Source organism: Rhodococcus sp. NPDC056743 (assembly GCF_042790355.1).
In the GTDB taxonomy this organism is placed as follows: Bacteria; Actinomycetota; Actinomycetes; order Mycobacteriales; family Mycobacteriaceae; genus Rhodococcus_F.
Genome location: NZ_JBHTZI010000001.1, coordinates 802,950 through 859,479, shown reverse-complemented (window position 1 = coordinate 859,479; position 56,530 = coordinate 802,950). Strand labels below are relative to the sequence as shown.

At 62.3% G+C, this 56,530-nt stretch carries 58 protein-coding genes and 4 tRNA genes (2 of these 62 only partly in view); 14 read left to right on the top strand and 48 right to left on the bottom strand.

Features of this window, described 5'->3' with window-relative positions; translation table 11 throughout:
• The 27 genes from ACFRFQ_RS03910 to ACFRFQ_RS03780 all read right to left on the bottom strand — a co-directional run.
• Window positions 1-2,500, bottom strand: the 5' portion of a protein-coding gene (locus ACFRFQ_RS03910; RefSeq protein WP_378653243.1) for a DNA-directed RNA polymerase subunit beta'. Its footprint begins 1,457 nt before the window's first position; only the first 2,500 of its 3,957 coding nucleotides appear in the window; its start codon is at window positions 2,498-2,500; its stop codon lies off the left edge, out of view.
• A gap of 115 nt (window positions 2,501-2,615) precedes the next feature.
• Complete coding sequence (gene rpoB, locus ACFRFQ_RS03905) at window positions 2,616-6,122, bottom strand: DNA-directed RNA polymerase subunit beta (RefSeq protein WP_378653241.1); 3,507 nt, start codon at window positions 6,120-6,122, stop codon at window positions 2,616-2,618.
• Between the two features lie 433 nt (window positions 6,123-6,555).
• The gene (locus ACFRFQ_RS03900) at window positions 6,556-7,308 is read right to left on the bottom strand and encodes a hypothetical protein (protein ID WP_378653238.1); all 753 of its coding nucleotides are present in this window, start codon (window positions 7,306-7,308) and stop codon (window positions 6,556-6,558) included.
• Between the two features lie 54 nt (window positions 7,309-7,362).
• Window positions 7,363-8,019, bottom strand: a complete 657-nt coding sequence (locus tag ACFRFQ_RS03895) for a hypothetical protein (protein ID WP_378653236.1) — start codon at window positions 8,017-8,019, stop codon at window positions 7,363-7,365.
• A gap of 102 nt (window positions 8,020-8,121) precedes the next feature.
• Entirely contained in the window at window positions 8,122-9,369 is a 1,248-nt protein-coding gene (locus ACFRFQ_RS03890; RefSeq protein ID WP_378653233.1) for an MCE family protein, read from the bottom strand.
• The gene (locus ACFRFQ_RS03885; protein WP_378653231.1) at window positions 9,366-10,598 is read right to left on the bottom strand and encodes an MCE family protein; all 1,233 of its coding nucleotides are present in this window, start codon (window positions 10,596-10,598) and stop codon (window positions 9,366-9,368) included. The genes ACFRFQ_RS03890 and ACFRFQ_RS03885 overlap by 4 nt, the downstream gene beginning before the upstream one ends.
• Window positions 10,595-11,842: an MCE family protein gene (locus ACFRFQ_RS03880; RefSeq protein ID WP_378653229.1), complete on the bottom strand. Its 1,248-nt coding sequence runs from the start codon at window positions 11,840-11,842 to the stop codon at window positions 10,595-10,597. Before ACFRFQ_RS03880 ends, ACFRFQ_RS03885 begins: the two co-directional genes overlap by 4 nt.
• The gene (locus tag ACFRFQ_RS03875; protein WP_378653227.1) at window positions 11,842-12,837 is read right to left on the bottom strand and encodes an MCE family protein; all 996 of its coding nucleotides are present in this window, start codon (window positions 12,835-12,837) and stop codon (window positions 11,842-11,844) included. Before ACFRFQ_RS03875 ends, ACFRFQ_RS03880 begins: the two co-directional genes overlap by 1 nt.
• Window positions 12,834-13,913, bottom strand: a complete 1,080-nt coding sequence (locus ACFRFQ_RS03870; protein WP_138869644.1) for an MCE family protein — start codon at window positions 13,911-13,913, stop codon at window positions 12,834-12,836. The genes ACFRFQ_RS03875 and ACFRFQ_RS03870 overlap by 4 nt, the downstream gene beginning before the upstream one ends.
• Window positions 13,910-15,271 carry an MCE family protein gene (locus ACFRFQ_RS03865; RefSeq protein WP_378653538.1) on the bottom strand — a complete coding sequence of 454 codons (1,362 nt, stop codon included), beginning with the start codon at window positions 15,269-15,271 and terminating at the stop codon, window positions 13,910-13,912. The genes ACFRFQ_RS03870 and ACFRFQ_RS03865 overlap by 4 nt, the downstream gene beginning before the upstream one ends.
• Window positions 15,268-16,128, bottom strand: coding sequence for an ABC transporter permease (locus tag ACFRFQ_RS03860; protein WP_033236461.1), 861 nt, complete (start codon window positions 16,126-16,128; stop codon window positions 15,268-15,270). The genes ACFRFQ_RS03865 and ACFRFQ_RS03860 overlap by 4 nt, the downstream gene beginning before the upstream one ends.
• A 4-nt stretch (window positions 16,129-16,132) precedes the next feature.
• A complete protein-coding gene (locus ACFRFQ_RS03855; protein WP_138869645.1) occupies window positions 16,133-16,927 on the bottom strand; it encodes an ABC transporter permease in 795 nt (264 codons plus the stop codon).
• Between the two features lie 9 nt (window positions 16,928-16,936).
• On the bottom strand, window positions 16,937-18,052 hold the full coding sequence (locus ACFRFQ_RS03850; protein ID WP_378653536.1) for an ABC transporter ATP-binding protein: 1,116 nt from the start codon (window positions 18,050-18,052) through the stop codon (window positions 16,937-16,939).
• A gap of 255 nt (window positions 18,053-18,307) precedes the next feature.
• Window positions 18,308-18,694 (bottom strand): 50S ribosomal protein L7/L12, encoded by a 387-nt coding sequence (rplL, locus tag ACFRFQ_RS03845; RefSeq protein ID WP_378653224.1) that lies wholly within the window; start codon window positions 18,692-18,694, stop codon window positions 18,308-18,310.
• 78 nt (window positions 18,695-18,772) lie between these two features.
• Window positions 18,773-19,366, bottom strand: coding sequence for a 50S ribosomal protein L10 (gene rplJ, locus ACFRFQ_RS03840; protein ID WP_138869647.1), 594 nt, complete (start codon window positions 19,364-19,366; stop codon window positions 18,773-18,775).
• Window positions 19,367-19,723: 357 nt separating this feature from the next.
• Window positions 19,724-20,416, bottom strand: coding sequence for a hypothetical protein (locus ACFRFQ_RS03835; RefSeq protein ID WP_378653222.1), 693 nt, complete (start codon window positions 20,414-20,416; stop codon window positions 19,724-19,726).
• Between the two features lie 141 nt (window positions 20,417-20,557).
• Window positions 20,558-21,277 (bottom strand): 50S ribosomal protein L1, encoded by a 720-nt coding sequence (gene rplA, locus ACFRFQ_RS03830; protein WP_003941982.1) that lies wholly within the window; start codon window positions 21,275-21,277, stop codon window positions 20,558-20,560.
• 112 nt (window positions 21,278-21,389) lie between these two features.
• Complete coding sequence (rplK, locus tag ACFRFQ_RS03825; RefSeq protein WP_003941896.1) at window positions 21,390-21,824, bottom strand: 50S ribosomal protein L11; 435 nt, start codon at window positions 21,822-21,824, stop codon at window positions 21,390-21,392.
• A 61-nt stretch (window positions 21,825-21,885) separates the two neighbouring features.
• Window positions 21,886-22,737 (bottom strand): transcription termination/antitermination protein NusG, encoded by an 852-nt coding sequence (gene nusG, locus ACFRFQ_RS03820; protein WP_378653220.1) that lies wholly within the window; start codon window positions 22,735-22,737, stop codon window positions 21,886-21,888.
• A gap of 83 nt (window positions 22,738-22,820) precedes the next feature.
• Complete coding sequence (gene secE / locus ACFRFQ_RS03815) at window positions 22,821-23,312, bottom strand: preprotein translocase subunit SecE (RefSeq protein ID WP_378653217.1); 492 nt, start codon at window positions 23,310-23,312, stop codon at window positions 22,821-22,823.
• Between the two features lie 31 nt (window positions 23,313-23,343).
• Window positions 23,344-23,416: transfer RNA gene (locus ACFRFQ_RS03810), tRNA-Trp, on the bottom strand.
• Window positions 23,417-23,601: 185 nt separating this feature from the next.
• Window positions 23,602-24,027 (bottom strand): (3R)-hydroxyacyl-ACP dehydratase subunit HadB, encoded by a 426-nt coding sequence (gene hadB / locus ACFRFQ_RS03805; protein ID WP_138869651.1) that lies wholly within the window; start codon window positions 24,025-24,027, stop codon window positions 23,602-23,604.
• Window positions 24,014-24,526, bottom strand: a complete 513-nt coding sequence (gene hadA / locus ACFRFQ_RS03800) for a (3R)-hydroxyacyl-ACP dehydratase subunit HadA (protein WP_378653533.1) — start codon at window positions 24,524-24,526, stop codon at window positions 24,014-24,016. The genes hadB and hadA overlap by 14 nt, the downstream gene beginning before the upstream one ends.
• A gap of 128 nt (window positions 24,527-24,654) precedes the next feature.
• Window positions 24,655-24,822 carry a 50S ribosomal protein L33 gene (gene rpmG / locus ACFRFQ_RS03795; protein ID WP_003941903.1) on the bottom strand — a complete coding sequence of 56 codons (168 nt, stop codon included), beginning with the start codon at window positions 24,820-24,822 and terminating at the stop codon, window positions 24,655-24,657.
• 61 nt (window positions 24,823-24,883) lie between these two features.
• Window positions 24,884-24,956, bottom strand: a tRNA-Met gene (locus ACFRFQ_RS03790).
• A 45-nt stretch (window positions 24,957-25,001) separates the two neighbouring features.
• Window positions 25,002-25,074, bottom strand: a tRNA-Thr gene (locus tag ACFRFQ_RS03785).
• Between the two features lie 403 nt (window positions 25,075-25,477).
• Window positions 25,478-25,560 (bottom strand) — tRNA-Tyr (locus ACFRFQ_RS03780).
• Window positions 25,561-25,782: 222 nt separating this feature from the next.
• Between ACFRFQ_RS03780 and ACFRFQ_RS03775 the strand changes: the two genes are divergently transcribed.
• Window positions 25,783-26,274 carry a YajQ family cyclic di-GMP-binding protein gene (locus ACFRFQ_RS03775; RefSeq protein WP_125050491.1) on the top strand — a complete coding sequence of 164 codons (492 nt, stop codon included), beginning with the start codon at window positions 25,783-25,785 and terminating at the stop codon, window positions 26,272-26,274.
• 67 nt (window positions 26,275-26,341) lie between these two features.
• Here ACFRFQ_RS03775 and htpX read toward each other — a convergent pair whose 3' ends face one another.
• Together htpX and ACFRFQ_RS03765 are read right to left on the bottom strand one after the other, a co-directional pair.
• A complete protein-coding gene (htpX, locus tag ACFRFQ_RS03770; protein ID WP_138873337.1) occupies window positions 26,342-27,205 on the bottom strand; it encodes a zinc metalloprotease HtpX in 864 nt (287 codons plus the stop codon).
• Window positions 27,206-27,342: 137 nt separating this feature from the next.
• Complete coding sequence (locus tag ACFRFQ_RS03765; RefSeq protein WP_378653529.1) at window positions 27,343-28,392, bottom strand: polyprenyl synthetase family protein; 1,050 nt, start codon at window positions 28,390-28,392, stop codon at window positions 27,343-27,345.
• A gap of 104 nt (window positions 28,393-28,496) precedes the next feature.
• Here ACFRFQ_RS03765 and ACFRFQ_RS03760 point away from each other — a divergent pair, with 104 nt between their 5' ends.
• Complete coding sequence (locus ACFRFQ_RS03760) at window positions 28,497-29,759, top strand: geranylgeranyl reductase family protein (protein WP_378653215.1); 1,263 nt, start codon at window positions 28,497-28,499, stop codon at window positions 29,757-29,759.
• 13 nt (window positions 29,760-29,772) lie between these two features.
• On the opposite strand, the gene ACFRFQ_RS03755 is transcribed toward ACFRFQ_RS03760, so the two are convergent.
• The 4 genes from ACFRFQ_RS03755 to menD are packed head-to-tail and all read right to left on the bottom strand — an operon-like array spanning window position 29,773 to window position 33,762.
• Window positions 29,773-30,471, bottom strand: a complete 699-nt coding sequence (locus ACFRFQ_RS03755) for a demethylmenaquinone methyltransferase (RefSeq protein WP_378653213.1) — start codon at window positions 30,469-30,471, stop codon at window positions 29,773-29,775.
• Between the two features lie 37 nt (window positions 30,472-30,508).
• On the bottom strand, window positions 30,509-31,651 hold the full coding sequence (locus tag ACFRFQ_RS03750) for a glycosyltransferase family 4 protein (protein WP_378653210.1): 1,143 nt from the start codon (window positions 31,649-31,651) through the stop codon (window positions 30,509-30,511).
• Window positions 31,652-31,708: 57 nt separating this feature from the next.
• On the bottom strand, window positions 31,709-32,152 hold the full coding sequence (locus tag ACFRFQ_RS03745; RefSeq protein ID WP_378653207.1) for a DUF3592 domain-containing protein: 444 nt from the start codon (window positions 32,150-32,152) through the stop codon (window positions 31,709-31,711).
• Window positions 32,149-33,762, bottom strand: coding sequence for a 2-succinyl-5-enolpyruvyl-6-hydroxy-3-cyclohexene-1-carboxylic-acid synthase (gene menD / locus ACFRFQ_RS03740; RefSeq protein WP_378653205.1), 1,614 nt, complete (start codon window positions 33,760-33,762; stop codon window positions 32,149-32,151). Before menD ends, ACFRFQ_RS03745 begins: the two co-directional genes overlap by 4 nt.
• Before the next feature lie 67 nt (window positions 33,763-33,829).
• Here menD and ACFRFQ_RS03735 point away from each other — a divergent pair, with 67 nt between their 5' ends.
• On the top strand, window positions 33,830-34,429 hold the full coding sequence (locus ACFRFQ_RS03735; protein WP_378653203.1) for a flavin reductase family protein: 600 nt from the start codon (window positions 33,830-33,832) through the stop codon (window positions 34,427-34,429).
• 43 nt (window positions 34,430-34,472) lie between these two features.
• Window positions 34,473-35,300, top strand: coding sequence for a siderophore-interacting protein (locus tag ACFRFQ_RS03730; RefSeq protein WP_378653201.1), 828 nt, complete (start codon window positions 34,473-34,475; stop codon window positions 35,298-35,300).
• 64 nt (window positions 35,301-35,364) lie between these two features.
• Here the strand turns inward: ACFRFQ_RS03730 and ACFRFQ_RS03725 are convergent, their stop codons facing one another.
• Genes ACFRFQ_RS03725 through ACFRFQ_RS03715 form a run of 3 tightly spaced genes read right to left on the bottom strand, consistent with a single transcriptional unit; the run spans window position 35,365 to window position 37,516 of the window.
• The gene (locus tag ACFRFQ_RS03725; protein ID WP_378653198.1) at window positions 35,365-35,811 is read right to left on the bottom strand and encodes a DUF6918 family protein; all 447 of its coding nucleotides are present in this window, start codon (window positions 35,809-35,811) and stop codon (window positions 35,365-35,367) included.
• A 48-nt stretch (window positions 35,812-35,859) separates the two neighbouring features.
• Complete coding sequence (locus ACFRFQ_RS03720; protein WP_378653196.1) at window positions 35,860-36,870, bottom strand: o-succinylbenzoate synthase; 1,011 nt, start codon at window positions 36,868-36,870, stop codon at window positions 35,860-35,862.
• Window position 36,871: 1 nt separating this feature from the next.
• Entirely contained in the window at window positions 36,872-37,516 is a 645-nt protein-coding gene (locus ACFRFQ_RS03715) for a PaaI family thioesterase (RefSeq protein ID WP_378653193.1), read from the bottom strand.
• 84 nt (window positions 37,517-37,600) lie between these two features.
• On the opposite strand from ACFRFQ_RS03715, the gene ACFRFQ_RS03710 reads away from it, so the two are divergent.
• Window positions 37,601-38,494: a 1,4-dihydroxy-2-naphthoyl-CoA synthase gene (locus ACFRFQ_RS03710; RefSeq protein WP_138869660.1), complete on the top strand. Its 894-nt coding sequence runs from the start codon at window positions 37,601-37,603 to the stop codon at window positions 38,492-38,494.
• Between the two features lie 46 nt (window positions 38,495-38,540).
• Window positions 38,541-38,927: a VOC family protein gene (locus ACFRFQ_RS03705; protein ID WP_378653190.1), complete on the top strand. Its 387-nt coding sequence runs from the start codon at window positions 38,541-38,543 to the stop codon at window positions 38,925-38,927.
• Window positions 38,928-38,995: 68 nt separating this feature from the next.
• Here the strand turns inward: ACFRFQ_RS03705 and ACFRFQ_RS03700 are convergent, their stop codons facing one another.
• The 5 genes from ACFRFQ_RS03700 to ACFRFQ_RS03680 all read right to left on the bottom strand — a co-directional run bounded on the left by ACFRFQ_RS03700 (window position 38,996) and on the right by ACFRFQ_RS03680 (window position 44,587).
• Window positions 38,996-39,355, bottom strand: a complete 360-nt coding sequence (locus tag ACFRFQ_RS03700; protein WP_378653188.1) for a hypothetical protein — start codon at window positions 39,353-39,355, stop codon at window positions 38,996-38,998.
• Window positions 39,356-39,357: 2 nt separating this feature from the next.
• Entirely contained in the window at window positions 39,358-40,101 is a 744-nt protein-coding gene (locus ACFRFQ_RS03695; RefSeq protein WP_378653186.1) for an ABC transporter ATP-binding protein, read from the bottom strand.
• Window positions 40,098-40,841 carry an ABC transporter ATP-binding protein gene (locus ACFRFQ_RS03690; RefSeq protein ID WP_378653184.1) on the bottom strand — a complete coding sequence of 248 codons (744 nt, stop codon included), beginning with the start codon at window positions 40,839-40,841 and terminating at the stop codon, window positions 40,098-40,100. Before ACFRFQ_RS03690 ends, ACFRFQ_RS03695 begins: the two co-directional genes overlap by 4 nt.
• Entirely contained in the window at window positions 40,834-43,086 is a 2,253-nt protein-coding gene (locus tag ACFRFQ_RS03685) for an ABC transporter permease (protein ID WP_378653182.1), read from the bottom strand. Before ACFRFQ_RS03685 ends, ACFRFQ_RS03690 begins: the two co-directional genes overlap by 8 nt.
• Window positions 43,087-43,162: 76 nt before the next feature.
• A complete protein-coding gene (locus ACFRFQ_RS03680; protein WP_378653179.1) occupies window positions 43,163-44,587 on the bottom strand; it encodes an ABC transporter substrate-binding protein in 1,425 nt (474 codons plus the stop codon).
• Between the two features lie 262 nt (window positions 44,588-44,849).
• Between ACFRFQ_RS03680 and ACFRFQ_RS03675 the strand changes: the two genes are divergently transcribed.
• Genes ACFRFQ_RS03675 through menE form a run of 5 tightly spaced genes read left to right on the top strand, consistent with a single transcriptional unit; the run spans window position 44,850 to window position 48,144 of the window.
• The gene (locus ACFRFQ_RS03675; protein ID WP_378653176.1) at window positions 44,850-46,043 is read left to right on the top strand and encodes an anion permease; all 1,194 of its coding nucleotides are present in this window, start codon (window positions 44,850-44,852) and stop codon (window positions 46,041-46,043) included.
• Between the two features lie 6 nt (window positions 46,044-46,049).
• Complete coding sequence (locus ACFRFQ_RS03670; RefSeq protein WP_378653174.1) at window positions 46,050-46,313, top strand: hypothetical protein; 264 nt, start codon at window positions 46,050-46,052, stop codon at window positions 46,311-46,313.
• A gap of 55 nt (window positions 46,314-46,368) precedes the next feature.
• A complete protein-coding gene (locus ACFRFQ_RS03665) occupies window positions 46,369-46,698 on the top strand; it encodes a DUF3349 domain-containing protein (protein WP_378653171.1) in 330 nt (109 codons plus the stop codon).
• A gap of 4 nt (window positions 46,699-46,702) precedes the next feature.
• The gene (locus ACFRFQ_RS03660) at window positions 46,703-47,008 is read left to right on the top strand and encodes a DUF3349 domain-containing protein (protein ID WP_033235450.1); all 306 of its coding nucleotides are present in this window, start codon (window positions 46,703-46,705) and stop codon (window positions 47,006-47,008) included.
• Window positions 47,005-48,144: an o-succinylbenzoate--CoA ligase gene (menE, locus tag ACFRFQ_RS03655; protein WP_378653168.1), complete on the top strand. Its 1,140-nt coding sequence runs from the start codon at window positions 47,005-47,007 to the stop codon at window positions 48,142-48,144. The genes ACFRFQ_RS03660 and menE overlap by 4 nt, the downstream gene beginning before the upstream one ends.
• Window positions 48,145-48,198: 54 nt before the next feature.
• Here the strand turns inward: menE and ACFRFQ_RS03650 are convergent, their stop codons facing one another.
• Both ACFRFQ_RS03650 and ACFRFQ_RS03645 read right to left on the bottom strand, forming a co-directional pair.
• The gene (locus tag ACFRFQ_RS03650; RefSeq protein WP_378653164.1) at window positions 48,199-48,771 is read right to left on the bottom strand and encodes a hypothetical protein; all 573 of its coding nucleotides are present in this window, start codon (window positions 48,769-48,771) and stop codon (window positions 48,199-48,201) included.
• Entirely contained in the window at window positions 48,713-48,997 is a 285-nt protein-coding gene (locus ACFRFQ_RS03645; RefSeq protein ID WP_378653161.1) for a type IV toxin-antitoxin system AbiEi family antitoxin domain-containing protein, read from the bottom strand. The genes ACFRFQ_RS03650 and ACFRFQ_RS03645 overlap by 59 nt, the downstream gene beginning before the upstream one ends.
• A 176-nt stretch (window positions 48,998-49,173) precedes the next feature.
• Between ACFRFQ_RS03645 and ACFRFQ_RS03640 the strand changes: the two genes are divergently transcribed.
• Both ACFRFQ_RS03640 and ACFRFQ_RS03635 read left to right on the top strand, forming a co-directional pair.
• Window positions 49,174-50,181, top strand: coding sequence for an ATP-binding cassette domain-containing protein (locus tag ACFRFQ_RS03640; protein ID WP_378653158.1), 1,008 nt, complete (start codon window positions 49,174-49,176; stop codon window positions 50,179-50,181).
• Entirely contained in the window at window positions 50,178-51,005 is an 828-nt protein-coding gene (locus tag ACFRFQ_RS03635; RefSeq protein ID WP_378653156.1) for an ABC transporter permease, read from the top strand. Before ACFRFQ_RS03640 ends, ACFRFQ_RS03635 begins: the two co-directional genes overlap by 4 nt.
• Window positions 51,006-51,014: 9 nt before the next feature.
• Here the strand turns inward: ACFRFQ_RS03635 and ACFRFQ_RS03630 are convergent, their stop codons facing one another.
• Window positions 51,015-54,200 carry a BTAD domain-containing putative transcriptional regulator gene (locus tag ACFRFQ_RS03630; RefSeq protein WP_378653153.1) on the bottom strand — a complete coding sequence of 1,062 codons (3,186 nt, stop codon included), beginning with the start codon at window positions 54,198-54,200 and terminating at the stop codon, window positions 51,015-51,017.
• A gap of 61 nt (window positions 54,201-54,261) precedes the next feature.
• Here ACFRFQ_RS03630 and ACFRFQ_RS03625 point away from each other — a divergent pair, with 61 nt between their 5' ends.
• A complete protein-coding gene (locus ACFRFQ_RS03625) occupies window positions 54,262-55,131 on the top strand; it encodes a 1,4-dihydroxy-2-naphthoate polyprenyltransferase (protein WP_378653151.1) in 870 nt (289 codons plus the stop codon).
• Here the strand turns inward: ACFRFQ_RS03625 and ACFRFQ_RS03620 are convergent, their stop codons facing one another.
• The 4 genes from ACFRFQ_RS03620 to ACFRFQ_RS03605 all read right to left on the bottom strand — a co-directional run.
• Window positions 55,132-55,512, bottom strand: coding sequence for a phage holin family protein (locus ACFRFQ_RS03620; protein WP_378653149.1), 381 nt, complete (start codon window positions 55,510-55,512; stop codon window positions 55,132-55,134).
• Window positions 55,513-55,551: 39 nt separating this feature from the next.
• Window positions 55,552-56,100 (bottom strand): Clp protease N-terminal domain-containing protein, encoded by a 549-nt coding sequence (locus ACFRFQ_RS03615; protein ID WP_378653147.1) that lies wholly within the window; start codon window positions 56,098-56,100, stop codon window positions 55,552-55,554.
• Window positions 56,101-56,104: 4 nt separating this feature from the next.
• Entirely contained in the window at window positions 56,105-56,338 is a 234-nt protein-coding gene (locus ACFRFQ_RS03610) for an HTH domain-containing protein (RefSeq protein WP_138869677.1), read from the bottom strand.
• A 71-nt stretch (window positions 56,339-56,409) separates the two neighbouring features.
• Window positions 56,410-56,530, bottom strand: the 3' end of a protein-coding gene (locus ACFRFQ_RS03605; RefSeq protein WP_378653144.1) for a lysophospholipid acyltransferase family protein. Its footprint extends 617 nt past the window's final position; only the last 121 of its 738 coding nucleotides appear in the window; its start codon lies beyond the right edge, outside the window; its stop codon occupies window positions 56,410-56,412.

The window sequence follows — 56,530 nt, the reverse complement described above, 5'->3', positions numbered from 1 at the left end:
GACGCGGGATGAACTCACCCTTCGGGTTTGTCACCAGGCCCTTCATACCGGCAAGCGAACGAACCTGAGTCATGTTGCCGGCTGCACCGGACTTCACGATCATCGGGATCGGGTTGTTGTCGGGGAAGTGAGCCTCCATGGCCTTGCCGACCTTTTCGGTCGCTTCCTGCCAAATGGTGACCAGAGCGCTGTTGCGCTCCTTCTTGTCCAAAGCACCACGCTGGTACTGCTTCTCGATCTTGTCGGCCTGAGCCTCGAAGTCCTCGATGATGGCAGGCTTCTCCGGCGGAACCAGAACGTCCGAGATGGAGATGGTGACACCGGAACGCGTTGCCCAGTGGAAGCCGACATCCTTGAGCTTGTCGACGGTCTGAGCAACCACGATCATCGGGTAACGCTCGGCGAGATCGTTGATGATCGTTGCCTGGCGCTTCTTCGGCATCTGCTCGTTGACGAACGGGTAGTCCGCCGGAAGCAGCTCGTTGAAGAGCACGCGACCCAAAGTGGTGACAGCGGTCCAGCCGTCGCCGTAGTTCCAGCCCTCGGGGAACAGTTCCGCTTCGCGATCACGCGGCGGACGCTGGTTGGTCAGACGCACCTTGATCTGCGACTGAACCGTCAGCGCGCCACGATCCACAGCCATCTGAGCCTCGGCGGGGCTGGAGTACACGCCCTGCTCCGGACCCTCGGACGTAGCTGCAGCGAGCTCACCCGTAACGCCGTCGTCGAGACGCGTCAGGTGGAACAGACCGGTCACCATGTCGAGACGCGGCATAGCGAGCGGACGACCCGAAGCGGGCGAGAGGATGTTGTTCGAGGACAGCATCAGGATGCGTGCCTCGGCCTGAGCCTCTGCCGACAGCGGAAGGTGAACAGCCATCTGGTCACCGTCGAAGTCGGCGTTGAAGGCCTCACACACCAGCGGGTGGAGCTGAATGGCCTTGCCCTCGACGAGCTGCGGCTCGAACGCCTGGATACCCAGACGGTGCAGCGTAGGTGCACGGTTGAGCAGCACGGGGTGCTCTGCGATGACCTCTTCGAGGACATCCCACACCTGGACGCGCTTGCGCTCGACCATGCGCTTGGCCGACTTGATGTTCTGCGCGTGGTTCAGATCGACCAAACGCTTCATCACGAACGGCTTGAACAGCTCGAGAGCCATCAGCTTCGGCAGACCACACTGGTGCAGCTTGAGCTGAGGACCGACGACGATCACGGAACGACCCGAGTAGTCGACGCGCTTTCCGAGGAGGTTCTGACGGAAACGACCCTGCTTGCCCTTGAGCAGATCGCTCAGGGACTTCAGCGGGCGGTTACCCGGTCCGGTGACCGGACGTCCACGACGACCGTTGTCGAACAGGGCGTCGACCGACTCCTGCAGCATCCGCTTCTCGTTGTTGACGATGATCTCGGGAGCACCGAGGTCGATCAGTCGCTTGAGGCGGTTGTTGCGGTTGATGACACGGCGGTACAGATCGTTGAGGTCGGACGTCGCGAAACGTCCACCGTCGAGCTGAACCATCGGGCGAAGCTCCGGCGGGATCACCGGAACAGCGTTGAGGACCATGCCCATCGGCGAGTTGCCGTTGGTCTGGAAAGCCGCAACCACCTTGAGGCGCTTGAGAGCACGCAGCTTCTTCTGGCCCTTGCCGCTGCGGATGGTCTCGCGAAGAGACTCCGCCTCGGCGTCGAGGTCGAAGTTCTGCATCAGGATCTGGATGGACTCTGCGCCCATCGCACCCGTGAAGTACTCGCCGTAACGGTCGACCAGCTCGCGGTACAGGAGCTCGTCGATGATGAGCTGCTTGACGCTCAGCTTGGTGAAGGTGCTCCAGATCTCGTCGAGACGATCCAGCTCACGCTGCGCGCGGTCACGGAGCTGACGCATTTCGCGTTCGCCGCCGTCCTTGACCTTGCGGCGGACATCGGACTTGGCGCCCTCTGCCTCCAGCTCGGCGATATCGGCTTCGAGCTTCTGCGCGCGTGCCTCGAGATCGGCGTCGCGCTGATCGGCGACAGCCTTCTTCTCGACCTGCATCTCGGCTTCGAGGGTGGACAGCTCGTTGTGACGGAGCTCCTCGTCGACGCCGACAATGACGTAGGCCGCGAAGTAGATGATCTTTTCGAGATCCTTCGGAGCCAGGTCGAGCAGGTAACCGAGGCGGCTCGGCACACCCTTGAAGTACCAGATGTGCGTGACCGGTGCGGCCAGTTCGATGTGACCCATGCGCTCACGACGAACCTTGGCGCGAGTGACCTCGACGCCACAGCGCTCACAGATGATGCCCTTGAAGCGGACACGCTTGTACTTACCGCAGTAGCACTCCCAGTCCCGGGTGGGGCCGAAGATCTTCTCGCAGAAGAGGCCGTCCTTCTCGGGCTTGAGCGTGCGGTAGTTGATGGTCTCCGGCTTCTTGACCTCGCCGTAGGACCAATTGCGGATGTCCTCTGCGCTGGCCAAGCCAATGCGGAGTTCATCGAAGAAGTTGACGTCGAGCACGTAACTTCCTTTCCCCGTTGGGGTTACGGTTGCCGGTCACCCGGCAACCTGACTGCCAATTCAAATGTGAACTACGCCCCCGGGCCGCTCCGCAGAGCAACCCGGGGACCGAAACCTAGTTCGCGAGGTCGTCGACCGTTGCCGCTTCGTTCCTGGACAGGTTGATGCCCAAGTTCGCCGCAGCTCGCTCCAAGTCCTCGTCGTCGCCGTCCGCCATCGTGATGGCCGCGCCGTCCGAGGACAGCACCTCCACGTTGAGGCAGAGCGACTGGAGCTCCTTGAGGAGCACCTTGAACGACTCGGGGATGCCGGGTTCCGGGATGTTCTCGCCCTTGACGATGGCTTCGTACACCTTCACGCGACCAACCACGTCGTCCGACTTGATGGTCAGCAGTTCCTGCAGCGTGTAAGCCGCGCCGTAGGCCTGCATAGCCCAGCACTCCATCTCACCGAAGCGCTGGCCACCGAACTGGGCCTTACCGCCGAGAGGCTGCTGCGTGATCATCGAGTACGGGCCGGTCGAACGAGCGTGGATCTTGTCGTCGACCAAGTGGTGCAGCTTGATGATGTACATGTAACCGACCGAGACCGGGTACGGGAACGGCTCGCCGGAGCGGCCGTCGAACAACGTGGCCTTTCCGTCGGGGCCGACCATCTGCTCGCCGTCGCGGTTCGGCAACGTGGACTCGAGGAGACCAGTGAGCTCGTCTTCCTTCGCACCGTCGAACACCGGGGTGGCGATGTTCGAGTCGGCGGGAGCGGCGAGCATCTCTTCCGGCAGGGTCGAAGCCCAATCCGGACGAGTGCCGTCAGCGGCGATCTGAACATTCCAGCCGGTCTTGCCGATCCACCCGAGGTGGGTCTCCAGGACCTGACCGATGTTCATACGACGCGGGACGCCGTGCGTGTTCAGGATGATGTCGACAGGCGTGCCGTCCGAAAGGAACGGCATGTCTTCCTGCGGGAGGATCTTGCCGATAACACCCTTGTTGCCGTGGCGGCCGGCGAGCTTGTCGCCGTCCTGGATCTTGCGCTTCTGGGCCACGTACACGCGAACGAGCTCGTTGACACCGGGAGGCAGATCGTCGTCGTCATCGCGCGAGAAGACGCGGATGCCGATGACCTTGCCGGTCTCACCGTGAGGAACCTTGAGGGACGTGTCACGAACCTCGCGAGCCTTCTCACCGAAGATGGCGCGAAGGAGGCGCTCTTCGGGGGTCAGCTCGGTCTCGCCCTTCGGCGTGACCTTTCCGACCAGCACGTCGCCGTCACGAACCTCGGCACCGATACGGATGATGCCGCGCTCGTCGAGGTCGGCGAGGACCTCGTCGGAGACGTTCGGGATGTCGCGAGTGATTTCCTCGGCACCGAGCTTGGTGTCGCGGGCATCGATCTCGTGCTCCTCGATGTGAATCGAGGTCAGGACGTCCTCTTCCACGAGGCGCTGCGACAGGATGATCGCGTCCTCGTAGTTGTGGCCTTCCCACGGCATGATCGCCAGGAGCAGGTTCTTACCGAGAGCCATTTCACCGTTTTCGGTGCAAGGGCCGTCAGCGAGGACCTGGCCGGCGTCGACGCGCTGTCCCTCGTCCACGATCGGACGCTGGTTGGCGCACGTGCCCTGGTTGGAACGCGCGAACTTGCGCATCCGGTACGTCTTGCGGCTTCCGTCATCGGCCATGACCGTGATGTAGTCCGCGGAGACCTCTTCGACGACACCGGTCTTCTCGGTGATGACGACGTCACCGGCGTCGACAGCTGCACGCAGCTCCATGCCGGTACCGACGAGAGGCGCTTCGCTGCGAACCAGCGGAACAGCCTGACGCTGCATGTTCGCACCCATCAGGGCGCGGTTTGCATCGTCGTGCTCGAGGAACGGGATCATCGCGGTAGCGACGGACACCATCTGGCGCGGCGACACGTCCATGTAGTCGATGTCGGAGGACGAGACGAACTCGACCTCGCCACCCTTACGACGAACGAGAATCTTCGCGTCGGTGAAGCGGCCGTCACGGTCGATGGCCGAGTTGGCCTGTGCGACGACGTGGCGGTCCTCTTCGTCAGCGGTCAGGTAATCGACCTGATCGGTGACCTGACCGTCGACAACCCGGCGGTACGGCGTCTCGATGAAGCCGAACGGGTTGACGCGTGCGTACACCGACAGCGAACCGATCAGGCCGATGTTCGGGCCTTCCGGGGTCTCGATCGGGCACATGCGGCCGTAGTGCGACGCGTGAACGTCACGAACCTCGAGGCCGGCGCGCTCACGGGACAGACCACCCGGGCCGAGGGCAGACAGACGACGCTTGTGCGTCAGCCCCGACAGCGGGTTGTTCTGGTCCATGAACTGCGACAGCTGGGACGTTCCGAAGAACTCCTTGATCGCAGCGACGACCGGGCGGATGTTGATCAGGGTCTGAGGCGTAATTGCCTCGACGTCCTGCGTGGTCATGCGCTCACGAACAACACGCTCCATGCGGGACAGGCCCACGCGGATCTGGTTCTGGATGAGCTCACCGACGGTGCGCAGACGACGGTTACCGAAGTGGTCGATGTCGTCGACCTCAACGGGAACCTCGACGCCGTCCGGTGCCGTCATCGAGGTGTCACCAGCGTGCAAACGCACGAGGTACTCGACGGTGGCGACGATGTCTTCTTCGGTCAGCGTCGATGCAACAATCGGCTGACCTGCGTTGAGGCCGAGCTTCTTGTTGATCTTGTAACGACCCACGCGAGCGAGGTCGTAACGCTTGTCCTTGAAGAACAGGTTCTCCAGAAGGGTTTGCGCGCTCTCCTTGGTGGGGGGCTCGCCCGGACGCAGCTTGCGGTAGATGTCGAGCAACGCCTCATCGGTGCCGGCGGTGTTGTCCTTCTCCAGCGTGGCCATGAGGATCTCGGAGAAGCCGAAGCGCTCCGTGATCTGCTCCGTGGTCCAGCCGAGTGCCTTGAGCAGGACGGTGACGGGCTGGCGACGCTTACGGTCGATGCGGACACCAACGGTGTCACGCTTGTCGACGTCGAACTCGAGCCATGCGCCGCGACCGGGGATCACCTTGACGCTGTGCAGGTCCTTCTCGGTGCTCTTGTCGACACTCTTGTCGAAGTACACACCGGGGGAACGCACGAGCTGCGAGACAACCACGCGCTCCGTGCCGTTGATGATGAAGGTGCCCTTGTCGGTCATCATCGGGAAATCACCCATGAAGACCGTCTGGCTCTTGATCTCACCAGTGTTGTTGTTGATGAACTCCGCGGTGACGAACAACGGCGCCGCGTAGGTCATGTCCTTGTCTTTGCACTCGTCCGTCGAGGCCTTGACCTCGTCGAATCGAGGATCAGAGAAGGAGAGTGACATAGAGCCGGAGAAATCCTCGATCGGAGAAAGCTCCGCGAGGATGTCTTCGAGACCGCCGGACACTGCATTGTCGCCGAGAGCTGCTGCTCGTTCGCGCCAACTCTGCGCGCCGATCAACCACTCGAACGAATCGGTTTGAACATCAAGAAGCCCGGGAACTTCGAGGGGTTCGCGAACTTTCGCGAACGAAACCCTCTTCGGGGCTCCGGGGATTCCGGAAACTGCCTTGGTCTGGCTAGAGACTGCCAAGATGCGTCCTTCCAGCACCTCACGCGGGCCGCTCCGTACTGTTGCGACCGCCGCTGTATCTGCTTCGAATTTCGCTGGTTACAACCCGAACGAAACCCGTCGCAGAAAGCAAGAAGTACTTGACTTCGCAGCGGTTGAGACGAGGGGTGGACAGGAGGCAGCCAGCGCAACGTCCAAAAGTACACCCTTACTCAGGAAATGTCGAGTCGGGTGTAGCTGAGGGTCTGATTCAGGTGCTGACGTGAGACTGCCGATCACTCGTCCGTGCATGTTCACCGATCAGAGTGGACCTTACGGACCGCCCCGTCAAGAGCGCCGAGGTAAGTCGTGGCATTCGAACAGTCGACCGACTCGATTCGAACACCGTCGTCGGTAGTGTAGCCAGTCACCGTCCCGGATACGAAAAACTGGACCGGAATCCAAGTCCGGTCCAGCTCGTCGCACACATTTGTCAGCGGTCGCGGATCTCCGAGATCAGCCAATTACCGTCCTGCTTCTCCAAGCTGACGACAACCATCCCGGACCGAGAATCGGCAGCGACACCACTTTGAGTGGAACTCACGTTCAACTGCGCGAGCAGTTGCGCTCGGTCCTCTTCGAGCCGGGTGACACCGATCTCCGTGACATCCGCTGTCGTTGCCGTCTGAGTCTGTTCGACGCCCGCCTTCTGGGTGTCCTTGTACTGCGTCAGCTGATCACGCATGGCCTGGTTCAGGCCCTGCAAGCCCTTGTCGAAATCAGCGTCGAACGTGCTGGGTGCAAACGTGAACACCGCTTCCAGCGCCGGCGGAGTAACCCGCAGCACCTCAGCCGTCGCACCCTCGTCGACCCACGCCACGTCATCCATCTGGGCGCCGACCTTGAAGAACGCCAGACCCGCGAGGACCGCGACTACCACCGCTGCTGCCCCTACCCCGACAACCAGCGGCCACGAGGTACGACTCGTCTGCTTAGTTTCGTCGGACTCCGGCGCGGGCGGTTCCTTCTCCGGACTGGGCTTGGCTTCCTTCCGGATACTTACCTTCGGGGCCGCCGCCTTGGTTTCGACTGGTTTAGCTTCGACTGCCTCGGCCTCGACCGCCTCGACATTCTCCGGTTCCTCGGACGACGTCCCCGCGGGGACGTTCAGCGAGCGGGCGGATCCGGCTATCTTCGGCCGACGGTTCTGATTTGCCGGCATACCGACTCTGCGCTTCGGTGGCATTACGCGCTTCTCCTTGGCATGGCTGAACGAGTTCGGATGGCTGATCGAGGCTGACTACTGGCCACCTGAATCGCCCCCTACGCTCGGTGCTGGCGCCTCGGTGGACGCTGGTGCATCCTCGGTTGCCGGCGTCGACCCGTCGGAACTACCGGTGCCGTCGGCGCCCGGCAATGTGCCCGACTCCAGATCGATCCGGCTGCCGACAGGTTCGGCCGACTGAGCTTTCCAGATACCGTCCACCTCGACCATGCCCAATCGCATGCCGACTTGATTCTTCACGTACTGGTTGCCTTGGGTAGTGGTGACCTTCACGACGACAAGAGCCGTCGCAGTCCTGTCATCGGTGTTGAGTTCGGTGAGCGCAGCCGACATCACCTCGGCATCGGCCTTGGACCCGGAGTTCCGCAGTTCGTCCGTGATGGAGTCTTGAACGCTCTGGAGATACACCGTCATCTCGTCGCCGGTGACCGAAGACCGCATGGTCTCGATCGACGCATCGAGATTCGCCGAGTCTGCGTTGTTGAGGTTGATCGCAACCTGCTGGGCGCCGATCAGCGCCTCGTCGCGAATCTCTGCGGTGGTGCGGTCGGTGGTCAGCGCCTTCACGTACGGGACGCCGAACACACCTAGCGCAACAAGTGCGGCTACGAGGAGAACGCCGACCGCAACCAGCGGCGCCGTCACCCCCTTCGGACTGCTTTTCTGAATCACGTTCACTACCCTACTTACTTGTTCTGTCCGGACTCTGGCGGCACATGCTTCACCGCCGTGAATCCTCAACTGCCCCAACCCAATAGCGCATCTTGGGGCACTTTACTTCGGCGTCACTCCGAGAATCGGCGCCAACTGGGTAGCGATCGGATTGAGATTCAACTTGTCAGGATCGACCTTCGGTGTGAAGTCCCACGGTTGAATCGTGCCGGGATCGGCGTAGATAACCCGATTGGCACTGCGAACGCCCGTCTCGCTGCCCAACGGCACCTCACACGACGCCGCGGTGTTCAACGGGAAATCCTGCTGCGTGTCGTCGAAGTTGGGATCCTGACGCTTCATGTCGGCGAGAATCGCCATGGTGCCTTCGTATCCGACGGTGCACGACAGCGGATTGTTGGTCTCCAGCACCAGCCCTTGATGCACGGTTCCGTCACCAGGAGCCACCGTCGGCGCGGCCGCAGCCAAGCCGGGTAGGAAGATCAGGAACGGTTGCAACGCAATTGCTCGAGGCGCCAACGTCTTGGTGACCGCTGCCAGGTTGGTCAGGTCCGTTGTCAGCGCCGGCCCGGTCTCGTTGACGAGCGCCCCGATCTGCTCACTGGCTGGGATGCCATTGTCGATCAGACGCCTGATGTCGGGATCGCTGGTCCGTAGTTGTGCGGCAATGACATCGAGGTCGGCGCTGAACTGCTTGATCGACGACGATTGGTCCGACTGGGTCGTGAGTACCGTCTGGCTGTCCCGGATCAATCCGAGTGTCTGAGGCAAAGTGTCGAGGCCGGACTGCGAGAGCCCGGACAACGAGTCGGCCAGAACCTGAATGTCCTCACCCTTGCCGTTGAAGGCTGCACCGAGCTCGACTGCGACCGTGTGCAGAGCGTCGACGGGCACGGAATGGACCAGACCGTTGGCACTGGTCAACACTTCCTCCACTGGAACCGGCGTCGCGGTGTCCCCCACTGCGATCACCGAACCGTCCTCGAGGAACGGGCCCTGATCGGTATCGGGGACCAGATCGACGAACTGTTCGCCGATTGCCGAACGGTTGGCCACGACGGCCCTCGTCGACGCCGGGATCTGCGGGGCATTGTTGTCGATCTTCAGATCGACTTCGATCCCGTCCTCCGTCAACGACAAGTCGCCGACCCGCCCCACCGGCACACCGCGATACGTCACTTCGGCATTGGTGAAGATGCCGCCTGACGTCTGCAGTTCCGTCTTGACCGTGTACTGCCCGAAACCCAGGAGATTGTCGAGGCGAACGTACTTGCCGCCCACATAGACGAGCCCGAGGAGCGCCACCAACACGAAGCCGACGAGCTGCCATCTGACCAGAGCCGATCTCATTGTCCACCACCGATTCCGAACTGATCCAGCATTCCCTGGATGGGGTTGAGCGGGGCGCCGACTGTCGGTGCTACCGGCAACTGCGGCAGGATCGGTGCGATCGGGAGCAGTGACACTGTGGGCCATCCCGGCCGTGGGCCGTTTCCGTTGTAGTACGGATTGGACGGATCCACCACCGGCTTGGGATCACCGAACTTGGGCTGGCGGTACTCGGGATCTCCCTGCCCGACACCAAGTCCGGAGAGCGTGTTACCGATTTGCAGGTCGACAGCCAGGAACAGATTCACCGATCCGCCCTGAGCGATCTTCTCCACTCCGTCCGGGAACGGGAAGGTCGGCAGGAAGGGCAGGGCGCCCACGAAGTCGTCACCCGAATCTGCCAAGGCCTGCAGCGTCGGCCGCAATGCCTGAAGATCCGCGATCAGATCGTCCTTTGACTGTGTCAAGACGTCGGTTCCGACGGTTCCGAGGCGGTCCACCTGCGCGAGCATCTGCGTCAACTGCGGTCGCTGCTCATTGAGTACCGCTGTTGCCACCGGGAGTTCGTCGAGGATCTTGGCGATCTTGTCGTTCTGCTCGTTGACACGACTGGACAACACGTCGAGACCGTCGAGCGCGCGAGTAATGTCCTCGCGCTGTTCGTTCAGGCCGCCGATCAGAGTATTTGCCTGTTCCAGAAGACTTCTCGTCTTTCCTTCACGTCCGTCGAATGCCGCGCCGAGTTCCTTGACGATGGGCTGCAACTGGCCGACACCGCCGCCGTTGAGCAGCAGCGACAATGCACCGAGAACCTGTTCGATCTCGGTGGCGTGACGCGTGCGATCCAACGGAATCAAGTCACCGTCTGCCAGCTTCGCGGTTGTGTCCGCTCCACTCGGCGGAGCCGACAGCTGAATGAACTTCTCACCGAGCAAGTTGGTCTGTTCCACGGCCGCAACGGCATTGGCCGGCAAATCCACCGAGGAATCCAGGATGATCCCCACATCGGCGGTCCATCCGTCCGGACCCACCCCGATCTTCTCCACCCGACCGACCGGAACTCCGTCCACCTTGACCGCGGACTGCGGAACAAGATCGAGGACGTCGTCGAACTGGATGGTCAGGTTCATGGGATTCGAACCGACGTCAGGGCCACCCGGGAGCGGAACGGCATAGATCCCCTCCGATGAGCAAGCACTTGCACCGAGCAGGACTACAAGCCCAGCACCGGCAATCACTGTGCGCTTCACTCGCCCTCCCCGCTGCTCAGTCGCGGTGACACGACACCAGGAACGGTGCCGGGCACTACCTGCATCTGACGCTCCGGACCGGCCAGGATGCCGAACGGAAGATTCATGTTCTTGGCCTGGTCGGCCGCATCGGTCATGGCTGCTACCGCCACACACTGATCAATGGCGGGCTGCATCTGCCGTCCCAACTCTTCGAATTGAGGATTACCCGGAACCAGTTTGCCGAGATCCATCAACTTGCACATCACCTCAGCCGGATTCTGCAAGTCCGGGAATGCCAGACGTGAAGCGAGAACACCGGATTCGGCGTCGTACGAGTTCACCAGATTGGAGATAGCGAGCGGCAACATGGTCAAGGTGTTCGCGAGCGCTTCCTTGTTGTTCGCCAACGTCTGCGTCGGCGCAATCAGGCCTTCCGCTGTGGTCGCCAACTGATCACGATTGTCTGCCACGAATTTCGCGACATCACCGAGAGCCAAGGACAACTGATTCAGAGCGGCACCGAGATCGTCGCGTTCACCGGCCAGAAATCCGGTGAGGTCGGACAATTGAGTGTTGAACTGGCGCACCTGCTGATCGTTGGTGGCCAACGCTCCGACAAACGTGTTGAGATTCTTGATGGTGACGGCGATGTTGTCGCGCGAGTCGTTCAACGTGCGAGCCGCATCGGACAACTGGGTGATGCTCTCCCCCAACGCGGCACCGTTTCCGTCGAGGTTCGCGGCACCGGTCTCGACGAACTTGGACAGCGCGCCGTCCTTGTTGGCACCTTCCGGTCCGAGCGCCGACGCGAGGTCGTTGATGCTCGCGTACAACTGATCGACCTCGACCGGGGTGGCGGTCCGCTCAATCGGAATCACTGAACCGCTGGTCATCTTGTTGCCGCCGGTGAACACCGGAGTCAACTGAATGTAGCGGTCCGCCACCACTGACGGAGTCACCTGTGCCGCATTGGCATCCGCCGGTATATCGATTCCGCGATCCACCCGGAGGTCGACCTTGACCTGATCACCCTGCGGCTCCACCGAGGTGACAGTGCCGACCTTCACACCCAGAACCCGGACGTCGGAACCGTCGTAGATGCCGATGGACTTGTCGAAGTACGCCGTGATCGTTGTTGTGCCGGCGCGGGTGAACACCCACCACAGGGCGCCACCGACAACCATGACACCGACCAACGCTGCGGCAACGATCGCCAGAGTTCGCTTCTTGGAGCCACTTTCGGCTTCGGTGATATCAGCCATCAGTTACCTCCCAACGTGCGAATCGGATCACGAGGGCCCGGAATCAGAGGCAGGCCAGGCGGAAGAAGGTTGACAACAACCTGGTCGAACCAACGGCCGTTGCCGACCACGTTGGCGTACAGGCGAATAAAGGGTTCGTAGAGCTTCAGAGCCTTGTCCAAGTTCTCGTTGTTGGCTTCCAGGATGTCGATGACACCGTTGAGTTGCGTCAACGCCGGCCCGATTGCCGCTTCGTTGTCTCGAACCAATCCGGTGAGTTGCTGTGACACCCGCTGAGTTCCGGTGAGCAACTGAGAGATCGCCTGCTGGCGGTTGTTCAACTCCTGCACCAGCAGAGCGCCGTCGCTGATCAGTTGCGTGAACTCTTTGTTCCGGTCCGCCAGGATCTGCGACGTCTTCCCCGTGGCCTCGAACAGTTTCTGCAGGTCCTGATCACGGCTCGCAATTGTCTGCGACAACCGGCTCACCCCGTCGAGCGATGCCCGGACGTCATCCGGCGTCTCTGAGAAGGCCTGCGACAACGTCTCCATACTCTGCGCCAACTGGTCCGTGTCGATGTCACCGACGGTGTCGGCGGCCGACGAGAAAGCCTCGACAACGTCGTACGGAGCCGTCGTGCGCTGCAACGGAATTCTGTCCTTCGGGTTCAGATTTTCGGTACCGCGCGGATCCAGCGCCAAGTACTTCTGCCCCAGAATCGTCTTGATCTGGATGGACGCCGACGTCTGATCGCCGACCCACGCATCTTTGACCTTGAAGTCGACCAGAACGCGGTCACCGTCAAGATCGACTGATGTCACCTTGCCGACCTTCACACCTGCGATGCGGACCTCGTTACCGGGCTTGAGCCCCGCAGCTTCCGAGAATTCTGCCGCGTACGAAGACCCGGCGCCGACAAAGGGGAGCGAATCCAGAAAGAAGGCGGACACCGTTGCGAGAAGCACCACGACGATGCCTATGGCGCCGGCCATTGCCGGACTACGACGCTTTTTCATCGGCCCTGCAACTCCTTCATTCCGTCTTGAGTGCATCGCTTGGCCGCGTTGGTGTAGATCGGCATATTGACAGTCGGCAACCCGGTCGGCAGGTTCAGCGAAGCCGACTGGCCGGGACCTGCAACGATGTCGATTCCGCACAGGTAAAACTGGAACCATGAACCGTAGCTTGCGACCCTGGCCAACTTGTCGAGCTTGACGGGCAAGGTCTCGAGCACTGCATTCACATCGTCGCTACGACGGTTCAGCGTTGTCGCCAGTGTGTCCAGTGCCGTGATCGATCCCTGGATCGACGGTCGCGTCGGCTCCAGCAGGTCCGCTGTTGCATCCGTCAGTCCGGCAAGCGAGGTGACTGCAGAGCCGACAACTCCGCGTTCGTTTGCAAGTCCGGTGACCAGCTGCTGTGTGTTGACGATGAGCGAATCGAGATTCTTGTCGTTCGCGTTCACCGTCGACAGCACTTCGTTGAGGTTCTTGATCACCGCACCGATGACAATGTCCTTGTCCGCCACGGTGTTTGTCAGGCTCGCGGTGTTGCGGACGAGTTCGCTGATGGTTCCCGATTCACCTTGGAAAACCTGGATGATCTGGTACGACAGCTTGTTGACGTCGTCGGCGCTCAGCGTCGTGAACAACGGCTTGAAACCGTTGAACAGCGTCGTGAGGTTGACGGCCGGTCGGGTCTGCTCGAGAGGGAGTGTTTCGCCTGCGGTCAGCTTCTTGCCCTGGCTGCCTTCACCCTGAGACAACGAGATGTAACGCTGACCGACCAGGTTCCGGAAGCGAATCGTGGCAATGGAACTGGCCGGCAACCAATCTCGATCGGAAACCGAGAACTGCACTTCGGCCTGGTTGTCATTGACGATGGCGATCTTCTCGACCTGGCCGACCCGCACGCCGGCAATCCGAACCTCGTCGCCCTCGTTCAGTGAGGTGACGTCGGAAAACACGGCATTGAACTTGGTCCCGCCGCCTCCTCCGAGGTTTGCGATACTCGCCGCCAGCAAGCCTGTTGCCAGGATCGTGACGACCACAAAAATGATGAGCTTGGTCAGCGGTGCTGCAAGACCTCTCATTGGAAGCTCACCTCCGCACCGGTGAAAGCGGGAGCGCTGACCATGGTGGTCCACGACGGAATATTCTCCGGTGCAACACCATTAGCCTGGCCGTAGATGACCTTCAACGTATCCTCTTCGAGTTGCGAGCCCGCGTATCCGGCTTGCTGCACCGGACCTGTGGTGTTGGTCGAGAACATCTGCGGTCCCGAACCTTCCGGAGCCGGCAGGAACTGCAGTGTTTCCGGACCGCCGTTACGTGAGGGAACCTGATAAGAGCCGTCGCCGTACGAACCGCCGGGATACTGCGGGAACGGTCGACCGGGCTCGGTGACATTGTCGTAGCAAACCGGTCCGCGATTGTCGACCAGTCGGGGCTCGTCCTGGTTGGGGATGTAGCGCCCCTTCGGATTAACAATCTGAATGTTCGCGCGGACACCGGGGTTGGGCGCGTCCACCGACAAGATCTTGGCAGCCTCCGGCGCAGTGTCGGAGAAACCCTTGAAGGTGCATCCGAACGTCGGCGAGTACTGCGCGAGCAGTTGCAGTGCCTCGCGGGAGTCTGCGGCAAAGGTGATGATCGACTGCGCGTTCGTCTCGAGGAACGCCGCAGTGGTCGACGACGTCGCCGTCAGCGAAGCCAACAGAGTGTTGACCTGTTTCTGCTTCTCCACCACGGTGTTTCCGGTGGTGCGCAGAGTGTCGAGAGCGTTCACCAGATCCGGCGCGGCCTCCGAATAAGTCTGCGAGAAGTCGGCGAACTTGCGCAGATCCTCCTGCAGAGCCGGAAGTTCCGTGTTGACCTCACGGAAAATTTCCTCGAGACGGTCCACCGTGAATCCCAGCTCAGCTCCGCGACCGGTCAAGCCTTGTGCCAGCGAGCCGAGGGTGTTCGCCAGATCCTGCGGCGGTATGGCCTGCAGCAACGGGAGCAACCCGTCCAAGACCTCGCCGACCTCGATCGCATTGCCGCTCTTGTCCTGATGGAGCACAGTGCCGGCCGATATTGGCGGAGCCGTTGTCCCTTCCGGGATGATCAGCGACACGTATCGCTCACCGAACAGCGTCTTCGGAAGCAAACGAGCCGTCGCGTCGGAGGGAATCAACTCGGCCTTGTCCGGCTCGATCGCGAGGACCGACGTGACGACGCCATCGGTCGTCGACGCGGATCGCACCTCTCCGACCAACATTCCACGAACCTTGACATCTGCGTTGGGAGGTAACGCATTTCCGACGGAATCGGACAGGAGATCGACCTTCACCACGTCTGTAAACGTCTTATTGAACGCCCCGATCGTGAAAGTGAGGAACAGTGCCAACACAACGAAGAACACAATTCCCAGCACACGACGGCGCAGAACAGACGGAGCCTCGATCATCCGGCCACCCTCACTGTTGTCGTAGTTCCCCAAATTGCGAGGCTGAGGAAGAAGTCCAGCACTGCGATAGTCACGATTGCCGCACGAACGGCGCGCCCGACGGCCACACCGACGCCGGCCGGGCCACCCGAAGCGTGAAATCCGTAGTAGCAGTGGATCAGAATCAGAACGAACGCGAAGACCAGGACCTTCGCAAACGAATACAGCACGTCCTGCGGTGGCAGGAACAAGTTGAAGTAGTGATCATAAGACCCCGTCGACTGACCGTTGAACACCGTGCTGATTACGCGCGAAGCCAGGTAGGCGGCAAGCAAGCCGACGATATAGAGCGGGATGACGGCGACAAAGCCGGCGATCATGCGAGTCGTCACCAGGAAGGGAACCGACGGAACCGCCATCACCTCGAGCGCGTCGATCTCCTCGGAGATACGCATAGCTCCGAGTTGTGCGGTGAAACCACACCCGACGGTCGCTGAAAGGGCCAGCGCGGCAACGATCGGCGCGATCTCACGGGTATTGACGTACGCAGACAGGAAGCCGGTCAGGACCGAGCTACCCAACTGTTCCAGCGCCGCGAACCCCTGCAATCCCACGACGACGCCGGTGAACCCGGACATCATCGCGATGACGCCGATAGTTCCACCGATGACGGCCAACGCTCCACTGCCGAAGGTCACTTCAGCCAGCAGGCGCAATGTTTCCTTGCGGTAGCGGTGCAGTGTGCGCGGTGTCCAGGCGATGGCCCGCGCGTAGAACGACATCTGCTCACCCGCGCGATCAAGCACGTTGAGCGGCATTCTGGCTACTTTGCGGCTTTTCAGCAGAAACTGATCGCCGCGGCCTCGTGCGATGGTCATGTAGTCAGGATCCCTTCGCCGGCACGATCTGGAGGTACACCATCGTCAGAATCAGATTGGCGAAGAACAACAACAGGAACGTGATGACAACGGCCTGGTTAACCGCCTCGCCAACGCCTTTGGGTCCACCCGACGGATGCAGCCCCTTGTAAGCCGAGATGACTCCGGCAATGACACCGAACACCGCAGCCTTGATCTCACCGCTCCAGATATCCGGAAGCTGCGCAAACGCCGAGAACGATGCGATGTACGCGCCGGGGTTACCGCCCTGCAGGATCACGTTGAAGAAGTAGCCACCCGCGATACCGACTACGGAAACCAATCCGTTCAGCAGCACGGCAATGAGCACCATCGCCAGCACTCGCGGAACCACAAGTCGCTGAATGGGATTGATGCCGAGGACTTCCATGGCGTCGATCTCTTCACGGATTGTCCGCGAACCCAGGTCGGCGGTGACCGCCGACCCGGCCGCACCCGCGACCAACAAGGCGGTCACCAGTGGACTGCCCTGCTGAATCACCGCGAGAACACTCGCTGCGCCGGTGAACGATTCAGCACCCAACTGCTTGATCAGCGAACCGGTCTGCAGCGAAACGACAGCACCGAACGGAATCGCGACAAGCGCCGTCGGCAAAATCGTCACGCTGGCGATGAACCAGGCCTGCTCGATGAATTCGCGAAACTGAAACGGCCGCCTGAACGTGTTCTTCACGACGTCGACAAATAGCTCGACGATGTTACCGGCCTGAGTCAGTGCCCCGTGTACTGGACTCAGAACCGAGTTGCGGGTACCCGCCATTCGTTATGCCTACCCTTGTCCGTGAGTCGTGTTTCCGTAGGGATCACCCTCGTAAGCTGGAATTACCTGTGTGTCCTGCGAACTGCCGTCCCACTCCCCCTGGTACTCGCCGGCGTCCACGTAGGCGTGGTCGAACTGACCGGCCTCCTCGTTGAGGCTGTCCTGGATTGCCGCCTGCGCGTTCACCGGCAGCGTGTGCATGATCTGGCGGACCCGCTCCTGCCGGCGACGAACAGCCTGGCGCTCCGGATTGCCCGGCGTGGCTTTCATCTGCGGCACAATGCCTTCCACGTCATCGACACCACCGGCATGGTGACCGGCATCCACGAGCGCCTGCTCGTGCGCCATCTGAGCCTCGTCCTTCTCCTCCGACATACCGATCGGACCGATCATCGTGCCGTTCAAGAACTGCTTGACCACCGGCTCATCCGACGTCAGCAACACCTCACGCGGACCGAACATCACCAACTGCCGACGGAACAACATCCCGATATTGTCCGGAACCGTCCGAGCAAGATTGATGTTGTGCGAGACGATCAAAATCGTGGCATCGGACTGCGCATTGATATCGATCAACGTCTGACTGATGTACGTCGTACGCACCGGATCCAGACCCGAGTCCGGCTCGTCCACCAGGATGATCTCCGGATCGAGAACCAACGCGCGAGCCAGACCGGCACGCTTACGCATACCACCGGAAATCTCACCGGGAAGTTTGTCCTCGGCCCCGACCAGACCCGTCAGATCGAGCTTCTCCATCACGATCTTGCGGATATCGGATTCCGACTTCTTCGTATGCTCACGCAACGGGAACGCAATATTGTCGTACAAATTCATCGAACCGAACAGCGCACCGTCCTGAAACAGCACGCCGAACAACTTGCGGATCTCGTAGAGCTCCTTCGACGAACACTGCAAAATGTCTGTGCCGTCGATCACAATGGAACCCTGCTCGGGGCGAAGCAAACCGATCAGCGACTTCAAGAACACCGACTTGCCGGTACCTGACGGCCCCAGCAACGCGCTGACCTCACCGGCCGGAAGCGTCAACGACACGTCCTGCCAAATCCTCTGCGACCCGAAAGACTTAGTCAGTCCGTCTACCGCTACCTCTACTCCCACCACTACCTCCGCGCAGTCCGATGCATCCACCCGATGTGGGTTGGGTCACTCTATCGCATGGAAGTGTTACCCGTGACTGCGAATACTACTAACGAGTAAGTAAGAAGCACAAACTAACACGCACCCTGAATCGGACACGTTTCCGACCTGCGTCGATCCGGACATTCTCCCCGGATCCGCCAAACAAAAAAGAGGGCCACTTCCCGTAGGAAGTGACCCTCTTTTCGACTACTCGAGGTGAGCAGCGGAGAAACCGTCTTACTTGACGGAGATCTTCGCGCCGGCGCCTTCGAGCTTTTCCTTTGCAGCTTCAGCTGCTTCCTTCGAAACCTTCTCCAGGATTGCCTTCGGAGCGCTCTCGACGAGATCCTTGGCTTCCTTCAGGCCGAGGCCGGCAACGACCTCACGGACGACCTTGATGACCTGGATCTTCTTGTCGCCAGCCGACTCGAGGACGACGTCGAACTCGTCCTGCTCTTCAGCAGCTTCTGCGCCGGCAGCCGGTGCGCCTGCAGCGGCGACGGCGACGGGAGCAGCAGCGGTGACCTCGAAGGTCTCCTCGAATGCCTTAACGAACTCCGAGAGCTCGAGGAGGGTGAGCTCCTTGAACTGGTCCAACAACTCTTCGGTGCTGAGCTTCGCCATTGTGGCGGTCCTTCCTGTAAGTCCCATGTCGCTGATCCGCGACCGGGCGGGGTTATAGCAGTGATGCGCGGGTGCGGATCAGCTTTCGGCTTCAGCCTCGGCCGGAGCCTCGGTAGCAGCCTCTGCGGCAGCGGCCGGAGCTTCTGCAGCTCCGCCTTCTGCGGCCTTCTTCTCCTGCAGTGCAGCGGCCAAACGGGCCATCTGCGAAGCGGGAGCATTGAACAGGCCTGCGGCCTTTGCCAAGTTGCCCTTCATCGCGCCGGCGAGCTTAGCCAACAGGATTTCGCGGGATTCGAGATCCGCGATCTTGTTGACCTCGTCCACGGACAGCGCAGCGCCGTCCATGTAGCCGCCCTTGATGATGAGCGCCTTGTTTTCCTTTGCGAAGTTCTTCAGTGCCTTCGCAGCGTCGACCGGTTCGCCCTTGATGAATGCAATGGCGGTCGGTCCGACGAACAGGTCATCAAGGCCCTCGATGCCAGCCTCAGCGGCGGCACGCTTAACCAGGGTGTTCTTGGCGACGGAGTAGGTGGCACCTTCTCCGAGAGCGCGTCGCAGTGTCGTGATGTTGCCCACTGACAGACCACGGTATTCCGTGACCACAGCAGCGGTCGAACCCTTGAACTGCTCGGTGATTTCCGCAACTGCGGAAACCTTCTCAGGCTTTGCCATACTTCGCCTCCTCTCGTGACAGTCGTTATCCCACTTCGGAACCGCCGCGGCTCACCAGGCGAACCTGACAAGCCACAAGTCGTAGACATGCAAAACGCCCCGGCGCAGGGCGCACGGGGCGTACAGAGGAGACAAACGGAAGCGAAAAGAACCACCACAGAATGCATTCCCCCTTACCTCGTCCTCCTGCGTGGGTCGCCGGACACTTCCGGACTTTCAACTGCACTCATCGCTAAGCGCAATAACCAACGGTCTTGGGTAGAACATGATTTTGGGGTGAAGTTCATATCCAGCACTGAACTCCGCGTTGAAGACTACCCGACAGCTCTCCGGAAATCCAAATCGGCGTCGGTTTCTTCACGCACCTATGGCCCTGGCAATCTTGTGTTCGATCTCCGCCCGAGCTCGGTCCGGCAACACAAGCAGTCCATCGAGTTCCTTGTGGGCCTTCTGGTACGCGCTCTGACGTTCCTGTGGCGTCGCGCCCTCGTCCATGGCCAATCGCAGCAGACGCTGTGCTCGCACCAGACGCTCTTGTTCGACGAGCGTGAAGCCGCTGCGTCTACGGCGCTTGGCTTCCGCTTCCCCGATTTCGAAAGCGATCGCGTAAGCGTGCACGGACTCGCGGTATTCGGTTTGCGCCTGCTGGTTGCCGATCATCGTCTCGGGATTACCTGGTCGAAGTAGATCGGCACGATATTTGGCTCGATGAAAATCGGCCGTCAACGGCTCGCGCATGTCCGTCATCATCGGGGTGTCGAGCAGCGTGACCGGGTCGAGCTCGTACGAGAACCATCTGCCGTCGACCTGGTCGTGCTGCTCGACGGCTTTCGCCAGCTCGCGACGCTGCGTCTCCTCATCGGTGTGATGTTGTGCCTTGGCTTGCGCGATTGCGACCTTGGTCTGCTGTTTGAGCCGGAAACGCTCTTGCCGGCGCTCGATCCGCCTTTCGTTGGCAACCGCGACACCTTTCAGCGCCCCACCGATGGTGCCGCCGAAAACGAACAGCACCCACCAGAAATTTCCGAGGAACTGGAACGCTTCGTGCATACACTCGATGATGCCACTGCTGGACCGGATGCTACTGCTGGACCGGATACCACCGGGGCAGCGAGGCAGACCTGCCCACAACAGACAAGAAGGCCGGTAGGGAGTGATCCCTACCGGCCTTCTTGCTCGTATGCGAATTGCTTACGCGTCTGCAGCATCCTCGAGGAGGTTGCGGGTACGGTTCGGATCCACCGGGATGCCCGGACCGGTGGTGGTCGAAACCGTGATCTTCTTCACGTAGCGACCCTTGGCCGACGAGGGCTTCGCACGCAGGATCTCGTCCAGCGCTGCGCCGTAGTTCTCCACCAGCTTCTCATCGTCGAACGATGCCTTGCCGATGACGAAGTGCAGGTTGGCCTGCTTGTCGACGCGGAAGTTGATCTTTCCGCCCTTGATGTCGTTGACAGCCTTCGTGACATCCGCGGTAACGGTGCCCGTCTTGGGGTTCGGCATCAGGCCACGGGGTCCGAGGACACGGGCGATGCGGCCGACCTTGGCCATCTGATCAGGGGTCGCGATTGCGGCGTCGAAATCGACCCATCCACCCTGGATGCGCTCGATCAGGTCTTCTGCACCGACTACGTCAGCGCCTGCAGCCTCAGCTTCTGCTGCCTTCTCGCCAACAGCGAACACGATGACGCGAGCGGTCTTACCGGTGCCGTGGGGCAGGTTGACCGTTCCGCGGACCATCTGGTCTGCCTTACGGGGGTCGACGCCAAGACGAACTGCAACCTCAACGGTTGCATCCATCTTGGTGGACGACGTCTCCTTGGCGAGCTTTGCAGCCTGAAGCGGGCTGTAGAGCTTGTCTGCGTCGATCTTCTCAGCGGCGGCGAGGTACGCCTTGCTGCGCTTTGCCATTTCTTCTGTCCTTACTTATCACTGCAGAGAGTTACTTGGTGCAGTGGTGAATGGTTCAGTTGTGGTCAGGGCCTGGCCGGCCCTCCCACGTGATGCTGTGGAGCTGGCTGAATCAGCCCTGGACCGTGATGCCCATGGAACGAGCGGTGCCGGCGATGATCTTCGCGGCCTGCTCGATGTCATTGGCATTGAGGTCTTCAGCCTTGGTCTTCGCGATTTCGCGCACCTGATCCATGGTCACCGAGGCAACCTTGGTCTTGTGCGGTTCGCCGGAGCCCTTGGCTACGCCGGCTGCTTTGAGGAGCAGCTTGGCAGCGGGAGGGGTCTTCAGCTTGAAATCGAAGGTCCGGTCTTCGTAGACCGAGATCTCGACCGGCACAACGTTGCCGCGCTGGGACTCAGTCGCCGCGTTGTAGGCCTTGCAGAACTCCATGATGTTCACGCCATGCTGACCGAGCGCGGGACCCACGGGAGGTGCAGGGTTAGCCTGACCTGCCTGGATCTGCAGCTTGATGAGCCCGGCGAGCTTCTTCTTCTTTGGGGGCATCTCTAGTTCCTAGTTTCTAGCTTGGGTGTGTGTCTTGCGTCTAACAGTGCAAGTGTGGGGGTTAGATCTTCGCGACCTGGTTGAAGTTCAACTCAACCGGAGTTTCACGACCGAAGATCGATACGAGGACCTTGAGCTTCTGCTGCTCTCCGTTGACCTCGCTGATGCTGGCAGGCAATGTCGCGAACGGGCCGTCCATGACCGTGACGGATTCGCCGATCTCGAAGTCCACCTCGATGAGGGGCTTGCCGAAGGACTCGACCGGAGCCTCGCCTGCTGCGACGGCAGCTGCTGCAGCCTGCTGCTTCTTCTGCTCTTGCTGAGGAAGCAGGAACTTGACGACGTCGTTGAGAGACAGCGGCGACGGACGCGAGGTGGCACCGACAAATCCGGTGACGCCAGGCGTGTTGCGCACTGCGCCCCACGATTCGTCGTTGAGTTCCATGCGGACCAGGATGTAGCCGGGCAGAACCTTACGGTTGACCTGCTTGCGCTGGCCGTTCTTGATCTCGGTGACCTCTTCGGTGGGAACTTCCACCTGGAAGATGTAGTCGCCGACATCGAGGTTCTGAACACGCGTCTCGAGGTTGGTCTTGACCTTGTTCTCGTAACCGGCGTACGAGTGGATGACGTACCAGTCGCCTGGCGCGCGGCGCAGAGCAGCCTTCAGTTCCGCAACCGGATCCTCGACTTCGATATCGGCCGCCGGGGCAGCGTCTTCGGAGTTCTCGGCGTCCTCGGAGATGATGTCCTCGGTTGCCTCGGCCTGCGCGGCGTCGGTGCCGTCTGCAGCGTCTTCGACAGCGTCGGTATCGGTGCCTTCGCCAGCCTCGACATCTACTTCGGCTGCCGCCTCGGCAGAAACACGCTCTTCGGCCAAGGCCTCATTCGTGTCGTTCTCGGGGGTGCTCACTGGGGCACTCGCTTCCTCTCGTTACTCGGACCCGTGCGGGTCTTTCTCGCGCTCGCAGGCAAAGACGCCCGACGATTCGACAATTAGCCGAACAGCCAGGTAACGCCCTTGATCACAGCGATATCGACGCCGCTGATGAAAGCGACCATGAAGACCACGAACGTCAGCACGACGCTGGTGTAGGTGATCATCTGCTTGCGGTTCGGCCAGATGACCTTTTGGAGTTCTGCTTTGACCTCGCGGAAGAATTTGCGAAGGCGCTTGAAGATGTTGTCCTTCTTCGCCTTGGGCTTCTTGCCGGGGTTCTTTGCAGTCGGCTTTGCCGGTGCCGTCCGTGCCGGAGTCTTCACGGTGGACGCTGCGACCGAGGCGCCGCGTGCAGCGCGCTTGCCGGTCGGCTTGTTGGAAACCCCACTCGATGCGGAAGATGCCTCTACGGCATCTCCCTTGTCCAGCGACAGATCGGAACGCGTGGCCGCGTCAGCTGCAGTGTCGTCGACAGCCTTCGAACCGGTAGACGGTGAAGTCTCCGCGTCCGAAGCGTCGGCGTCGCGCTTGTCGCGATCCTCGCTCACGTCGTTCCTCTCAGTCGCTGGCATCCGGGGGCAGGGGCGACAGGACTTGAACCTGCAACCTGCGGTTTTGGAGACCGCTGCTCTGCCAGTTGAGCTACGCCCCTTTGGTTGACGTCCGCAGCCGACACTTTCATGTCTTGCTGCTTCGGTTAACCGCTCTGCGATCACACAACATACGCGCTACCCCACTTGAACATCTTGCGACGTTCAGGGCAGCGCGCAGCGCTGAGGAATCCCAGAAATCTCAGTGTACTTCAAAGCCCCGGAACAAACACAATCTACCCGGCTATCAGGCCAGACGGACTGTGGCCGTGGCGCGGCCGAAGATTTTTCTGCCTTCGGATTTTGCCACAATTGCCAGTACTGCAGTCTTGCTGTCTTCGTCGATCGACTTCACCTTGGCAGTGAATTCGATCTCGGCAGCTGTATCAGCTGCCACTATCACCGGACTAGTAAACCGTACATTGTATTCGGTTACCGCACCCGGGTCCCCCAGCCATTCGGTGACGTATCCGGCACCCATGCCCATGGAGAGCATGCCCTGCGCCACCACATCGGGCAGGCCGGCAAGTCGAGCAACTTCGTCACTGAAGTGAATCGGGTTGGGATCTCCCGACACACCGGTGTAGTTGACGAGGTTTCCACGTGTGAGAGTGACGGTCTTCTCAGGGAGAAGATCGCCGACACTCACGTCGGAAAATTTACGAAGCGACATGCATCATCACGTCCTTGACTGCATGGGCGATGTTCTCGTCCACCTCACCACCGGTACGGGCAACCAGGGTTGTCCACATCGTGACGGTCTCACGACCGTGCTGATTGGTGATGATGTTCTTGGTCACGATGATGTCGCTGCCTGCTGCCTGCCTGAACGAATCCAGATAGACGTCGCAGAAAAGTCGATCCCCCACCTGGATCGGTTCGTGAAGCACGATCCGTTGGTCCGTATGGAGAATCTGACTCAAGTCGTAGCCGGTGACAACTTCTTCGAAGAGTCGACGTTGAGCAATGCCGCCCACGATCGCAACAAACGTCACCGGCGCAACCAGGCCGTCGTATCCGAGGCCCTTGGCAACAGTTTCGTCGTAATGCGCAGGATGGGAATCCTGGACGGAGCGAGCGAACTCGCGCACCTTCTCGCGCCCGACCTCGTAGAAGTCTTCGACACGATAATGGTGACCGACCATCTGGACGGCATGAGCGGCCGGGTCCATAGGGACCTCGGCCGCTGCCTTGTTCTCTTGCAAATCAGTCACGCGGAGAAACTCTCTTCTAGCTGGGACCCGAAGACGCAGGCCCCGAGAGGGTTTTCCGCGAAAATCGTCGTCCCGTTAAGGACTTGCTACTTCGACTCGCGATGCGACTGGTGGGTTCCGCAGTTGGGGCAGAACTTCTTGAGCTCCAGGCGATCGGGGTCGTTGCGCCGATTCTTCTTGGTGATGTAGTTACGGTGCTTGCATACCTCGCAGGCCAAGGTGATCTTGGGCCGAACGTCGGTCGAGGAGGCCACGGGATGCCTTCTTTCGGGTGTATCTGATTACGAACAATCAGGGTGGATCATGCATATTGTGTAGCGGTGACCGGACTTGAACCGGCGACGCAACGATTATGAGTCGTTTGCTCTACCAACTGAGCTACACCGCCTCGGTGTCGAGTGTCGCGCAAAAAGCGCGGCACCACAATCCAGCGAGCCCCCTAACGGAATCGAACCGTTGACCTTTTCCTTACCATGGAAACGCTCTACCGACTGAGCTAAGGGGGCGTGGCTTCCGGAGTGCGTTGCCGCTCTCTTGAAGCCTCCGAAAGATTACACACGAACGCGCTCCAGCACCAAATCGCCAGGTCATCGGGGCAAAATCAGTGCCGCAGCCCATTGTTGCACCGATCCGAGCCCATGGCGAGGGCTTTACTGCAACGGATATCGGCTCGATGACGCCAGATCAGGCCCAATCGCGGCAGCAATCCCACCTCTGTGGCCACATGCCCTGTTCTGCGTTGCCCGGTTCTACGCATCTGCGACTGCTTGACCGCCGACTGGTTCTGTATCCGGTCCACCCGCACGTACGGTCCACCCGCATGTAACTGGGCGAGGCGGTCGGCCCACTCGGCGCCGAACACAAAAAAGTCAGCCCCGATCCTGATTCAGGATCGGGGCTGACTTGGTGTGGCAGATGTAGGATTCGAACCTACGTAGGCATACGCCGACGGATTTACAGTCCGCTCCCATTGGCCGCTCGGGCAATCTGCCGTGCTGCACCAGGCCTTGATCCGATGCACTCGCAAGTATATCGCGGCGCGCAGCGGCCAAGAACGGCTTCCTTGGTGCGGAAAGAAGAATACAACGAACCCACCCCCATTTTGCAAACCGGGTGGTGAGCGGCGGTACCGACCCGATAACGTCGAGGTGTCCACCGGTACGGAAGGTGGGCAGACCTCGATGTTGTGACTACCGGAAAGCGGGAGTGTAGAAGTGGCTGATTCGTCCTTCGACGTGGTGAGCAAAGTAGACCGTCAAGAGGTGGACAACGCCCTGCATCAAGCTGCCAAGGAGCTGACCACACGCTTTGACTTCCGGAACACCGGTGCGTCGATCGAGTGGTCGGGTGAAGAAACGATCACGTTGAACGCCGACACCGAGGAGCGCCTGCTGGCGGCCCTCGATGTGTTCAAGGAAAAGTTGATTCGCCGGGACATCTCCCTGAAGGCATTCGATGCCGGCGAGCCGGCGCAGTCCGGAAAGATCTACAAGCTGTCCGGAACGTTGGTCCAGGGCATCTCCAGCGAGAATGCAAAGAAGATCAGCAAGAAGATCCGTGACGAGGGCCCCAAGGGCGTCAAAGCACAGATCCAGGGCGAGGAGTTGCGCGTCAGCAGCAAGAAGCGCGACGACCTCCAGGGTGTTATTTCGCTGCTCAAGGGTGAGGACTTCGGTATCGCGTTGCAGTTCGTGAACTACCGGTAAGCGCCCCGCCCTTGTGCGCCTTCATTCACCGCGACCGGTCATGAAGGCGTACAAGGGCCGCAGGGCCCTACATCCCCGCCATCTTCTCCAGCCTCTCGATCCGCTCAGCCATCGGCGGATGCGTCGAGAAGAGCTTGCTCATCTTCTCCCCCGCGCGAAACGGGTTTGCGATCATCAGGTGCGACTGTGCCGCCAATCGAGGCTCAGGGGGCAATGGAGCCGCCGCTACACCGGCCTCCAGCTTTCGCAGCGCCGATGCCAGCGCCAGTGGGTCACCGGTGAGCTCGGCTCCCGATTGATCGGCCTGATACTCCCGTGAGCGCGAGACCGCCAGCTTGACCACGGTTGCGGCGATCGGTCCGAGAAGCGAGACCAACAGCAATGCAATCGGGTTGCTTCCCTGACCGTTGCCTCTTCCGCCGAACATGCTGGCGTACATCGCGAAGTTCGCCAGTCCGGATATGACGGCCGCCATGGCGCCGGCGACCGACGAGATCAGGATGTCGCGGTTGTAGACGTGCGAGAGTTCGTGCCCGAGTACTGCTCGCAGTTCTCGCTCGTTCAGCAAACCCATGATTCCGCTGGTCACACAGACCGCGGCGTGGCGCGGATTACGCCCGGTCGCGAACGCATTCGGTGCGTTTGTCGGGCTGATGTAGAGCCTGGGCATCGGCTGATGCGCCGTAGTCGCCAGTTCACGCACGATGCGATAGATCACCGGCGCCTCGACTTCGGTGATGGGCTGGGCATGCATCGAACGCAACGCCAGCTTGTCACTGTTGAAGTAGACGTAGGCATTCATTCCGACCGCAAAAAGTACGGACAGCCACAAGACGGTCGGGTTCCCGAACAACGATCCGATGAACACGATCAGGGCAGACATGCCCAGCAGCAGCCCGAAAGTCTTGGCTCCGTTTGCGTAGCCGTGCACAGCGCTCACCCCTTACCCGCAGCGAGCTCGTGCTCGCGTGTAACTTCGCGGCTTTTGCAGCCGACCCGTTAGCACAACGAAGAGCAGGGGTGTTCGGGTTCCCCGCAGGGGACGGGGAGGGCGAACGCGGTTAAAAGTCAGCCAACCCGTCGAACCGTGTAGTCGATCAAGCGAACGAGTGCCTCGTTGGCCGGGCCTTGCGGCAACTCTGCGAGCTGAGCCAGCGCTTCGTCGACAAATTCGCCCAGCTTGGCTTTGGCTTTGGTCATTCCCGGTGAGCGTTCGAGCAACTCGAGGGCTTCCGCGACGTCCGCATCCTCGGTGACCGGGCCCGCAAGCAGTTCACGAAGGCGATCGGCATCGGCGCCCTCTTCCTCGAAGGCGTACAGCACAGGAAGCGTGTGAACCCCTTCGCGGAGGTCGGTGCCAGGGGTTTTACCCGACTGTTCCGATACCGACGAGATGTCGATGATGTCGTCGACGATTTGGAATGCGGTGCCGACGGCGTCGCCGAGACGCTCGAGACGCTCGATGTGGGTAGCGTCGGATCCGGAGAACGTGCCGCCGAATCGACCGGACGCGGCGATCAGCGAACCGGTTTTCTCCCACACGACCTTGAGGTAGTGCTCGATCGGATCCTGTTCCTGCCTGGCGCCGATCGTCTCGCGCATCTGGCCGGTGACCAGTTCGGCAAAGGTTTCCGCGATGATCCGAACTGCTTCGGGCCCGAGCGTCGACACCAATCGTGACGCGTGAGCGAACAGGTAGTCACCGGCGAGGATGGCAATACTGTTGCCCCAGCGAGCATTTGCACTGGGCGCGCCGCGGCGCATCTCCGCTTCGTCCATGACGTCGTCGTGATAGAGCGTCGCGAGGTGCACGAGTTCGGTGACCGTGGCAGCGGTGACGATGGACGGATCGGTCGGATTGGGTCCGAGCTGGGCCGTCAGGATCGTGAACAGCGGCCGGAACCGCTTGCCCCCGGCGCGCGCGAGGTGCAGGGCGGCTTCGGTGAGGAAGTCCTCCCCGTCGGACAGCTCGCTGACCAACAACTCCTCGACATCGGCGAGTCCACTACGGACAACATCAGCAAGCTTCTCGTCGCCCAGGTCGATACCCGCTACGACGGTGCTCACTGCCGTTGTGTCGGCAGCAGTTTTTTCGGTGCTCACGATGTCAGTACCCATTCCTGTCGTCAGTGACGGCTCGGTTCCCACGGTAGTGAACCTAGCGGTTCGCACTTGGCACGGCCTCGCCACGGTCTCGATCGCGAGCCTGGGAAGATGTGAGAGTGTCCGCCACCGAGAAGTCCCCCGCCTCGAATTCCCAGCCGACCGAAACTGACATTGTGGTCATCGGCGCTGGTCCTGCGGGTTCTTCGGCCGCGGCGTGGGCCGCGCGCAGTGGCCGCGACGTCGTTCTGATCGATGCGGCCGTGTTCCCGCGAGACAAGACATGTGGCGATGGACTCACTCCACGAGCCGTCGCCGAGCTTGATCGACTGGGCCTCGGCGAGTGGGTTAGATCACACACGACAAACAAGGGACTCCGCCTCTCGGGCTTCGGCCAGGAGCTGGAAATGGAGTGGCCGTCGACGGCCTTCCCGTCCATCGGCAGTGCTGTCCCCCGCACCGAGCTGGACGATCGAATCCGCCGATGTGCGATCGAGTCGGGCGCGGTGATGATCGAGGGCACCAAAGCAGTCGACGTCGAACGCGACGGTGATCGGATCAGCGGCGTTGTCCTGTCCGGCCCCGCCGGCACGAGCACCCTGCGGTGCCGGACTCTGATCGTCGCCGACGGCGTTCGTTCGACGCTCGGCAAGAAGCTGGGCCGGCAGTGGCATCGGGACACCGCGTACGGAGTCGCCGCGCGCGCGTACGTCGGCACTCCCCGCAGTGCCGATCCCTGGATTACGTCACACCTGGAATTGCGCGACGGCGACGGCACCCTGCAGGCGGGATACGGCTGGATTTTCCCGTTGGGAACAGGTGAGGTGAACATCGGCGTCGGCACCCTGGCCACTGCAAAAAGACCGGCCCCCGGAGCATTGCGCCCCCTGTTGGATCTGTACACTGATCAACGCCGCGACGAATGGCACTGGAACAGTGAAATCCATTCTGTTGCTTCAGCTTTGCTGCCGATGGGTGGCGCGGTTTCGACTATCGCCGGACGCAACTGGGCGATCATCGGCGACGCCGCGGCGTGTGTGAACCCACTCAACGGCGAGGGAATCGACTACGGCCTGGAGGGTGGACGGCTGATCGTCGAACACCTCGGCGACGGCGACCTGACCGAGCTGTGGCCGAGCGTCCTACGCGAGCATTACGGGCAGGCGTTCTCCGTCGCGCGGCGTCTGGCGGGGCTGCTTACGGTTCCGCGGTTCCTGCCCGCGTCCGGCCCGATCGCCATGCGGTCGAAGGCAATGATGACCGTCGCGGTCAGGGTGATGGGCAACCTCGTCACCGACGCCGACGCCGATCTGACGGCGCGGGTGTGGCGAGCGTCGGGAGCCGCATCCCGAAGGATCGACTCCCGTCCGCTGTTCGGCTGATTACCTGTGCAGGTCAGCGCGTCGCGTGATGTAGCGCCACGACACCGCCGGTGAGGTTGCGCCACTTGACGTTCTTCCACCCGGCCGCCTCGATCTTGAGTGCCAGCTCTTTCTGCGTCGGCCAGGCTCGAATGGATTCGGCGAGGTAGACGTACGCGTCGGGGTTGCTGCTGACGGCGCGCGCCACCTGCGGGAGCGCCTTCATGAGGTACTCCATGTAGACGGTGCGGAACGGCCCGAAGACCGGCGTCGAGAACTCACTGACGACCAAGCGTCCACCTGGCTTGGTCACGCGCGCGATCTCTCGCAGGCCCGCTTCGAAGTCGGAGACGTTGCGCAAGCCGAAGGAGATGGTCGCGGCGTCGAATACGTCGTCGGCGTACGGAAGATTCATGGCGTCGCCTGCCACCATCGGGACGTTGCGTGAGCGACCTGCCTGCAGCATTCCCTTGGAGAAGTCGGTGGCGACGCACCACGCGCCGGAGCGTCCCAGCTCGACGGTGGAGACTCCGGTGCCTGCGGCGAGGTCGAGAACCTTCTCGCCCGGCTTGAGGTCGAGGGCCTCACGTGTCGCCTTGCGCCACCCCCTGTCCTGGCCGAAGGACAGCACCGTGTTGGTCAGGTCGTATCGTTCGGCGACGTCGTCGAACATCGACGCGACCTCGCGCGGTTGTTTGTCGAGGGTTGCCCGGGTTCCGTGTGTAGTCGCCACACGTCAAACGCTACCAACACTCGCGCGGTGGCCGGGTTCAGGCCGCTTGGGCACCGGTTCCCCGGCCCAGGCCTTGCACGTCCTCGTAGTGGCCGAGCAACTCGTCGCAGATGGCCGGCCACGTCCGGTGCAGCACGGAGCGTCTCGCTGCGGAACCGAACTGAACTCGCAGATCGCGCTGACGGAGGGCGTCGATCGCGCTTGGTAGGAGTTCACCGAATCTGTCCACCGGCAGGAGGTAGCCGTTGCGGCAATGCGAGACGAGATCACGGGGGCCGCCCGCGTCCGGCCCGACAACGGGCACACCGCTGGCCAGAGCTTCCTGGACGGCTTGGCAGAACGTCTCGTGCTCTCCCGGGTGTACGAACACGTCCAGGCTGGCGTAGGCGTCGGCAAGATCGGTTCCGCCGAGCGCTCCGGTGAAGACCGCGTCGGGCAACAGTGTGCGCAAGCGCTCTCGGTCCGGTCCGTCGCCGACGATCACGAGTTGCAGGCTGTGATCGGTGGCCAGCGCGGCCAGTCGTTCGACATGCTTCTCGGGCGCCAGCCGTCCGACAAAACCGACGACCAGGCGATCGGTGTCCCCGATCCAGGTTCTGCGCAACGCGGAGCTACGACGCGACGGCGCGAATCTTGCTGCGTCGACGCCCCTGGCCCACTTGTGGACCCGCGGAACTCCGTGTTGCTCGAGGGCATCGACAGCAGAGGTGGATGGCGCGAGGGTTCTGGTGCAGCTCTTGTGAATTCGCCGGGTCCACGCCCACGCTGCCCGGCTGGTGAGGCCGAGTCCGTAGCTTTCGGCGAAGCCCGCGACATCGGTTTGATAGACGGCGACGGTAGGAACGTGCAGTCGTTTGGCGATACCTGCTCCGCCAGCGCCGAGGAGAAAAGGGGACGCGAGGTGCATGACGTCGGGCGCAAAGGAGCGGACGGCAGCCGTCAATCGTGGCTGTGCCAGTCCGACCGGTAGCGAGCTGACTTTCGGAACCATGACGGCAGGCACTCGGAGGACCGCGACGCCGTCGTGTCGGGTGGGGGCGTGCCCACTGCCCACGACGTCCGGCGCAATGACCATCGCGTCGTGGCCGGTTCGATCGAGGTGTTCGAGCACGCGTAGTACCGAGTTGGTGACGCCGTTCATGTTGGGCAGGAATGACTCCGCAACGATGGCTACTCTCACACCGATCACGGTGACAGTGCGAAGGAAAGTCCGTGCCGTGTTCGTGTGAAGCGCAGGCTAATTCGAGGTGACGGGCTCCGGTGTGCGCGTCAGGGCCTCACGTTTGCGCAGGTACCAGACAGCGGGGCCGGCCAGGAGCCAGGTCACGACGATGACGGATCCGGCTGGGATCAGCGCAACACTCGCGCTGCGGCCGGCCACACGAACCAGATCGGGGTCACTCTTCGAGTACTCGACCTCGATACGTTGTCCCACAGTCAGATTGGTGGGATACAGGACTCCCAGTTCGGGGTTGCGGTTTGCACCGTCCGGGGTGACGAAGCTGATCGCGGACCGTAGCGAACCGGCCGAGAGAACTTCGGCGGTGGCCGTGCCCATGTCGGCTTCGATGGTCCGGTCGTTCCGCCACGCACCGAGAACGAGGATGACCGCGAGAACCGAGACGCCGATCGCGACAACGAGGATTCCGATGCGGAAACGACGCAGGACTACGTCGCTCACAGTTGCGCTCGCACAGATGCGTGCAGTTCGCGCAAACCGCTGCGGTCGGTGGGAACTTCCAGAACCCGGATGCCTACAGCGGGTTGCGCCAGCGCTTCCGTGAGCTTGTCGACGCTCACGGCGGTGTGGGGAACGCGGTAAGCAGCGCACAGTGCTGCCAGGTCCATGCCGTGTGGCGTGCCGAAGACGCGCTCGAACACTCCGGCGTATTGCGGATCGCCCTGCTCGAGCAGTTCGAATATTCCGCCGCCGTCGTCGTTGGCGACGACGATCGTGAGGTCGCGTGGCCGTGGTTCCCCGGTCCCGATCAGGAGGCCGGAGGCGTCGTGCAAGAAGGTGAGGTCGCCCATCAGAGCGATGGTTCGCCCATCGTCGTAGGCCAGCGCGGCGCCGACAGCGGCCGATACCGTGCCGTCGATGCCGGCGACACCGCGGTTGGACAGAACCCGCACGGACGGCTTCGGGTAGCTCACCAGCGCCGCGTCGCGCACCGGGTTGGAGGCTCCGAGCAGTAACTGGTCGCCATCGCCCAGAGAACTCATCACAGCGGCGGCTACGTGCAGGCCGGTGGCCTTGGGGTGGGCAGCGAGTTGCTTGGCTACGGCCGCGTCGGCGTGCTCGGTCAACGACAGGCACCGCGCGATCCAGGCCGGATCCGGAGTTCCGCTCACCACGGCCCTGGTTCCGGTGGCAAGGACGTTGCCGGACACGTCTGGCCAGCGCGGCCCGGTTGTCAGGGCGTAGACGTCGACGCTCGGGTCGGCCAGCACCTTGGACACCTGGCGATGCAGCGTCGGACGACCGGTGATGACTACTTGCCGGGGTTTGAGTTGCGCCAAAGCCAGCGGATGCAGGGGAATTCCGTGCAGCGGCGCCGTGGGTTCGGCGACGGTCGGCAGTCCGGCAAGTTCCGGTCGCAGCGCACTGCCGTGGCCGGAGACGACAACGGTGTCGGCGCTCAGATCCAGGTCGAGGGGGACGTCGAGGGTAGCGTTCTGCGTCGTGGTCCAGGCTGCGCCGCCGGGGCGGCCTTCCGGAACGGGCCCCTGCATGTGTGCGTCGGGAACCAGCGGTTCGCGCAACGGCATGTCGAAGTGCACCGGCCCGGCGTTGCCCGACCGGGTTCCACGGGCGGCGGCGAGCACGCGGCACACCGCGGAACGCCATTGGCTGTTCTGTGTCGCATCGTCTTCGGCCAGCCCCAGGCTGATCGTGGCGCGCACCTGGCTGCCGAACAATCCGAGTTGCTCGACGGTCTGGTTGGCGCCGGTTCCGAGCATTTCGTACGGCCGATTAGCGCTCAGGACAACCAGGGGCACGCGTGCGTAGTTCGCTTCGAGCACCGCGGGCCCGAGGTTCGCGACGGCGGTACCGGACGTCATGACGATGGGCACGGGTCGCTGACCGGCGATTGCCAGTCCGAGCGCGAGGAAGCCTGCCGTCCGCTCGTCGATCCGCATGTGCAGGCGCAGGCGCCCCTCGACGTCTGCGGCTTGGAGGGCAAATGCGAGCGGCGCGCTGCGTGAGCCTGGGCAGAGCACGACTTCACGCACGCCACCACGAACCAGTTCGTCGACGACGGCTGTGGCTTGTGCTGTGGACGGATTCACGCCTTCAAGAGTGTCAGATGTTCGGGCCGGGCCGTGCCGAGGGGCGAGTCTGCGGCACCATGTGTGAGTGCGCACACTCTTCGATCCTTCGGACACCTCGCCTCGCCGGTTCTATCAGTTGCTCACGGCGACGGTGGTTCCGCGGCCGATCGCCTGGGTGTCGACGCTCTCGGCCGACGGCGTCGGCAATCTGGCGCCGCACAGCTTCTTCACCGTGGCGAGTGCTGCTCCGCCGGTGGTGCAGTTCACCTCGGTGGGCCGTAAGGACAGTTTGCGCAACATCGAGACGACGGGTGAGTTCGTGATCAACGTGGCTACGGCGTCGTTGTTCGACATGGTCAACGACAGTTCGGCCCCCTACGCTCCGGACGCCGACGAGTTTCTCGAGTTGGGCATTCGCAGTGAGCCGAGTGAACGGGTGCGCCCGCTTCGGGTCGCGGAGTCGCCCGTTGCGATCGAGTGCACGCTGCGTCAAGTCATCGAGGTCGGTGATTCGTTTGTGGTGATGGGCGATGTGGTTGCCGTCGCGGTGCACCCGGACGCGTTGGCCGACGACGGTTTGCCGGAGTTCGCCGCATTGGCGCCGCTGAGTCGGTTGGGCCGCTCGGAATGGGGACTGCCGCCGGAGGTTGTCGTCAAAGAGCGACCCAGCAGACCGAAGCAGTAAGTTAGGATTGCCTGACCTACTGTCGTCGATCGAGGGTTCTGTCATGGCCAAGCGCTCCAAATTCGTGAAACCGGTGTCACGCAGCATCACGTCTGCCGAGGTCGTGGCGAACAAGAGGATCAGTCCCACCTTCATCCGCATCACGATTGCCGGCGACGAACTGGGCGCCATCACTCCGATGGGCGCCGATCACTGGTTCCGACTCTTCATCCCACAAGCCGGTCAGAGTGAGCTGCGACTGCCGTCCGCGGCAAACAACCTCTGGTACGCGCAGTACCTGATGATGTCCAAGGACACCCGCCCCGTGGTGCGCAATTACACGATCCGCGAGTTCCGGCCGGCAGGGTCCGGGGCCTTCGGCGACACAGCGGAAATCGACATCGATTTCGCCTTTCACGGCGACATCGGCCCGGCTTCCGCGTGGGCGGACACCGCGTCCAGCGGCGACAAGGTAGCGATTCTCGACGAAGGCTGCATCTACAACCCGACCGCCGATTGCACCTGGCAGCTGTTGGTCGGAGACGAAAGTGCCCTGCCGGCGATCGCCGGAATTCTCGACACCGCCGACGCCGATCTGCGCGCCGAGGTCTTCCTCGAGATCCCGAACGTCGAGGACAAACAGGAACTCCCCGACCTCGCGAACGTCGACGTTCACTGGCTCGTTCGCGACGACACGCACGCCAAGCCCGGAACGCTCGCCCTCGAAGCCGTTCGCGCAGCCGAACTACCCGAAGGCGCGTCGTACACGTTTGTCGCCGGTGAACAGGCCCTCACCACCGGGCTTCGACGCCACCTCGTGAACGACCGCAAGTTCCCGAAAACCGACATCACGTTCACCGGCTTCTGGCGCGACGGCCACGCCGCAAACTGATCCGGCTGTGCAGAAACGAAAAGCGGCCCGGGAGTGAAAACTCCCGGGCCGCTCGGTGTCGTGCTTATGCAGCGTGCTTCTGGATCAGATCTCCCAGACGCGGCAGTGCAGCCGTGACGTGCTTCTGCGCAGAACCACGCAGCTTCGAGTACATCGACTTGACGACGGCCTTGTCGCTGCCTTCGATGCGCTCGTCCGTCACCTGGAGCAGTGAGTTGGCAACGGCGTCGCCGCGAGCCGTGATGAACTCCGCGAAGCTTCCGCCGCCCGAAGCGGAGAATTCCTGCCAGTACGGCTCGAGCTTTGCCACGAAGTCGGGCAGAAGTGCGGTGACCGCGTCCGGCACGATGGACGGGCTCACCTTCTTGACTGCGCCGTAGCCGCCCTTGAGAGCTAGCCCTGAGGCCCCCGACTTATCCGAAACCTCTGCGTCGATCAAGGTCTGCACGTCCGCGACGACCGCGGGAAGCCGTGAATCCTCGAGCAGGGTTTCGTTCAGAGCTGCAACCACTTTCGATCCCTTCATTGTCCACTGATGTTCATCAGGTCGGGCCCGAGACTATACGAAATTCAGCGCGCCTCGTTGATCGAGTATCCGATGACAGCGACGGACGCGGTCCAGCCACCACGCAGTGCGTTCAGGCGTGGCCGCCAACTGGGTGAGGATCGACGGATCGGGCTCGACCGCACCGACGGACAAAGCACCCGAGATTGCCGGATCGACAACTGAGACGTCCCGGACGAACAGCCCGCCGGTACCCAGTCCGCACGCAAACGGCAACTCGGGCAACGCTGCTGCGGCCGCGAGTCCCGACGCCATCCCGACCGCCGTATCGAGCGCACTGGACACCACGACCGGCACGCCGTGCTCGGCCAGTTCGGTACTCAACGTGACCACCGCTCGCATACCGCCCAGCGGTGGCACCTTGACTATCGCGACGTCTGCTCCCCCGGCCCGCACGACCCGCAGCGGATCTTCGGCGCGCCTGATGCTCTCGTCGGCAGCAATGCGCACACCCGTTCCCGCGGCGCGCACCCGCACCAGTTCTTCGACGCTTGCGCACGGCTGCTCCGCATACTCGAGTTCACCGTCCTCTGTCAGCGCCCGCAGCGCCGCAACGGCCTCGTCGACGCTCCACCCGCCGTTCGCGTCGACCCGCACGTTGGGGATGTGCCGACGAACCTCGTTCACCCGGGCAATGTCGTCCGCCAACGACTGCCCCTTTTCGGCAACCTTGATCTTGGCCGTTCGCGATCCGGGGAAACGCTTCAACAACTCCGGTACCGCCGACGCGTCGATCGCGGGAACCGTGGCGTTGACCGGCACTGTGGCCCGAAGCGCAGGTGGGGGGCCGAGCCACGCCGCCTCGATCCCGGCGCGCAGCCAGTGAGCAGCTTCCTCGTCGTCGTACTCGACAAACGGAGCGAACTCCCCCCACCCGGCCGGGCCACGCAGAAGCAGTGCCTCACGCGTCGTGATCCCACGAAAGCGCACCCGCATCGGCAGGCTCACTACAACTGCGTCGGCGATCAGGTCGTCGAACGAGGGCAAGTCGAAGGTGGGAGTCATGTCAGGGCTGCCCGGGCAGGAGCTCGATCATGAGTGCGTCACCGTCGACGAGAAGCTTCCCGTCCAGGTCGGTCAGTCGTGCACTGACGAACGTCTTACGTCCCTCCACACGATCCACTGTTCCTTCGATCACCAGCGGTGTGTTCAGGGGGGTGATCGCGCGGTAGTTGATGTGCAGATACCCGGTGCGGGACATCGGCCGGCCACCCGCATGAGTGGTCATGCCGAAGATGTCGTCGAAGAGCAAGGGAACTATTCCGCCGTGAGCTGCGCCGTTGCCACCGAGGTGGTAGCGGCGGAACATGCCGGTACTGCGCACACCTTCGGCGTCGAATCTCTCGATCGTCCAGGGTGGCATGAGGAGACTGCCCCGACCCGGCAGGTGAATGTTCGAGCCGGCGGGCGACGATCCTTCCGGAACCTCGTACGGGGCCAGGTGATCGGCAAGCTCTTCTGCTTGCGTTGCGAGTTCCGCCAGAACGTCGTCGGGGACATGCGTCGACACCGCAAGGTCCTGCAGCCGACGCATCGCCTCGACAAAACGACCGAAATCGGGACCTGCGGGTATGTGTCGGAAGACCGGGAAACCGCCCCGACGCTCGTCGGGAACGACGGTTTCCTTGCCTTCTACGGTGGGTTCGCTCATGACCTGCACGTTATCGCGCCAGAGAACATGTTCTACTCCAGGTAGTCGTTCGGGTTTGCGATGCCTGCCTCTATCGTGACCTACGTGACCTTCAACCCGCAGCTTTGGCGCCCAGTTCCCGGATTCGAGAATCTCACCGACATCACGTACCACCGCCATGTCAGTCAAGGCACCGTTCGTATCGCCTTCGACCGCCCTGAGGTACGCAATGCCTTCCGCCCACACACCGTCGACGAGCTCTACCGGGCACTCGACCACGCCCGGATGACGTCCGACGTGGGCGCCGTACTGCTCACCGGCAACGGACCGAGCGAGAAGGACGGCGGCTGGGCCTTCTGCTCCGGCGGCGATCAGCGCATCCGCGGTCGTAGCGGCTACCAGTATGCGGAAGGCGAAACGGCCGACACCGTCGACAAGGCTCGCGCCGGACGTCTCCACATCCTCGAAGTCCAGCGACTGATTCGTTTCATGCCCAAGGTGGTCATCTGCCTGGTCAACGGTTGGGCTGCGGGCGGCGGACACAGCCTGCACGTCGTCTGCGACCTGACTCTCGCGAGTCGCGAACATGCCCGGTTCAAGCAGACCGATGCCGACGTCGGAAGTTTCGACGGCGGGTACGGCAGCGCCTACCTCGCAAAGATGGTGGGCCAGAAGTTCGCTCGCGAGATCTTCTTCCTCGGTGAGACCTATTCCGCCGAGGAAATGCACCAGATGGGCGCCGTCAACAAGGTTGTCGATCACGCCGAACTCGAGAACGTCGCCATCGAGTGGGCCGGCAAGATCAACGGCAAGTCCCCGCAGGCTCAGCGCATGCTCAAGTACGCCTTCAACCTGCAAGACGACGGCCTGGTCGGCCAGCAGCTATTTGCCGGTGAGGCAACACGTTTGGCCTACATGACCGACGAAGCTGTCGAGGGCCGCGATTCCTTCCTCGAGAAGCGTGATCCCGACTGGTCGCCGTACCCCTGGTATTTCTGATTCATCAGGTCAGGTATCGCAGAGCGAGACGTGGAAGGATAGTTCCGTGGAGATTCTGAGCAGCCGAACGATATTGCGCCCCGCTGACTACGAGCTGACGCTGAGCTTTTACCGGGACACGCTCGGGCTGGCTGTCGCCCGTGAATATCCCGGCGGCACAGTGTTCTTCGCCGGCCAGGGCTTGATCGAGATCGCCGCGCACGGCGGCACCGGCAACGGTGGGTTCCGTGGCGCGATCTGGCTGCAGGTTCGCGATCTCACCGCCGCCCAGACGGAACTGGTACTCGTCGGAGTCAAGATTGCCCGGGAGGCCCGTCAGGAACCGTGGGGTCTGCACGAAATGTGGATCGCCGATCCCGATGGGACGCCGATCGTCATGGTGCAGATCCCGGAGGATCATCCGATCCGGCGCGATTCCCGAACACCGCAGTAGCGCACCGACGGCCGCACCGACAATGCCCGCCACGGTTTCCGTGGCGGGCATTGTCGGTGAACCGGGTATCAGATGCGGGTGCTGAGTGCCTGTGCGATCTGATCGGTCTGGGCCTGGCCTTCGAGCAGCTGACGCACCAGCCACAGGCGCAGTACCTTCGCGACGGACGCGGCGATGAACATCGCCGCCCCGATGACCGTCAATGCCAGGAACGCGATCGCCAGAATCTGGTACGACGCGATGTTCCGCAGATCCGATTCGGTGAGCGAGGAAATGTAGAGCACAAACGCGCCGACCACACCCACCACCATCAGGATCAGGCCACCGAACAGTGTTTTGGCGTCGCCACCGGACTGGCCCTTGTCGAGCCCCAGCTCCGCAATGTTCTTCTTGAACTCGCCACGGCGATCTTGCGCAACAGTAGTCATCGTCATCCTCCTAGATAACTGGTAGAAAGTTCTTCTTCGATCTCATGCGGGTCACCGACCCGAGTAACGCGACCCTGCAACATCAACGCCGCCGACGTCGCGATCGGCAACACCGCCCGCGCGAACTGCTCCGCGACGAGGATGGAAATACCTTCCGCGGCAAGTGAACCCACCACGTCGTACATCTGCGAGACGATTCGAGGGGCCAAACCCATCGACAACTCGTCGAGCAGCAGCACCGTCGGATGAGTTCCCAGCGCCCGCGAGAGCGCGAGCATCTGCTGCTCACCGCCCGACATCGACCCCGCCAACTGAGCCCGCCGCTCCCCCAGAATCGGGAAACGTGTGTACGCAACCTCTTCGAGGTCCGCGAGCGAGGCTCCGGTTCCGGTGGCGATCCACAGGTTCTCCCGCACCGACAGGTTCGCGAAGATCCCGCGCCCTTCCGGGATGGAGCACACACCCAACCGGGCCAGCTCCGACGCTTCGACGCCGTTGACGACGCGTCCGGCGAGCTTGAACTCACCGCGCGTGACCGGCAGGACACCGGAGCACACTTTCAGGGTAGACGTTTTTCCGCCGCCGTTCGGGCCGAGCAAGGCCACCACCGCGCCGGGCTCGAGCACGAGGTCCACTCCGTGCAGAACCTCGATGGAGCCGTAACCGGCACGCACACCCGATAATTCGAGCAACGGCTCCGGGCGGGCAGCGTCGGCGGCTGCCGGATCGATCGTTGCTGCGGTCATACTGCTTCCTCCTCGGTGCCGATGTACGCGGCGATCACTTCGGGATCGGTGCGGATCTTCTCCGGATCACCCGAAGCCAACACGGCTCCGTAATCGAGCACGTGAATCGTCGAGCACACCTTCATGACCAACGGAATGTCGTGCTCCACCAAACAGATTCCGAGGCCCCCGGCCGCGAGGTCGGTGAGCATCTGCGCGAACACCTCGGTTTCCTGCTCCGTCTGACCCGACGCCGGCTCGTCCAGAAGCAGGATCCGCGGATTGGTCATCAACGCGCGCGCAACCTCGACGACGCGGGCGCGGCCGGTGGGGATGTCGGAGACATCTTTGCCCGCCACGTCCGTCAGGCCGGTCACCTCGAGCAGTCGATCCGTTTCGGCGTCGACGTCGATCTTGTTGCCGCTGTTCGCTTTGTGGATATCTCCGGCGACCCGCAGATTGTCGCGCACCGACAGGGAGACGAACAACTCCAGCCGCTGGAACGTGCGCGCCAAACCTTTGTTGGCCCGCTTGTGCGGCGCTAGCTTCGTCACGTCCACACCATCGAGGAACACCTGCCCCGACGTCGGTTTCTGCAGTCCGGTGATGGTATTGAACAGGGTGGTCTTCCCGGCACCGTTCGGGCCGATCAACCCCGTCACCGTTCCCGGAGCCACCGACAGCGAGACGTCCTTGACGGCGACATGACCACCGAAACGAACCGTGACGCCACGAGTTTCGAGCAAAGGCGACTCAGACATGGGCGGCCAACTCCTTTTCGGACTTGCTCAGATCGATACCGAGTTCGCGGTCGATCTCGTCGCGGACCTCGTCGCTGTACGGGACGTCGACCCCGACCTCTTCGGGAACCAGCGTCTTCTTCGCCGCCAACTCTTCCGCAGTGAGAACCGCTGCCGGCATCACCATTTCACCGATCACCGGCAGCATGAACACCACCGCGATGGTGATGGATGCAAACCACCAGTTCCCGAGCACCCCGGTCAGGGCGAGCAGATATGTCACCGCGATCACGGCGCCGCCGCCGTAGAGGACCGGCTTCGCGTTCATCAAACGCCGGTAGCCTTCGACGATCTGGTGGATGGTGCCACTGGGGTTCGCGCCGACACCGATACCGATCAACGCCGGGCTGACGGCGGCGATGTTGCCGAAGAGCAGCCACATGCCTTCGAGTTCGGGCTGCGCGGAGGCGAGATTGGTGAACGAGACCATGATGACGGCAAAACCGATACCCGCCATCAAACCACCGAACAACGCGCCACTGACGTAGCCGATTCCGGCGACGACGGTGAGCATCAGCAGCGACAGCGAAACCATGATCGCGAAACTCTCCCCCGAAACCGAACCCATCGCACTCGACATCAAGATGCCACCCAATCCGGCGATGCCGGAGGAGATCATGAACACGCTGAGCTTGAGGCGGACCAACGATTGGCCGAGCATCGCCGAACCGGCGGGGCTGTCCTTCATCGCCGCGAGACGACGGCCGTAACCGCTGTTACGCAACGCGATCACCCCGACGCCGAGCACCGAGAACAGTGCGGTCACGGTCATCAGGAACACGGTGTCGTTGCTCAGATCGAGCGGGCCGACCTTGAGCGGCGGGATCGCGATATTGCCGTCCTTGAACAGCGAATACCGGATGCCGAACATCTCGTGTTCGGTGGTATCACGCAACACCATGTTCGAGAGGAACACTCCGAACGCCATCGTCGCGAGCGCCAGATACAACCCGCGCAGACGCAACGCCGGCAGCGCGACGATTCCGCCGATGACGGCGGTGACGAGAACACCGACGACGATGCCCCACAGGTTCAGATGCGCCGCCAAACCACTGCCGGAAATACCGAAATGGAACGCGACGATCGTGGCGATGGCTCCGAAAGAGACCGGCGCCAAGTTCAATTCACCGGCATACCCCGTGAGCAGCGTGAGCGAGAGGGCGATGATCGCGAACGTCATACCGATCGTCAACGTCGTGATCGCCGAGGTGACCATCAGCAGACGCAGCAGGTACACGATGACGATGAGCGCGATACCCCAGATGACGGCCTTGCGAACCGTCGGCACGTGATACCGCTCGCGGGTACGGGTCACAGCGCCGCGCAGACGATCCTGCGGCAACACGATCAACACCACGAACAGCGCGATCATCGGCAGGGAGACACGGAAATTCGACGTCCACGACCAGCTCGTCGGGAAGTACGCCAACACGTACGTCCCCGCCAAACCGAGAACTACAGCGCCGACGAACGTGCGGGGAATGCTGCGCAACCGGCCGAACATCGCCGCAGCGAACGCGTCGATCACCAACAGCGTCAACATGTTCGCCTCGAGAGTGCCACCGCTGATCGGAGTGATCAAAATACCGGCCAACACCGCCAACGTCGACCCCATCGCCCACGACAACGCCGCCAGACGCTCCGGGTTGTGACCGTTGAGGCGCAACAAATCCGGATCGTCGACCACACCGCGCATCGCGACACCGGCACGAGTTTTGGTGAACAGGATTCGCAAGCCCACCGCGATAGCGATGGCAACGAAGATGCAGATCAACTCGTGATAGCGGATAGTGGCGCCGAACACCGTGATCTTGGACTGATCGCCGAAGAACATCTGCATGGTGCGCGCCGTCTCCGGATGCCAGAACCAATGCGAGATCGACAGCATACCCAGCAGAATCGACACCGTGACAACAATTTTGGTGACCTCCGCGGTATCGCGCAGACCCTTCATCACGAGCACATACAAGCCCAACCCCATCAAGGGGCCGACCACAACCAAAGAAATCAACAGCGCAACGACGGTCGGGAGTTCCCAGCCGTACCGCAACTGCCAGTAGATGAACGCGCCCAGCATCGCCTGAGCGCCGTGCGCGAAATTGAAAATGCCGGACGTGTTGTACGTGAGCACCAACCCGGAAGCGGCGATCGCATACACCGACCCCAGGACCAAACCCAGAATCGTGAAAGTGACAAAAGTGTTCATAACTGAACCCTCGTTAGGGGAGGAAAGGTGGCGCACTGCGCGTACACGCGGAGCGCGCCACCTTCCCTCGAGTCGATCAGGACTGCGGCTTGATCACATTCGCGTTCTGGTACTTCGTGGAGATGCGATCGGCACCCAGTTCGGTGCCCCACGTGCTCTTGTCGGTCGCGACCATGTACTTCGGGTCGCACTTGAACTCTCCGGCCGTCGTCGGGAAAGCCTGCGAGTAGTCGGCGCCCGACAGCGAGACCATCAGACCGCACGTAGCGGGCATGTTCTTGCCCGGATCGGTGACGGCATGCAATCCGCCGCCATCCCACTCGTGGATGCTCGAGAGCTCGTTGACCATGCACTGACGCGTCAGATCACTGCCGCACTCATCCGCTGCGGTGGCCCAGAGCAGGAACGACGACGCAGCCTGCATACCGAGGAGGGCGGTCTTGCCCCCCTGCTCGCTGACCAGGTCGGAGTACTGCTTCACAGCCGGAACCTTGTCGGCGTTCTCGAGCATCTGGAACGTCATACCGGCGCTGAGGTTGTCGAGCAGTCCGGTGTCCTTGTTCCACGTCGAAACGGTCTCGCCGTACCAGGTGGCTTCACCGAAGAAGATCGGATCGATCCCGACCTGATCGAGAGCCTTGATGAAGTTGAACTCCGCCGGAACCGCCGAACGAGACGTCCACAATCCCTTGACGCCGCATTCCTTGTACTTCTCGGCGAACGGGACGTAGCTGGATTCGCCCTCGTAGTTGAGGGTCACGCCGCAATCCTTGAGCTTGAAGCCCGCAGCCTCGGCAATCGATCGAATCTTGGTGGTGGAGGTGATGATCGTCGGCATCGTGCTGTTGACGACGTCGAATTCGTTCACCAGATCCGGATGCATCTCAGCCATCTGGAACCACTGCGAACCGTTGGCGTAATCGACGGGGAACGGGACACCCTGGAAGGTCATCGGGCCGTTGGCAGCGTCAGGTGACACCGTGAAACCGGGGACGGACACCAAGTTGCACGCCACGCGGGTCTGCTCTGCGGTCTGGTCCATCGCGAAGCCGTAGCCGACCATCATGAACTGGCTGGCGCAGGCTTCCTGCATCACCGAGTTGGCCTGCGTCATCGCTGCGTCGTAGTCGGTGCCGACAACCTTGCGGCCGTTGATGCCGCCCTGATCGTTGCACCAGGAGATGAGGGCGTTGACCGCGTCGCTCATTTCCTTGTTCAGGCCGGGCGACTTCACGTAGCCGCGGTCGTCGCCGAACCCGATCTTGATCTCGGTGTCACTGACACCCTGATCCGTGGCGCCCTTCGCATCGCCGTCGCCGCACGGCGAGGCGAGAGTTCCGAACTTCGCATCGGAACTCTTCGACGCTGCGTCGGCCGTCGCAACGGATGCACCGTTCGACGTCGCCGACGGGTCGTCACCGCGGTCGCCTGCACAGGCAGAGACCAATGCAGCTGTTGCGGCAAGTGCCACCACCAGCTTCGCGGTCTTGTTGGGCTTCACTTCGAGATTCTCCTTCTCACACACGTGCGCTGCCGGACAGCGCGCTCAGTGCCGTAGGTAATCAGCGTTCAAAGGACGACGACTGTGCTTTCCCGGTCAGTGAGACGGAAAAGTGAAACGCAACACAAGAGTTCAGCGCAGTGTCGCTGAACACGCCCTCAGCTGCAGCTGCGCAGTCCACGCGCCCGCCTCTACCGCATCAGCCGGAAGGTCACATCTCGTTGGCTGTACATTTACGCGTTCGATACGCACAATTCACGTTGTGACCGCAGAGCTCGTAATCCTCCTGGTGGTAGTTGTCACCGCCCTCGCGTTCGATTTCACGAACGGATTTCACGACACAGGCAATGCAATGGCCACATCCATTGCCACCGGTGCACTCAAACCGAAGGTCGCGGTCACACTCTCCGCAATCCTGAACCTGGTTGGCGCCTTCCTGTCCGTCGAAGTTGCGGCGACCGTCGCGAAAGGCGTCGTCAACCTCGGCGCCGTCAGCGGACAGGATCTTCTGCTGATCGTTTTCGCCGGTCTGGTCGGCGGCATCATCTGGAACTTGGCGACGTGGTTGCTCGGCCTTCCGTCCAGTTCCTCCCATGCACTGTTCGGCGGACTGATCGGCGCGGCGATCGCCTCCATCGGAATGGGCGGCGTCGAGTGGGGTGGCGTCCTCACCAAGGTTGTCGTCCCGGCTCTCCTCGCCCCGGTGGTGGCAGCGCTGGTCGCCGGCGTCGGCACCAAGCTCGTCTACCGGATCACCGCGTCCGTCAAGGAAGACGAGCGTGAGCGCGGATTCCGTTTCGGCCAGATCGGCACCGCTTCACTGATCTCCCTTGCGCACGGCACCAATGACGCCCAAAAGACAATGGGCGTCATCTTTTTGGCCTTGGTCGCTCACGGATCCATCACCGCCGAGACGGAGATGCCGTTCTGGGTCAAGTTCACGTGTGCCGTCGCTATCGCATTGGGCACCTACCTCGGCGGATGGCGAATCATCCGCACACTGGGCAAGGGACTCGTCGAGATTTCCGCACCGCAGGGACTGGCCGCCGAAGCATCCTCGGCCGCAATCATTCTTACGTCGAGCCACCTCGGACTCCCGCTGTCCACGACCCACGTTGCCACCGGATCCATCCTCGGCACCGGCCTCGGACGCAAGGGCGCCGAAGTTCGCTGGGGCGTCGCCGGACGCATGGGCGCTGCGTGGTTGATCACTCTCCCGTCCGCCGCAATCGTCGGCGCGATCTGTTGGGCAATCGCACATTTCATCGGCGGTCTCGCCGGTGTTCTGGTCGTCTTCGCCGCACTGATTGCCTTCGCAGTCTTCATGTACGTGCGTTCGCGTAAGGAACCCGTCGACGCGGCCAACGTGACCGCTGAGTGGGACGAGAATCAAGCTGTGCCCGTCGCAGATCCGACGCCGACCGCCGAGACCACCCACAACTCCGGAAAGGGGTAGACGAGAATGCATCTCCTCACCGACACTCTCCAATCGCTCTGGCAGGTAGTTGCCGTCGGACTGCTCTTCGGCGCCGGATTGCCCGCAATCTTTGCGCTCGGCCTCAAATCGCTGAGTCTGCAGAACGCCGACGGGACCGACGGACCCACACCGCTCGGCAGGGCCGGAGCGTATCTGTGCTTTGCCGTCGTGCTGATCACGGTCTTCGCTGGAATACTGCTGCTGATGAAGAACTTCCTGGCCAGCACGTTCGGAATCAACGTCTTCTGAGTCGGGCGCCAGGGCGATCCGACTCCACCACCGAAACGAAAAAGAGGCCGAGGATTTGAGCAAGTATTCATTGCGCAGCGTGCTCGACTGGCTGCGGGCGGGATACCCCGAAGGAATCCCGGACAAAGATCATTTTGCGCTGCTCGCCGTATTGCGTCGACGGCTGACCGACGAGGAGATCGAACAGGTCGTCGCGATGTCCATCGAATCCGCGCACGAAGTTCCGGATCGGCACGTCGACTACGACACACTCCGGGCGATCATCGCCGGAATCCTCAACGAGGAATCCTCCGAAGAGGACGTCGAACGTGTGACCGCGCGTCTGCGCGCCGGCGGGTGGCCCGTCACCGACGACACCGAACACGAAGTTCGAGATGTGAGCTGACGTCATGGCCCTTCCGCCCTTCCTCACCTCGATAGTCGGTTGGTTGCGGGCCGGCTATCCCAACGGTGTTCCCGAACAGGACTACATTCCGCTGTTTGCGCTGCTGACGCGTCGACTTTCCGAGACAGAGGTCGACGCGGTTGCCGACGCCTTGATCGAAGACGGTGATCTTCCGATCGAGAAGACCGACATCCAGGTCCTGATCACCAAGATCACCAACGAAATGCCTCTCGAGACCGACGTCGATCGTGTCCGCAGTCATCTTGCGGCCGGCGGTTGGCCGTTGGCCGGACCGGACGTTCGGCGGTGAACACTCTCGAAGCACTGCCCGTCCCGCAGGGTGAGGCTGTGCGCGGCGTTCTGCCGCGGATCGCACGAATACTCGACGGCACAAGCCCCGCTGTTCTTCCGGTCCCGGCCGCTGATCCGCGCGAAACCGCCAGGCTCACCGACGCTCTGCACCCCGGCGAACCCGTCGACGACGGCATTGCCCTGGTCGTGGCTACATCAGGAACCACCGGCACGCCGAAGGGCGCGATGTTGCGCGCCGACGCACTACGCGCGAGCGGTGAGGCCACCCATGAGCACCTCGGCGGGCCAGGATCCTGGCTGCTTGTCCTTCCGCCGCACCACATCGCGGGTATGCAGGTTCTGCTGCGCAGCGCGCTTGCCGGGACCGAACCTGTTGTCGTCGACGTCAGCACAGGTTTTGATCCCGCCTCGCTTCCCGCTGCGATTGCCGCGATGAGCGGCCCGCGAAAGTACACCTCGATGGTCCCGACGCAGTTGATCAAAGTGCTCGCCGATCCCGGCGCCGTCGACGCGCTGGCGTCCCTCGACGCCGTACTGCTCGGCGGAGCCGCAACCCCCGCGCCGGTTCTCGAGCAGGCCACCGCTGCCGGCATCACGGTTGTGCGGACCTATGGCATGAGCGAAACCGCCGGCGGCTGCGTGTACGACGGAATCCCGCTGGCCGAGGCCCGTATTCGCATCGACAACGGTCGGGTTCTGCTGGGCGGGCCGATGCTCGCCTCCGGGTATCGGGGGCTCCCGGATCACGCGGCCTTCGCCGAGCCGGGCTGGTTTCGTACCGACGACGCCGGATCGGTGGTCGACGGTGTACTGCGCATCAGCGGGCGCCTCGACGAAGCGATCTCCACCGGCGGGCTGACCGTGGTGCCGCAGGTGGTCGAAGCCGCCCTCGCTGATCATCCCGCTGTTCGGGAGTGCGCTGTCATCGGCGTCGCCGATCCGCGTCTCGGCCAACGAGTAGTGGTGTGCGTCGTGCCCGAAGGCGCTCCCCCGACGCTCGACGAACTGCGCGCCCATGCTGAGCGGACACTCGATGTGACGGCCGCGCCACGCGAGTTGTTCATCGTGGACGCACTACCCTTGCGCGGTCCCGGCAAGCTCGACCGCGCCGCCCTGGTGGCCAGGTTCAGCTAGCTCCCGCAGGCCGAATGTTCAGCCGCAGCCCGAACTAGCCCTGCGGCTGCAGAATCAGCGCGCGGCGCCGCGCAGGCACGCCCGATCGAAGCGTTCCCGCACCGCACCCGGATTCTCGCTGCGGTACTTCACCATCCCGTCGAACTCGCCCACCACACCGTGTTCTTTCCAGAAGAAATCGACCCTCCCGACAAACCGTCCACCGACGCGGATCTCCTGCTGCAAGGTTGGTGTCGGCCAACCGTCGGCGCGCATGCGAACCCTGCTGACGGACTCCCCTGGGCTCTCGGCACCCGGTTCGATGAACTCGGCCGCGACCCGCGCTCGGCTCATTCCGCGGCGGCCGTGCAATCGTTCGAGCGCGACTGCCACGTCCTCACGTCTCATCCCCCGGCGCATCGCACAGTCACCGATGACCACCGCATTCTCGAACGACGTCGTGCGCGCGATATCGACAAACGTGCGCGCCAGCGATGTTGTTGCCACACCGTCGACAAGCACGATCTCCTCCGGAACCAACGGCGCCGGATGGAGGTGGAAGGTGGCGCGCTTTCGCCCACCTGAACGTCTACTCCGCGTGACATGGACAATATCGAGGCCCACTGCTCCGCAATCGAGACCGTGCATCACTGCCGCGGATACATGGCTGAGGATTGCGCCTGGTCCGCAGGCCGCAGCAGCGGCGAGAGCGGTGTGCCGGTGACCGGCTCGCGCATCGAGTTCGCGGAAAGTAATCCGCCCGCATGTAGATTCCCGCGGCGATTCGGTGCAGCTCGCCGCACTTGACGGCCCGCTGCAACTGCGTGTCGCTGATACCGTCCCGATGGGCCTGTGCCCGCGTGAGAATTCCCATGTGACGAGCGTGCCGCCTCCATCGGCGTTCGTCGGCAACGATTGTTCGGCTGGGGATAACGCTGCCGCTGTGGAGAACGCCATCAGTCTCGAGAACACCGCACACCTGTCACGCTTGCAAGGGTGCGCAAGTTCCATGCAAGGCAAATGCAAGCGCACTCTGTCAGGCTTGATCCCATGAACCACACAGCTTCGCCTCTTGCCATCGAGGCCGAGGGGCTAGTCAAGATGTTCGGCGAGCAACGCGCCGTCGACGGCGTCAGCCTCACCGTGCCCACCGGATCGGTGTTCGGAGTGCTCGGCCCCAACGGCGCGGGCAAGACCACCACCGTTCGCATGCTCGCCACCCTCCTTCGGCCCGACGGTGGTGAGGCCCGCATCTTCGGTCGCGACGTCAGCCGCGAGCCCGTGGCAGTGCGATCCCTGATCGGCGTGACCGGGCAATACGCGTCTGTCGACGAGGACCTGACGGCCACCGAGAACCTGGTGATCTTCTCCCGGCTGCTCGGCCTGAGCCGCAAGGACTCCCGCAAGAAGTCACTCGAACTTCTCGAGGAATTCGACCTCACCGAGGCTGCGGCCAAACCTCTCAAGAACTTCTCCGGCGGTATGCGTCGACGCCTCGACCTCGCGGCCAGCCTGATCGCCCGCCCACCGCTGTTGTTCCTCGACGAACCCACGACCGGCCTCGACCCGCGTACCCGCGCCCAGATGTGGGAGACGATCAGGCGACTGGTTGCCGACGGGTCGACGGTCATGCTGACCACGCAATACCTGGACGAGGCCGATCAGTTGGCCGACCGGATCGCGGTCATCGACCGTGGCCGAGTGATCGCGAACGGCACAGCCGACGAACTCAAGGCGTCAGTAGGCATTTCGTCGTTGCATCTCAAACTTCTCGAGCGCGATCGAACCGACGAGGCCCGATCCGTCATCGCGTCGATGCTCGGTGTCGAGGTGGGTGTCACACCCGAGGTCGGCCGGATCACTGCCCCGCTGAGTGACCCATCCGTAACTGCCGATCTCTTGATCCGGCTGCGGGAGCGGGGTATCGCCGTCGAGGAAATCAACGTGCAGAAACCCAGTCTGGACGAAGTGTTCCTCACCATCACCGGACATCAACCAGAAGACGGTGGCCGCAACGACGCCGATTCCGACAACAATTCCGATCGGATTCCCGCATGACCACTACCCTCACCACTACCAAATCCCCAGTCGCCGATCCCACTTCGGCTCCGCGACGAATCAGTCTCGAGCAGAGTTTCGCAAACACGTTCACGATGGCGTACCGCGGCATTCTCAAGATCAAGCACAATCCCGAGCAACTGTTCGACGTTGTGATTCAGCCGATCATCTTCACGTTGATGTTCACGTACATCTTCGGCGGCGCCATCGCCGGCGACGTCACGGCGTACTTGCCGACGATCATCCCCGGCATCCTCGTCCAGACGGTCATCACCGGTTCCATCGTCACCGGCACTCAGCTTCGTGAAGACATGGACAAGGGTGTGTTCGATCGCTTCAAGTCGTTGCCGATCGCCCGTATCGCTCCCCTGTCCGGCGCCCTGCTCGCCGACGTCGTGCGGTACGGAATCGCCACCACCATCACGTTCATCGTGGGCTTTGCCATGGGATACCGCCCAGCCGGCGGTGCGATCGGCATCCTGTCGGCCGCGATTCTGGTGATGGTGTGCGCGTTCTCGATCAGTTGGATCTTTGCGCTCATGGGCGTGATGATGAACAAAGCGTCTACGGTGCAGGGTGTTTCGATGCTCGTGCTGTTCCCCTTGACGTTCATGTCGAATGCGTTCGTCGATCCTGCCACCATGCCGAGCTGGCTTCAGAAGTTCGTCAACGTCAATCCGGTTTCACAATTGGTGACCGCGGTCCGCGAACTCGCGAACGAAGGACATTTCGGTATCCACGTGGTGTGGTCGCTCGTCGGAGCGGCGGTCATCGTGGCCGTCATGGCACCACTGACGGTACGGATGTACATGCGCAAGACCTGAGCGAGGCGATTACGCCCGCGATCCGCGAAGCGCGTCGAGAACGGCTTCGCGGATTGCGGCGCGCGGGTATCTCGAAACCTTGTTCACCGCGGAAAGCCACTGTTCCTCACCGACAATTTCGCTCGCAAGGGCGGTCAGTCGAGCGTGCTGCAGTGTGGCAAAGTCCTGCCGTCCTCGCATCACGACGGCGAGGGCCAACAGTTCCGTGCCGGGGCCGAGGTTGCCGACGGACAGATCGTAGGCACCGACGGCCGCCGCGACCGACCCTGTCAACGGTAGGTCGGTATATCCGTTGGGATGCAACTTGATCAGACTCGACTCGATCATCCGGTGCGCGTGATCCGTAACCTTCGCCGCCTGCCCGGCCTGTGCGTGTGCGCACACCGCGGCTGCGCTGAGCAGGATGACAAACGGATCACCGTAGATGTTTTCCACCGCGCCGCCGAGCGAATTCAGCGCTTCTCGATACTGGCGCAGGCCGAGTTCGACATTGCCGTCCGCCAAGTCGGCTTCGGCAAGATTGGCCAGTAGCGCTGCCCGACGCTGATGGTTCTCGATTGTCGCGTTGGCGCTGATCTGGGCCACGGCGGGTCGCAGCTCGTCCAGCAACGCGCGTCCGCCGACGGAATCTCCGTTCGCAATCAGTGCGCTGGCTTGAAACCCGATGAGCTGCAATGCCTCGTCGTGGGCGCCGAGTCGTTCACTGGCCGCTACTGCCAGCGCGTAGTACTCGACAGCTTCGCCGTAATTTGTCGATTGACTGTGGATCGAGCCGACGTGTTGAGCGGCCATCGCGACGCCCCACTCGTCTCCGATCTCGCGGGCGTACCGGAGTAGATCCTCGGCATCACGATGCGCACCCCGCACGTCACCGATGTTCTCGCGCAGATTCGACCGGGCGAACAACGCCGCCGTTCGCGTCTCGATGTCAGCGCTACGGACTCCGTCCGCGAGCAACCGCGCGACGCCGTAACCGGACCGCGGGCTGTTCAGCAAGCGGATGAAGAAGACGAAGATCGGCCGCAGATCATCCCGCTCGTGCAGCATCTTTCGGAGACGGACCCGCGCCCGAGCATGTTCGCGACCGAGTTCGCCGAACAGCAGATGCATCGCCACCAATATGAACGTCGTAGCCGCCAAATCGCCCGTGACGCTGCGAAGGTCGTGATCCCGGGTTGCTTCCATTACCTTCGGTGCCCAATTTGATACTTCCGTGTGCGCACCGCGAATCGACCAGAGCATTCCGAGAACCGGAAAGACGCTCGCTGTAGTCGTGGCGTCGCCGCCGTCGACGGCCCATCGCAGGACGGCAAGGAGATTGTCGTGTTCGGCGTCGATCTCACCGACCAGGCGCACCTGATCGGACCGTATCCGCATGCGCGCGTCCTCTGCGATCGCGACGGCCCAGTCATTGAGCCGCAGAACAACTTCCGCTCCTTCGCCGAGCTCGGCTAGTTTCTCCTCGCCGTATTCGCGAACCGTCTCGAGCATGTGATAGCGCAACCCGTTCGGCCCGTCGACAACGGTGAGCAACGACTGGTTGACCAGAGCCTCGATCGCGTCGGCTACGTCGCCCACTCCATCCCACTCCGCGACCGCTCTCGCCGACGCCAACGTGAAACCTGCCGGGAATCGGCACAACCGCGCCAATGCCACTCGATGCTCGGTGCCGAGCAGATTCCAACTCCAGTCGATAACTGCGTGCAGAGTGCGATGGCGAACCGGTGACGTGGGATCACCGGATCGCAGGAGCGCAAAACGATCACTGAGCCGCGCCGAAATTTCCTCGACGCTCATCGTTCGCACGCGAGCGGCAGCGAGTTCGATGGCCAACGGCAAGCCGTCGAGCGTCGCGCACAGCACTCCGACCGCCACCAGATCGAGATGGACGGACGGTCGCACCGCTCTGGCCCGGGCAGCAAACAATTCGACCGCGGATCCGGAATCTCCGTGGATCTCCAACGGAGGCAACGGATAGACGACCTCGGCACTGAGCATGAGCGGTGATCGACTCGTGGCGAGAACTGTCAACAGAGCGCTGGCTGCGATCATCTCGGCAACGATGTCCGCGCAGGCGGCGATCACATGTTCACAGTTGTCGAGTATCAATGTCATCGGTCCGGCCGAAAGCGCTTCGACCAATCGCTCGCGGGCGGAATGAGTTCGCCCTACCGTCAGTCGGCCAGGTGCCAAATCTGCTTCACTGATTCCGAGGGTGCTGCCGATGGCCGCGATCACGTCGTCGCTGCTTCGCAACGATGCCAGTTCGACCAGAGCGACGGACGTGCGCGCCGCGGCCCGCGACCCCAATTCGTGTGCCAGCCGGGTCTTTCCCGCGCCGCCGGGTCCGAGAATCGTCACGACGCGAGACCGTTCGAGGAGTGACTCGAGGTTGTCGATATCGTCTCGGCGGCCGAACATCGCATTGGGCGCCGCACGCAGACCGATCGCCCGGGAACTCCGGACCGGCGTGGCAGCCGCACCGAGCAAGTCCGCATTGAGCGCCACCAGAGCCGGCGACGGATCAACACCCAACCGGTCACCCAAACGCTCGCGATGCACCGCGAACATCTCGAGCGCCTCGCTGACACGATCCGAGCCCGCGAGCGCCCGCATCAGGTTCCCGGCAGCGGCGTCGTCGAAAGGATTGTCGGCGTGGGCTTCACGCGCCAGAGGAAGCGCTTCGGCGAAATCCCCGACTTCGAGAAGGGAGCGCAGTCGCAGCGCGACAAGCTCGTCGCGCAGGCCCTGAGCACGCTCCGCCAACTGCTCCCCCGCCGGCCCGACTACATCCGCGCCGGGGCTCCCCCGCCAGAGACTCAGGGCTTCAGTGACTCTCGTCAGCACATCGCGCGGGTGGACGTCAGTCCTACGAAATGCTCGAACCTCGTCTTCCGCTCGCGCAAGATCAACCTGATTCCGCGCCACCGTGAGTCGGTAGCCGGCCGACGTCACTTCGAGCGCGCCTTCGGGAAGCGCGGATCGCAGCCGGGATACCTGCGTGTGTAAAGCATTGGCCGGTGAGCGTGGCGGCTCCGACCCCCAGATGTCGGAAATCAGGCTCTGGGGCGAACACGGATGCCCGGGATCGAGCGCCAACGCGGTGAGCAGGGCGCGAGCCCGCGGGCCCGGCACTCCAACCCACTCATCTGCCGCCCTGATTGCTACAGGGCCGAGCAGGGCTATGCCAGTCACGTCTCGAGTCTTGTCCTGATCCACCGCGTTCGATCGTATTGCACAGTGCAAAGATCGTTGCATGGCTACAGCTGCTCAATGGATCGAAGGCGCGAGACCGCGCACCCTCCCGAATGCTATTGCCCCGGTGCTGGTCGGCACCGGAGCAGCGGCGTCACTGGATCATGCAGTGTGGTGGAAGGCGCTCCTCGCGCTGATCGTTGCCCTGGCTTTGATCGTCGGGGTGAACTTCGCGAACGATTATTCCGACGGAATTCGCGGCACGGACGACGATCGCGTCGGTCCGATTCGCCTGGTCGGATCGAAGATTGTCAGCCCTGGCACCGTCAAGGCCGCAGCCATCGGTTGCTTCTCGGTGGCGGCTGTCGCCGGATTTGTCCTGGCCGCAACGACGGCCTGGTGGCTGGTCGCGGTGGGCGTGTTCTGCATTATCGGCGCTTGGTACTACACCGGCGGCAAGAAGCCGTACGGGTACAGCGGATTCGGTGAGATCGCCGTATTTGTGTTCTTCGGTCTGGTTGCGGTTCTGGGAACTCAGTTCGTGCAGGCAGAGCGCGTTGATCTGGCCGGACTTGCCGGCGCGGTTGCCGTTGGTTCCTTCTCGAGCGCAGTTCTCGTGGCCAACAACTTGCGAGACATCCCGACGGACACCGAATCCGGGAAGATCACTCTCGCCGTGCGACTCGGAGACGCAAAAACCCGCACGTTGCACATCGTCTTGCTGGCTGTCCCGTTCATCGCAACACTGCTACTGATTCTGCGAACGCCGTGGGCGCTGCTCGGACTGCTTGCGTTGCCACTTGCAGTCCGAGCCAACGCACCCCTGCGCTCGGGCGGTCAGGGTATGGCCCTCATCCCGGCCCTGCGCGACACCGGACTCGCAATGCTTGTCTGGGGTGCCACGACGGCAGTTGCGCTCAGCCTGGCTTGATCAGCGATTCTCGGGCACAAACGCGCTGAGCACGAAGTTCACGATCGAGATGATCAGTGCGCCCCACACAGCAGTCCAGAATCCGTCGACGGTCAGGCCGGCGTCCAGTGACGTCGAGATCCAGGCCGTCAACATCAGCATGAGCGCGTTGATGACCAGCGTGAACAACCCGAGAGTGAGAATCAGCAGCGGGAGGGACAGTAGCTTCAGCAACGGCTTGATGAAGGCGTTGACGACGGTGAAGATCAGCGCAATTATGGCGATGACCAGGATGTTTCCCCAGGTGTCGTCTTGATTGCTGTCGATGGTGATTCCGGTGACCCACATGGAGGCGAGCCAGATAGCTATTCCGTTGACTATGAGACGTGCCAGAAATGTCATATCTGAATGCTGGCACACGACCCCGTCATGTCGTGGTGTCTAGGCCGCTCGAGTCATCGCCGATTCCAATCGGCTACGAATCTCGGGGATGCTGACCTGCGCTTCGAGCGCCCCGCGTGTCGGACCGTCGGCGACACGCAGGATCCCGAGGAGGATGTGCTCGGCTCCGATGTGGTCGCTCTTGTGCGCAACAGCTTCCCGCAGTGACAGTTCGAGAACTTTCTTCGAATTCTTGTCGAATCGTGGGCGCGGGAAGGCGAATCTGCCACGACGCGAACCGATTCCGGCGGGCACGGCGGCGTCGTCGAGCGCGCCTTCCCCGAATGACCGCTCCAGACTCTCCCGAACTGCGGCCAGATCGATGCCGATCGACGCCAGTACGTCGGCGTCTTGATCAAGGTCGTTGGGCGGCGGAGTCTCGCTGCGAACGGATTCCGCCGTGACACCGGCTTCGGTCAAGGTCGCAGTGGCGATACCTCGATCAGTCGTCAGCAACGACGCCAACAACTCCTGGGGCGTCACGTGGTCGACGCCGGCGACTGCGTCGACGACAACCGCACGAGCGTCTGCGGTAAACCTCTCGAACATTTCCCTACCTGCCTTTGCCTCGAGGCGACTCTGCGCCTGCATGCTTCTTGTGGACGGCCTGACGGCTCACCTCGAGAGTCTCGGCAATTGCCTGCCACGACCATCCCTGCTTGCGCGCGTTGGCAACCTGGATGGCTTCGAGTCGTTCGAGGAGTCGTCGCAGCGCCCGCACGGCCCGCAATCCCTCGGCTGGGTCAGGACTGCCGGCGGCGGTGGCGAGTGAGGTCGCTTCGGTCATGTTGTCAATATAGGTTGACAAAAGACGGACGTCAACCGAAGTTGACAAATGTGCGCGACGGGCAGGGCAGATCAGTAACTCGCCACGGCACCGTCCACCGCACGCTGCAGATCACCCTGGACAATGCGGGCAATGTCCATCGGCTTCCCGCCGAGGTCTACTACCGGAGTCCCGATGAAAACCCGAGCACTC

Bases quoted from the DNA above. Each gene is read 5' to 3' on its own strand.
- ACFRFQ_RS03660 (WP_033235450.1), top strand. From the start codon at position 46,703: ATGGCCCTTCCGCCCTTCCTCACCTCGATAGTCGGTTGGTTGCGGGCC.
- ACFRFQ_RS03715 (WP_378653193.1), bottom strand. From the start codon at position 37,516: ATGAGCGAACCCACCGTAGAAGGCAAGGAAACCGTCGTTCCCGACGAG.
- ACFRFQ_RS03670 (WP_378653174.1), top strand. From the start codon at position 46,050: ATGCATCTCCTCACCGACACTCTCCAATCGCTCTGGCAGGTAGTTGCC.
- ACFRFQ_RS03870 (WP_138869644.1), bottom strand. From the start codon at position 13,913: ATGAGAGGTCTTGCAGCACCGCTGACCAAGCTCATCATTTTTGTGGTC.
- ACFRFQ_RS03860 (WP_033236461.1), bottom strand. From the start codon at position 16,128: ATGACCATCGCACGAGGCCGCGGCGATCAGTTTCTGCTGAAAAGCCGC.
- ACFRFQ_RS03690 (WP_378653184.1), bottom strand. From the start codon at position 40,841: ATGTCTGAGTCGCCTTTGCTCGAAACTCGTGGCGTCACGGTTCGTTTC.
- ACFRFQ_RS03610 (WP_138869677.1), bottom strand. From the start codon at position 56,338: ATGACCGAAGCGACCTCACTCGCCACCGCCGCCGGCAGTCCTGACCCA.
- rplJ (WP_138869647.1), bottom strand. From the start codon at position 19,366: ATGGCAAAGCCTGAGAAGGTTTCCGCAGTTGCGGAAATCACCGAGCAG.
- ACFRFQ_RS03625 (WP_378653151.1), top strand. From the start codon at position 54,262: ATGGCTACAGCTGCTCAATGGATCGAAGGCGCGAGACCGCGCACCCTC.
- ACFRFQ_RS03685 (WP_378653182.1), bottom strand. From the start codon at position 43,086: ATGAACACTTTTGTCACTTTCACGATTCTGGGTTTGGTCCTGGGGTCG.
- ACFRFQ_RS03865 (WP_378653538.1), bottom strand. From the start codon at position 15,271: ATGATCGAGGCTCCGTCTGTTCTGCGCCGTCGTGTGCTGGGAATTGTG.
- ACFRFQ_RS03635 (WP_378653156.1), top strand. From the start codon at position 50,178: ATGACCACTACCCTCACCACTACCAAATCCCCAGTCGCCGATCCCACT.
- ACFRFQ_RS03875 (WP_378653227.1), bottom strand. From the start codon at position 12,837: ATGAAAAAGCGTCGTAGTCCGGCAATGGCCGGCGCCATAGGCATCGTC.
- ACFRFQ_RS03695 (WP_378653186.1), bottom strand. From the start codon at position 40,101: ATGACCGCAGCAACGATCGATCCGGCAGCCGCCGACGCTGCCCGCCCG.
- ACFRFQ_RS03720 (WP_378653196.1), bottom strand. From the start codon at position 36,870: ATGACTCCCACCTTCGACTTGCCCTCGTTCGACGACCTGATCGCCGAC.
- ACFRFQ_RS03765 (WP_378653529.1), bottom strand. From the start codon at position 28,392: ATGGGTACTGACATCGTGAGCACCGAAAAAACTGCTGCCGACACAACG.
- ACFRFQ_RS03650 (WP_378653164.1), bottom strand. From the start codon at position 48,771: ATGCACGGTCTCGATTGCGGAGCAGTGGGCCTCGATATTGTCCATGTC.
- ACFRFQ_RS03700 (WP_378653188.1), bottom strand. From the start codon at position 39,355: ATGACTACTGTTGCGCAAGATCGCCGTGGCGAGTTCAAGAAGAACATT.
- rplL (WP_378653224.1), bottom strand. From the start codon at position 18,694: ATGGCGAAGCTCAGCACCGAAGAGTTGTTGGACCAGTTCAAGGAGCTC.
- ACFRFQ_RS03855 (WP_138869645.1), bottom strand. From the start codon at position 16,927: ATGGCGGGTACCCGCAACTCGGTTCTGAGTCCAGTACACGGGGCACTG.
- hadA (WP_378653533.1), bottom strand. From the start codon at position 24,526: ATGGACCCGGCCGCTCATGCCGTCCAGATGGTCGGTCACCATTATCGT.
- rplK (WP_003941896.1), bottom strand. From the start codon at position 21,824: ATGCCCCCAAAGAAGAAGAAGCTCGCCGGGCTCATCAAGCTGCAGATC.
- ACFRFQ_RS03615 (WP_378653147.1), bottom strand. From the start codon at position 56,100: ATGTTCGAGAGGTTTACCGCAGACGCTCGTGCGGTTGTCGTCGACGCA.
- ACFRFQ_RS03900 (WP_378653238.1), bottom strand. From the start codon at position 7,308: ATGCCACCGAAGCGCAGAGTCGGTATGCCGGCAAATCAGAACCGTCGG.
- ACFRFQ_RS03890 (WP_378653233.1), bottom strand. From the start codon at position 9,369: ATGAGATCGGCTCTGGTCAGATGGCAGCTCGTCGGCTTCGTGTTGGTG.
- ACFRFQ_RS03640 (WP_378653158.1), top strand. From the start codon at position 49,174: ATGAACCACACAGCTTCGCCTCTTGCCATCGAGGCCGAGGGGCTAGTC.
- ACFRFQ_RS03730 (WP_378653201.1), top strand. From the start codon at position 34,473: ATGGCCAAGCGCTCCAAATTCGTGAAACCGGTGTCACGCAGCATCACG.
- hadB (WP_138869651.1), bottom strand. From the start codon at position 24,027: ATGTCGCTTCGTAAATTTTCCGACGTGAGTGTCGGCGATCTTCTCCCT.
- ACFRFQ_RS03835 (WP_378653222.1), bottom strand. From the start codon at position 20,416: ATGCACGAAGCGTTCCAGTTCCTCGGAAATTTCTGGTGGGTGCTGTTC.
- rplA (WP_003941982.1), bottom strand. From the start codon at position 21,277: ATGGCAAAGCGCAGCAAGGCGTACCTCGCCGCCGCTGAGAAGATCGAC.
- ACFRFQ_RS03645 (WP_378653161.1), bottom strand. From the start codon at position 48,997: ATGGGAATTCTCACGCGGGCACAGGCCCATCGGGACGGTATCAGCGAC.
- ACFRFQ_RS03620 (WP_378653149.1), bottom strand. From the start codon at position 55,512: ATGACATTTCTGGCACGTCTCATAGTCAACGGAATAGCTATCTGGCTC.
- ACFRFQ_RS03880 (WP_378653229.1), bottom strand. From the start codon at position 11,842: ATGGCTGATATCACCGAAGCCGAAAGTGGCTCCAAGAAGCGAACTCTG.